Source organism: Labrenzia sp. C1B70, from assembly GCF_000475395.1.
Classification (GTDB): Bacteria; Pseudomonadota; Alphaproteobacteria; order Rhizobiales; family Stappiaceae; genus Roseibium; species Roseibium algicola.
This window is the reverse complement of record NZ_AXCE01000034.1, coordinates 110,457-168,127: the sequence shown is the minus strand read 5'-3', so window position 1 is coordinate 168,127 and position 57,671 is coordinate 110,457. Positions and strand designations below refer to the sequence as shown.

The following is a 57,671-nucleotide window of genomic DNA, read 5'->3' as shown; positions in this document are numbered from 1 at the left end:
TGGCGAACTCGGCGCCTTCCCGGGCTACAAGAAAAACGCAAGCCACATGCTGCGTGTCATGCGCAACCACCGCCGCGCCGCCTACGGCGAAGCGGACGGCTACGAAGGCCTCAACACGGCTCCGGTTGCTCTTGACCACGTCTCCTGCCCGGATCAGGTGATCGTCGAGCGGGCAAAGAAGGCCTGGGATCGTGCCCTTGAGCTTGGTGAGAAGAACGGCTACCGCAACGCCCAGTCCACCGTTATTGCCCCGACCGGCACCATCGGTCTGGTCATGGACTGCGACACCACCGGTATCGAGCCTGACTTTGCGCTTGTGAAGTTCAAGAAGCTGGCCGGCGGTGGCTACTTCAAGATCATCAACCGCGCTGTTCCTGAAGCCTTGCGCAAGCTCGGTTACACTGAAAGCGAGATTGGCGAGATCGAAGCCTACGCCGTTGGCCATGGCTCCATCGATCAGGCACCGGGCGTCAACCCGTCCGCACTGAAGACCAAGGGTTTCACCGACGAGAGCCTGACCAAGCTGAAGGACGGCATGAAGTCGGCCTTTGACATCAAGTTCGTCTTCAACCGCTGGACCCTCGGCGACGAGCAGATGAAGGCCCTCGGCGTTACCGACGAGCAGCTGGAAGATCCGGAATTCGATCTCCTGACCTTCCTCGGCTACTCCAAGGCTGACATCGAAGCCGCCAACACCCACGTGTGTGGTGCGATGACCCTGGAAGGGGCACCGTTCCTGAAGGAAGAGCATTATCCGGTCTTCGACTGCGCCAACCCGTGCGGCCGTATCGGCAAACGCTTCCTGTCGGTGGAAAGCCACATCCGCATGATGGCAGCGGCCCAGCCGTTCATCTCCGGCGCGATCTCCAAGACGATCAACATGCCGAACGATGCGACTGTGGAGGACTGCAAGGAAGCCTACATGCTGTCCTGGAAACTCGCGCTCAAGGCGAATGCCCTTTACCGCGACGGTTCCAAACTGTCCCAGCCGCTCAACGCCCAGCTACTGGCCGATGAGGACGAAGACGAGGACGAGGCCCTCGAGGCTCTGGCCGCCAAGCCGATGGCTGCAAAGGCCGAAGTGGTTGCCGAACGCATCGTCGAGCGGATCGTCGAACGCGTTGTCCGCGAACAGGAAAAACTGCCGACCCGCCGCAAGGGCTATACCCAGAAGGCAAAGATCGGTGGTCACACCATCTTCCTGCGCACCGGCGAATATGACGATGGCCGCCTTGGCGAAATCTTCCTCGACATGAACAAGGAAGGTTCGGCTCTCCGGGCATTCATCAACAACTTCGCGATCTCGGTTTCGCTTGGTCTGCAATACGGTGTGCCGCTCGAGGAATATGTCGACGCGTTCACCTTCACCAAGTTCGAACCGGCCGGCATGGTCCAGGGCAACGACGCGATCAAGAACGCCACGTCGATCCTCGACTACGTGTTCCGTGAACTGGCAGTATCCTATCTCGGTCGTCACGACCTTGCCCACGTCCCGCCGGAAGCCTTCAGCGGCCCGGTCAGCGCTGGCGCGGTCAAGACCATGGACAAGGGTAGCTCCGGCGGTGTGGTTTCCCACGGCCTCGTCCGCGGCCAGACAGAGCGGTTCCGTCTCGTCGCCGGCAACGAGCCTTCCGGCGAGATCACCGAAGCGGTGAAAGTGGAACTGGGCACAACAATCGCCGCCCAGACCTCCGCCGTCGCAACGGCTTTCGCCCGCGGCTCGGAAGCAGCTGCCGCTGTCGAAGTGACCTCGGCCCCTGCCCCACAGGTGAAAACCGCGGCTCAGCAGATCGCTCAGGCCCGAATGAAGGGTTACGAAGGCGAGAGCTGCTCGGAATGCGGCAACTTCACCATGGTGCGCAACGGCACCTGCCTGAAGTGCGACACCTGCGGCTCCACCAGCGGCTGCAGCTGACGATCAACAGACTTCTGGCCGATGTCCCGAGTCGCATAGGATGGCCAATTTAGGTCAATAAGCGGCTCAAACGGCTCGGTAACGATAAAACCCGCCCCTCGGAGACGATCGGGCGGGTTTTCCCTCATCCGTGGGTGTTGATCTCAGCTCTGGGACTGTGAACTGACTCAAAGGTTCTGGATGCCGCCCCGACTGGAACAGACATTCATGGAAGAGAGATTCACTGTCGTAATCGACCCATAGCCGACTTTGAACGCGGTCTTCAAATTCTGCCGTCGTAGCCCGTGCCACCATTCGCTGCGGTTGCAAAACCTGAAGTGGGTTCGATGTCAGGATCACGAAAAAAGGCCACCGATAACAGCACCCGGATCCTGAAGCATATTTCTGTCAGATATGGGCTTCGAGCCTGCCGAGTATCGCCTTAGTTATTTCCGCAGTATTGCTCGATGTCATCCGCAAGGCATCTGGGCGAGCAACGTCGATCAATTTTGCGACGGCATCCGAAGCAACTTCCCTGAATACCGGATCCTCATCTCGTCCCGGCCCTAGCGGGATTGAATCGTCGAGAGTGGTCACAACGAGAACGTCGTAATCGGCCGTGTGTGCGCGCGCTATACTCTCAAGCGCTCTGTGCCGATGTGGATCGATTTCCCTGCCGGTAACGTCCAGCGCCGCATTCAGATAACCGAGCGCATCAAGAACGGGCCGGTCTACCAAGATGACGTCACAAGACAAGGACTGCTCGGCCTCCTGCCGCATGCATTCCGCCATGATCCAGAGCGTGCTTTCGAAGGTGTGCTCACGGAGGATCGGAAACCCGAGATCAAGGGCACGTCGCGCCAGATCGTCAACATGGCCTACCTCCAACCCTCGCTCCACCAAAAGATCACGAAGAGCCTTCACGAGGGTCGTCTTCCCAGTGGAGTGCGTACCAGCCACACCAATCTTGAAGGGACGCTTCACAGTAACAGCTCTCCTTGGTTGGAGTTTAGAAGATCGCAGTTGGCAAGCGCTGTTTGCCTCTGGGGTTCCGGCAATTCGGACACCAAGTGGATGAATAGAAGCCCCGTCAAAATCGAGTCGAACAGTGCCGAGTGCTGCCCCTTCCCACTCTCCCGAGCCGCAATCTTGCTCAGGCCGAGATCTGCCCCCAGGTTTTCAAGGCTGTAGGAAGTTCGCCCCGGGAAGACAAGCCTAGAAAGCCTTAACGTATCGATAGCCATCGTCGGTCGCCACGCCGGAATTGCGCGTGCGATTGCGTCCACATCGACCTTCACATTATGTCCAAGAACTTTTCCACCGCTGGTCCAGGTCACTATGTCATCGGCGATGTCTTCAATGTCAGGAGACCGAGCCACATCTTCATTAGTAATGCCGTGGATGCGGGTGACTTGCGGCGAGATCGGCGCTTGCGGCTTGACGAGCCACTCCATGCGGCGTTGCTGGAGCGTGAGGTCTCGGACTTCGACTATCGCGATCTCGACGATTTCAGGCGGATTACCCCCATTGCCTTCGACGTCGATTACCCAGAAGGTCTCTCGGCTCAAGTCCATCCTATTTCTGCCTTTCCGTGGCGTCCATAGTGGTGCGGTTGATCGCGATCATGTACTTGGAAATTCAAAGAGTGCTGCATGAAGTATCGTTGTTGCTCTTGACTGCCGACGACTTCAATCTTGCGATCATCCCAATTGATTTTCTCAGTATTTAGTCCCGCCTTCGAAGCTAGAGCATAGATGTCTTTCGCTGCGGGGACACGGTGTGCTTCCTTGCAAACCTTCAGTTGCCCCGCTGGGCAAATGTCACAGATCTCTCGAATTCCGTAGTGGCCATTGTAGTCCGGGATACCATGAGCATAGGCGATACCACAGGACGTCTTCCGGAATATCGGCAGGCCAACAAAAGCAGAGATGATCTTCGCTTCAATATCCTTGGGAAGAATTTTGCGACGCGCAACATCGTCATAGAGATCGGGAATCCCGATGGTCGCGAAATAGTCGCGGATCTCGTTCCGATAGAACAACCCTGTGAAAACTGTGGCATCGGCGAGCGTGGCAAGCTTTTTTGCCTTCGCAATGTGTGCATCTCCGTCATTCAACCCCGCCACAATCGGTCGCCAGTAGAGTATCGAGCGAATCTGGCCTTTCTCGCCTGCTAAAACCTGAAGGGATTCCTCGGCAATCGCGCTGTCGATAGGTTCGATCTTCGAATTCTCTATGCCGGACCAGGTGACGAGTACCGATGTCCTCAGATTCTCGAGCCGAGTAAGGCGCCGCATGTCTTCAGGGAGGACATGCCATCGGGTGATTACAAGGATAGGATTTCTAAGTCCGCGCCCATCAAGGTACTCGAGGCAGCGGAAAAGATGCTCCTTCACGGTGGGGAGAAAGGGATCAGTGGCACGGTTGAAAATCTGAATTGGCGTGCGATGCTCTTGGAATGCCCAATGGCCAATCAATCTTTCGATAGCCTCCTCATCCGACATGATAAGGTGTGGCTTCTTCATATCGAAGTTGTCGAAGATGTGCCGGACGCAGTAACCGCAATCGAGAGGACAGCCAACGACATGATTCAGGCTTAGGCCGGACTTCCGGTAGTCAACAACCTGTCGCAAAGCGGCTGGGAGTTCGAGGCGAGCGATCCTAAGCTTCTTCATCTATGAATTTCCCCGAATGACAAAGAAAGTTGGCATTTCATATCTATGGAGCATTATCGCTGGCAGCGCCTTCGTCACCGCCTACTAAGCCTATTGCATCGTTCGTTTGAGCAGTCTCGGTATTGGCATTGATGGCGACGGCAGCCACCTCAGAAGCTACCTGCTCCGCGCCTGATCCGTTTCCGTCCGGCAGGGCGACATAGGCGTCCCCCATCATCATTTTGTAGTGACCGGCATGACCTGACTCTTCGAATATGCGCTGAAAGACTGTGAGATACCGGCCAATTTGTCCGGGATCACAGGACATAAACAGGTCGTCGTTCGCAAAATGAGAGCCGTCGTTGATCCAGGAAAACAGCGATGCACAGATCATCCTGTCTTGCCCCTCGAATTTTTCGACAATCTCTTCGGGCGTGATGCCCCCGAAAAACTTAAAATAGTGCTCAAGGATACGGCGCATCACGTTCTGGATTGCAGTTTCTGACGGCGGTTTCTGCCTGATTTCCCGCCACAGCAGCTCATAGCTGGACTTGATGGGATTCTCCGAAGATGGAACAAGTTCGGACCGTGTAGAGGTTTTCCGAACGATCCAGAAGGTTTCGTCGCGCATCGCATCGGCACCACTGCGATTTTTATGGAATGTAATTTCCTTGTGAAAATAGATGTTGTGCGTCAGCACAAACACCTGCTTGATCGCGCTGTTCCCGGCGCGCATCTCGTTGATGACGCCCTTGATCAGGTTGCACACGATGAACAGGATATCGGCATCGAGGCTGGATACCGGATCATCGAAAACCACTATGCGGTCCGTGTTCGCGCCGGTTGCAGAAAACGATCCTTTGATATGGTGATAAAAATACAAGAAGGTGATGAAAGATTTTTCGCCTTCGCTCAGTGTCCCTTTGGCATCTTCGCCGTCAAGCCGCTTGACTTCGTAAAAGCCCTCATCGGCGCTTTCCACGAGGCGGAAATTCACGAAGCCAAATGATTTCAGCAATTTGTTGATCGCTTCAATCGTCGGCTTGATGCTGGTGATCTGCTTCTCGGTGTCCTCGACTTCCCGCCGTTTTTCCTTCAGTTCTTCATCTCGTAGCGTAATCTGATCCGTCAGATTGGTGATCGCCGTGTCCAGGTTCCTGCTGGCCGTCTGGTATGTTTCAAAAAGCGGCTTGGTATCTTCGAGTATCCGCCGCCACACCTGCGCAATCAGGGTTTTCTTACGTGCGTCGAGATTGTTCAGCGTGTCGTTATTCTCCTGAACTCTAGCATTCGCGGCATCCACATGGGAATCCACCGCTGCGGCCAGTGGCTGCGTGTCTTTAAGTGCGACCGGTGTACTCGGTTCCTTCTTTTTCCCTACGATGGCGTTGCGGTTGGCCTCAAGGGCAAGCCGCAGCGCAGTAAGGTCACTTTCGAAGGCATCGCGGTCCAGAAACGGTGAGTCAATCACAGCAGGAGCTTGGTATGCTTCGAGCAGCGCCCTTGCTTTTTCCTCATAGTTGGTGCGCAGGCTTTCGATGGCGGCAAGAGCACTGACGTAGCTTTCGTCGAAATAGTCTTCCAGGCTTTGCCGAAAGGTTGCGTCCGTCTTCTGTTGGCAAAATGGGCACTGATCGTCCAGTTGATCGAAATAGTGCCGTCCTTGCTGGACCCAATCGCTGTTGCCCAGCTTTTCGATCACAGCAGAAATATCCACGTCATCTTTACCGATGATCTTTTTGCTCAGAATTTCTGATGTTTCTAGCGCCACGAGCGGCTGGCAGTCCGGTTTCGGAAGAGCAGACGCCTGCGTCAGGAAACCAGAGAAAACCGTTGCGGCGTCATCCCGTAGTGCCCCGATTTCCTGTAGCTCGGCTTCGTTCTTTTCGGCCTCTGAAAGGTAGTGCTGGCAAAACTTCTTCTTACTGCTATTCAGCCCGGAAAAGGCGTCATCAAGGTCGCTGTAACCCCGCTTGACCTTCCAGATATCCTCGACCAGCTTTTCGCCGAGATCATCCCTTTCTTTCTGCTTGCCACCGGCGCCGTCATCGCCGTGCAGCGTCCTTTTCAGGTTCCTGAGTTTCTTGTCGATTTCGTCTTCGTCGGCCTTGAGCTCCGCAACCTTGTTGACCGCTTCGACATTACCTTCGCCAAGGGTATAAACACCCCTGATGCTTCCTGGCGTGTCGAAGTGTTTTTCAACGAAATCACGGTTATAGACGCGTGTATCAATCAGATTTCCTGCCGCCCAGCTCATCGTGCTGTCTGCATTGATGTTCGTACCTGCAATGACACGGGAGATCGTCGTCTTACCGGAGCCATTTGACCCGAAGATAAAATTCAACGCCTTAAGATGATCGAGAGCAGTTCCCGTTGCGTCGTAGGAGCCTTCGTTTGCTAAATGTATTTTTTCAATCATCCAATACACGACCTCCAGCAAGCTTTTCCCCTAAAGGTTGCCATCTAAGGCGGTGTTCTGACAAGTTGCTTTTAAAATTTGCGGTTGGTTTCCAGCTTTGATCGCAACTGTATACGAGCGCCCTCCCCTCCAATGAAGCTGAGTGGACCAGGTTGTCGTGAACCGTGTCTGCCCGAGGCAGTCTCGGCCCGTCGGCTTCCATCCCTTGCGCTGTTCTGACGTTAGCCCTGAAGGGCTGGATTTTTTCCCTGGGGCCTGCGGCCCCGTCTATTGAGATCAGTTAGCCGACTCTAATTCCGGCCCTTTTCGAACCTTGGTTTGCACCGCAGCGAGCGACAGTTTCGGGGATGTACTACCGGACGTTCGGGTGACCGATATGGGAGCGCAATCAACCGAATTCATTAGGGTAGAATTTCGCACGACGCTCGCCGGTCCAAACTCGCCCCGCCTTGACGGGCGCCTTCGTTTCGGTGTTGACCATCGTCGGCGGACCAAAAACAATTCGCCAATCGATGCCATTTGCTCTGAAGCGCATTAACATCGTGCAGAAGGTGGCTGACATCAGATAAGCGAGACGCCGCACAGAAACCTGGGTTCTTAAATCTCTTCTATCGCGGTGTATTCGGTTTTGGCGCGTTCAAGACGAGTTCCCTTTTCATTCAGCCCCCAACGACGGTCGAAAAAGAATTCAAGGGCTTTTCGTATTTCGACTCGAAGCAGGGGACCATCAAATCCGAATTCTCTCATGACAACGTTGGATTGTTCAGGGGATAATTCCGACTTGGGACGCAACCAGATGATTGCACGAGTTTTCCAGTCGCTGTCTTCCGGAAGAGGCTCAACCAAGCTCTGCCGTTCAAATGGACTGCTTGGCTCGATCCTGATTGGTAGATAGTTGCGATATTCGCCATGTTTGAAACTGTAAGCGCGCAGATGAACACTTTCGCCGTCAGAGGTGAAATGCGTCGGAGCAATCCACTGTCCGTCATCCGCACCGGACGACATTGAAGTGTAATTGATGGAGAGCGCCTCCCCTGCCCTGATCGCTTGGTGGAGGATTGCTATAATTTTAGGTTCCGCTTTTCGATCAGGGCGCGGCAAAATTGATGACATCAGCAGTTCGTCTTCATCTACCAGGATGTCAAACGCTTCCGTCAAACTGGAGGGTGCCAACGCTTTGTGGTCAGAAGCCGCGATGTAGGTCTTTCGCACCGGATCGTAGGTTGGTGGCGTCCGACGGGCACGGGCTAAGTAAACTCGAAAGTCCAATGCCGCCTGCGCTGTTGAGATATCGAAGCGCCTCATCAAATCCTTGCGATTTGCGATCCCGCGCCAGGTCAAGCAGCGGTCGAGATAGATAAGACGCTCGCGCTGAGCATGTTTGAGATCGTCGAAAGCCATGCGAACATCAATATCTTGACGAACGAGACAAAGTCCATATAAAAATTATATAAATAAAAATTATACGGATATCGGTCATGAGGTTTCTCCACACAGCCGACTTGCATCTTGGTCGTCAATTCAATGGGATTCCGCTCGACTCGGACCAAGAAGTGGTCACAAACCAGATCGTTTCCGCGCTTATCGATCATAATGTCGATGCCCTTGTTATAGCAGGAGATATATTCGATCGCGCTGCCCCACCCGCAACTGCGGTTCGCCAATTCAACGACTTCCTCTCTCGGGTTGCATCGCAAACTGACGCGGCGGTAGTCATGATCGCTGGCAATCACGACTCTGGAGATCGGATCGCTTCGATGTCGGTAATGACCGACGCCAGACGGGCGCTCATTCGAGGAACGATTAGCGCGGACGAACGCCCCCTCGTCTTGTCAGATGCAGACGTCGCTGTAGCGTTCTCCGCACTGCCCTTTGCCTATGAGTATTCTGCACGTGAGTGTTTTGCAGACGAGAGTTTGCAAACCCCGCAAGACGTTCTCGCAGCACAGGTAGCTGCGGCTCGACGTAACGTCCCCGAAGACGCTCGCTGGGTGATAGTGGCTCATGCTTTCGTCTCAGGTGCTTCAGGAAGCGAAAGCGAACGTTCTCTCACGCGTGTCGGCGGCATAGAGACAGTCACGTCAGAGATCTTCGACGGAGCCGATTACGTTGCGCTGGGGCATCTCCATCGACCTCAGATGATCGACGCCTCTCACATTCGCTATTCCGGCTCTCCACTTGCCTTCGGGTTTGACGAAGGCGAACACGCAAAGTCAATGTGCCTTGTAGAGATCGACGCAAGCGGACGGGTAACTGTGGAGACCATTCCATTTGCACCGCTCCGTCATGTCCGTACGCTGCGCGGGAAGCATTCCGAACTACTCCTTTTGGGTTCGTCAGAGGATTTTATCAAAGTCGTGCTCACCGATGATACGCCGGTCATCGACGGGATGAAGCGCATCCGGCAAGTGTTCCCCAATGCCTGCGAACTTGTCTACGAACGGGAGGAACCTGCAAGTGACATAAATTCGATCAGCGCGCGGACAGTTGCGGTTGCAAACCCAATAGAAGTCGTCGGCGATTTCCTCGAACACGTCCGGAATGCACGACTTTCGGAAACGGAGTTGGAGGTTATGGCCTCATCTCTCGATCGGCTTCGCGAAAAAGAAGATGCGGAATGAGACCGGTCAGGCTCACACTCCAGGCATTCGGCCCCTACCCGGAGCGCGTTGTTATTGACTTTCGCGAGGCTATTGAGGCCGGTCTCTTTGGTATCTACGGTCAAACCGGGTCAGGCAAATCGACCATCTTCAATGCTATGACCTTCGCGCTCTTCGGGGAGCCGGCGAAGTCGGATCAGGAAGCCCCCTCGCTACGCTCCGATCATGCCGATCCCGATGTACTGACAGAGGTCGAATTCGTATTCGACGTCGGCGATCAGCGATATGTCGTTCTTCGTCGCCCCGAACAGATGCGTCCAAAGACGCGTGGTGAAGGCGAAACACGTAGCGTGCACGAATCCTATCTGTTTGAAGCGACAGGCATGCCGCCGGACGAAATAACCGACAACGACCGCGGCAAGATCATCGCGGAAAGGAAAGTGCGCGAAGTTGATGCGGCCATTGTGGAGTTGCTTGGTTACGGTTCGGAGCAGTTCCGGCAGATTGTTCTTCTGCCGCAAGGGCGTTTCGAGACGTTCCTTTCAGCGAAGACAAAGGAACGCCTAGAAATTCTCCGCGAGCTGTTCGATGTCTCGCACTATGAAATGCTTATGGCTGATCTAAGGTCTGAAGCCGATGCCGCTGAACGGCACGTCCGGGAGGAGCGTGAGCTCTGTGCCCGGCGAATAGTGGCAGAGGGATTTGAAAGCACTGATGCCTTGATTAGCGGCATCGAGTCCTCGGAAGCAAACCTAACCGAACTTCTTACAGCCGAGAACATCGCTAAATCGAGATCGAAAGCCGCAGAGAAGGAAGTTTCGTTGGCGGAGGCGACCGAGGAGAAGTTCGCGGCTGCTGAAAAGTCTCGTCAGAGATTTGAAGAACTGGAAAAACAGAAGCAAAACTTCGAAACCCTCGCTGAGAGGGTGCGACAGGTGGAACGTGCGCGACCGTTGCTCGATGCCGAAGACCGCTTGAAAGAAACTAGCGGCGAGGTGAATGACGCTGGATCGGCATTACAGCACGCCGGCGTAATTGCCAAACACGCTCGGGAACAATCCGAGGCTGCGACTGAGGCGCTAAGAGAAGAAAATGAACGTTCTGCCGAAGGAGACCTCTTGCGCCGGAAGAAGGACGAACTGGAACGGTTTGGCCAGATAATCGAAGCGGCAGCGAATAGCGTAGCTGCGGTTGAACTAGCAACGGCAGCTCAACGTGAAGCCCTTAGTGCATACGAGAAAGCACAAGCCCGCCTTGCCGACTTGCGGGCAACGCGCATCCTGAAAGTTGAGTCAATAAAAGCGACACGTATTGGCGAGGCCGCGCGCAGTGAAATTAGGGGCAGGCGTGCAAGTTTGGTGACACAACTTGCCGCAGCCGAGGCCTACGAAAAAGCTCAACTGGAAGTTCAGACGTCACTGGCCGCAGTTGTGGAACAGGCCCGCATATTCGACTCGGCCTCAGAGCAGGCGGAAGCAGCAGGCCAGAAATTTGAAGCGGCCGAAAAGAACCTGACGGCCGCACAGGCACTGCACTTGGCCATGAAACTTGATGCCGGATCACCATGTCCGGTTTGCGGAGCAACCGAACATCCTGCGCCGGCGACAGGTAAGATAGAAAATGTTGGTCTCGATAGCGCCTTCCGGGAGGCGCGAGATGCCTGGCAGCTGGCTGATGAAACGGTGCGCAAGTCGAACGTAAAACTGGCTGAGTTGCAAGCGACGCTCGCCGAGCGTGAAAAGCGACATTCCCTCCTACCCCGGTCCGGCGAGACCGCAGCAGCATTATTGACCAAGATTTCAGCCGAGGATTCAGCTCTTGGATTGCTCGGACCAGAAGTCGATATTGCGGCCGCCGATGCGGAGATTGAAGAACTTGATGTGCGGTACGCATCACTCGAGCGGGAACGCGACGAATTGCGCAACTACCTCGAAGAATGCCGAAACAAGGCTACGGAAGCCACGTCCACGCGCGATGGCAAGCTCGCACACGTACCGGATGATCTGAGGGACATTGAGGTGCTAAACGCCGTCCATGAGGATGTATCGAAGTCGTTGGAAGAGCTTGTTGCAGCAAAAGCCGCGGCGGAAGAGAAACAGAGAAACACGCGAGAGGCGAGTATCGTCGCTGCGAAAGAACTCGAAAGCGCCGAGAGGGCTCTAACGGTTTTCCGAGAGCACCATCGGAAAGCTGATGCATTTTTCCAAGCAAGACTGGCCGATGTCGGCCTCACAGTTGAGGCTTTTCAAACTCTAAAGCCATTTATCGAGTCACTCGAGGTGGACAGAGAGAGTGTGGAAGTCTACCGGCGAGAACACAAGAGTGCAGAGGATGCTGTGGCACTGGCGTCATCGGCAGTCGAAGGCATGACCCGACCCGATCTTAAGGAGGTGCGGGAGGTGTACGAGGCAATGTCGGAAGCAGCGGTGAAAGCAACCGAAGAGCGCATCGGTGCCAAAACCCGTCTTGATCAACTGAACAACCTAAAGACCAGCCTTCAGGACACCTTGCAAAAGCTCGACGAAGCAGAAGCTGCCTCCGGCCCGTTGCGTGGACTTGCTCTGCTCGTGAACGGACAGAATGGACAGCGATTGACTTTGGAAACTTATGCAATCGGCGCTATGTTCGACCAGGTATTGGTAGCGGCCAATCTGCGACTACACCCTATGACCTCCGGCCGCTACTTTCTAGAGCGTGATCTAGACGGATCGGGACGTGGCAATCGTGGCCTGGGGATCCAAGTTTTCGACACTCACACAGGAAAGTCTAGGGCCACCAGCACGCTTTCGGGCGGCGAGACTTTCATTGCTGCGCTTGCGCTCGCTTTGGGTCTTGCCGACGTAGTGGAAAGCGCCAGTGGAAAAGTCCGGCTCGATACTGTTTTTATAGACGAAGGATTCGGAAGTCTGGACACGGAAAATGGGTCCGGCACGCTCGATCAAGTTCTCCAGGTTCTAAACTCTCTGGTTCGTCAAAACCGCGCTGTTGGTTTGATTTCCCATGTACCGCTCGTTCAGGAGGTAATACCGAACGGGTTCTATATCCGGAAACATCTTGTAGGTAGTACCGTTGAAGAAAGAGGGTTTGACTGATGGAACCACGCTTAATCAAACGACGTGCTCACAAGCGGCGTCTCCGGAATGGACGTTCGACCCGTGTTCGTGAGAGCTGGGTCATCCAACGCACTGAACCTGGAAAACAGAGCGGAAGTTATCGTCATGCATGCCCGAGATGCGGAGCCCCAATTATCAGCGTGCGCATGAGAAATGGCGGTTGGGTACATTTTGAAGGAACGAAAGGTCTGACGAGTGTGAAGCATCCATGCATGCACATTGGAGAAGGCCTCAGCCGGAGGCGTGACGAAAACACTCCGGACCTTTTTGATCTTTGCCCACAATAATATTAGGGCACGGAGTAGCTGTCTGAAATAGTGCTCTCATCAGAAGACAAGGGTTTTGCGGTCTCACTGAGAACCGACCCATGTTTAAGGGTACCGAAGGTGGACTAAGCTGATAAGAGCGCGTAATGCAATCCAGCCGATCGAGATTACACTCGACACGAGATGCGGGTATTCTGCAGAATCTGGAGAACTCATGTTGCGATCGAAGAGCACTCGTCTTGTTGGTGCTTTCCTGTCCCTAATGACATTCAGTGTTGCCCTACACGCAGGAGCCGCCCATGCAGGAACCATCGAGAAAGTGCGCTGGAGAGGGCATTATGTCCTGAAGCTGACAGGGTCGATCGACGAAGAGTTGGTGACGGATTTCATGGACGCCCGCGATCAGGCGGAAGTCTGGCCACACGGTGCAAAGGTCCTGCTCCTCGACAGCGGCGGCGGAGGCGTTTTGGCCGCACTTGCAATCGTAAATCTCATGGATCAGGGTACTTGGCAGACGGTTATTCCGAACGGCGCCGAATGCGCCTCCGCTTGCGCTTCCATCCTTTTTGTTTCCGGAGCCTATCGAACGGTCGAGCCGTTCGGAAAACTGGGTCAACATTCCTGCTCCAAAGGTGGCTTGCCGGACGATAAATGCAATGATCTGATGTCAGAGAACGCCCGGGCGCACGGGGTTTCCTATGGCTCAATCAAAGCCTTCGCTGGTTACGCAAACCCTGAGGATATGATCTGGTTCTCCCGCGAGGATGCGGACGGTTGGGGTCTCACGCGTTATCCAGGAGAAAAGGAAAGCGGTTTCGAAAAGAGCGAGCCGCGTGTCCTCAATATGCTGACGGGAGTGAAACCAGATCCCCAGACCGCGTGGCGGCTCGATTTTCACAACAATGGTTACAAGGCCTTCAGTCGTCCTTCAGCCGATGACGAAAGGGAAATGGAAATCGGACTTTTCTGCAACGAGAGCATTCCAGGTGTTTTTATTGCGACCATGGACATCACAGGTCCGGTCGAGGTGATCAAAGAGAATGTAACGGGCGCGTGGCTTGGTGCCGATGGCGTCAAATTCATTGAAGCATCACCGCTGATCATGCCAGCGGATCCGGCAGTCACAAGGGTATTTCTCTACATTCCACCCGAGGCCCTAATCCATTTTCTCAAGAATACGCGGGAGTTTGTTTTTCAAGTCGACTTCAAGAAGCCATTCACGGCAATGCGGGCGACAACTCAACTGGCAGGGAGTCGAAAGAACCTGATTTTCGCGGCGAACCATTGCGGGACCCAAGCCTATGGCTTGGACGGCCAGCCTATTGAGTGAGCTGGCCCAACTCACTTCTGACGTCGAAAATACTGTTCGCCCGGAGCAATGCGAAATGCGGAAGTGAGTAATCTCAACAGACCCTAGGGTGATTAAATCACTTTTCAACTTATGGCGGTACAGTGAAGGCTCCTCACTCAAACATCACGGTTGTCACTTGACAACCCCGTCAATATGTTATTTAAAGGAGCTAGATGGTGCGTAAAACGCATCCTAAAAAGGATATTGAAGCGGCACTAAGATACGCAGAGGCAGAAGGATGGCGCATTAGCGTAGGTGGAGCTCACGGTTGGGGCAAGATGTTTTGCCCATATAGAGAAGACTTATGTCGATGCCTTGAACATTGTGTAACTAGCATTTGGAGCACACCCAAGAGTGCTCAGACGCATGCTAAACAGCTGCGTCGGAAAGTCGATAGCTGCACAACACATAAGAAAACCAAGACCGCGAAAAAACGAAAGGAGTGACTACAATGAAAGAATATAATTTCACTCTAAAATACAGATTGGCCGCTGACGATGCCGATCACGACGCCATTGTGGAACGACTTGGGGAAGCAGGCTGCACCGACGCACTTGTCGGCATTGGAATCGCAGGTCGACTTGCTTTGGAGTTCGATAGAGAAGCAGACAGCGCACAGGATGCCGTTCGAACCGCTCTTTCAGACGTCAAATTAGCTGTTCCGACCGCGATGCTGGTTGAAGCTTACCCTGATTTCGTAAGTGCTACAGAGATAGCTGAACTTGTTGGAAAGAGCCGTCAGAACATTCGCAAGCTGATGGTGTCTAATTCGGATTTCCCCAGCCCTGTCCACGATGGCCCAGCGATTACCCTTTGGCACCTTTCAGAGGTGCTGGAGTGGCTAGAGATGCGTAAGGAATACAAGTTAGACAAAGCGTTACAAGAAACAGCCCATGCCACGCGTGAAGTCAATGTAGCGAAAGAATTTTCTCGTCTTCCATCGCGAGATCATGAGCTTGAAAGTCTAGTTGCTTAGCAATTTTATTTAAGCGGCGCGACGTCTTTACATGATGTATTGTGGCTGCGTAGTCAGGCAACAAAAAACCTGACAAACTCAAACGAAATGAGCGGCTGTTTGAAAGCTCAATAGTGAGATTTCAGGCAACCGCTTGTTTTTTTGCACTCTGACCTGGTCCCCAAAATCTTCCCAGCTAAACATAAGCTCCGTCGCAATTGTGAAGTGCTCCCCGTCTTTGGATCCCCCCGGCCGGAATTTCCTAGGGCGCCCTATGACACCATCGATACCCGACTTCTAGAGACGGCATCATTGCACCAACCAGCTCGCCAGTGCCTTTGCCCCCTCCAGGTCAAGCCTTCTTGAGAGAGCATCCTGCTGAAGGAGCTGGGTCGAAAGATAGGGATGGAACTTCTCGAAGGTCAGGCTGACATCCGTCGAGAATAGATCGATCTCCTCGGCTTCGGAGATTTCCCGAAGAGCTTCCGGCACTGAAAGCTCCGCCTTGTCCTGAAGGACTTCCAGGAAGCCATCGTAGGTTTGGACCTGGAACCCAAAATTCCGAAGGGCAAGAGCCAGGGTGGCATTCTTGACGCTGCCGCACCGGGTCGCGAGCAAGGTGGTCCGCTCTCCAAGCGGGATAATCCCATCCGCGACTTCAATGAGCCACTCGAACGTTGATCGCGCTTCTGCAAGCAGCTGCCTTGCCTGCTGGTCTAGGTAGACGGGAACAGTCTCTCCCTCAAGTATTTCGAACATCTTCTCTATGACGCGGTCATCAATTTCGCCAGCATCGCCGCCGAAAACCGGCGCGACCCCTTGTCGTGAGGGTTTGACCATGAGCACCTTTTCCTGGTCGTGAAGTTCAACGACCTCCCACCTTCGGCCGGAAAAGATGATGGTCATTCCCGGTGCCAGCATGTTGTCGACCGGCAGCGTGCCGAGCTCCTTGCCATCGGCCACGACACGATATTCTTCTGGGCTCATGAAAACGGCATAAAAGCTATAATGCTCGACAAGCCGCTCTCCCTTACCTCCCAGCAGAAGTAGACCGTCGGACGACTGCTCGATCAAGCCCACTTCCGGATCTCCGAGCCTCCTCAGCACTTGCAGGAACATTTCCTGAGAAACGTTGTGAAAGGGCCCCTTTTCGCAAAGAGTCGCGTAGAGGCGTTTTGCGCTCGCACCGCCACGCTCCGCGATGACCGAAAGGATCTGGTGGACCAGTGTGGAAAGATGGAGCGCCTTGCTTTTGGGAGCTTCACACCAGCGTTCAAGCAGCAGCTCGATCATCGCAATCGACCGGACGAGACCGAGCCGCAGCCGATCCGAAAAGGCGCTCGAGCTGAGCAAGTCCGCCTCGATCGCATATTGCCTCAGAACCGCCGGCTGCCCCGCCCTGCGTCCTGACCTTCCCATTCTCTGACGCAGAGAAGCAACCGTGAAAGGCGCGCCGATCTGCGCAACACAGGCGACATCACCGATGTCTATCCCCAGTTCCAGGGTTGAGGTGCAGATCGCGGTTGTCGGCAATCGTGCGTCCTTCAATCGCTTTTCGACGAACTCACGGTGATCCCGGGACAGGCTTGCGTGATGGGGGTAGAACTCCTGCGGAAGATTTGCCTCCCTGCACATGGTGCTGAGACGATCCGCAAACACCTCCACCCTGTTCCTGGCTCCGGCGAAAACGAGATTGTCGGATCCGCGCAGCTTCTCGAACAAATGCCTGGAAATCGCCTGTACGGACGGATCCGGGCTTTCATCCTTCCCCCCTGCGACATAGCCTCTTAGTTGCAGCTTGAGTTCAGCCTCGCTTTCCTCTCCCACGATGGGTGTGACCTCGTCCGGAGCACCGGGCCGCAAAAAGGATCTGGCGAGTTCCATGTCCCCGAGCGTCGCCGAAAGCCCGATGCGGCGAACACGCGTTCCCGTCGCAATTTCCATGCGGGTGAACAGAGACCGCAGCTGAACGCCTCGTTCGGAATCCAGAAGCGTATGCAGCTCATCAATGACGATGGCATTCAACCGGGAAAACAACTTCGGCACCAGTGTGCCCTTGGTGACGAAAATCGCCTCCAGAGATTCAGGCGTGATAAGGAGAATGCCACGAGGGTCCTTCTGGGCGCGAGCCTTCACTGAAGACGACACGTCGCCATGCCATGGAACCACCTGAAGACCGGCCTTCTCGCAGATTTCCTCAAGACGACGCGTCTGATCGTTGATGAGCGCCTTCAACGGCCCGACATAAAGGATGTTGAAGCCAGCCTTCCGCTCGGCTTCTTCCTGATCAACCGCTTGGGATATCAGGGGCAGGAACGCAGCTTCCGTTTTGCCACCAGCAGTCGACGCCGAGATGATCAGGTCGTGTGACCCATCCATCACCGCATGAACGGAGCGCGCCTGGATATCGCGCAGTTCTTGCCAACCTTGATCCCTGATCCACCTCTGAACAGGGCGCGCCAGTTTGTCGAAGGCAGTCATCAGAGCCTGAAACTTGTCAGATCGTCATCCCCGTCCCCGGCGGCGGCAAGCTGGCCGCCCGGAGCGTCCTCAATGTCACTCATGTCGTCTCCACCATCCGCCGCGATGGAAATACCATCAATCAGATCAGACCATTGAGTGCCCGGGTTCTGCTCCAGGACGGCGAGCATGTTTACGAACGCTGTCACGGTGTTACGTGGCGTGCGGAAGTAGGCTTCACCAATTCGTTCGGAACAGTGAACCATAAACGCCTGAAGCGCCTCGTCGGAAAGTGCTGTCTCCGGTTCCTGCATGACTCTGCGAATATTGCTCAGGAGCACGAACATGTCCTCGGGCGTCAAGTTCGACAACCGGATGACCGGCCCCGACAGGTCGATCAAGCCATCACGCACGAAGGTGTTTTCAGACAGACGAGATTGCAGAGCCTCATAGCTGTAAAGTCCTCGGCGCGTGTTCATGAGGAACTCAGGCGTCCCTCCCATCATGAAACCCAGGTGTGCGGCCGATCCTTGCAGGACATCGTTGAGGATGCGGAGAATTTGCTCGTAATTCGCATTTCTCGCCTGAGAGGATGTCAGTTTGAAGAGATTGACCATCTCATCGAGCGAGACGAGAAGCCCCTTGTAGCCGGCGGCACACACAAACTCCGACATCAATTTCAGATGATCGTAAACGCTGGCGTCGTCGACAATGGTTCTGACGCCGAGCGCCTTTCGGGCATCAGTTTTGGTCGAAAACTCGCCGCGTAGCCATCTAAGAGCGGCCGACTTCAGATCGTCATCGCCGCTTTCATGCCCGTCCCAGTACCGGTGCAGGACGGTGGCAAAATCATACCCTCCTGTCAGTTCCTCGAAATGGGCAAGCCTTTCTCGGATGACAGTTCCAGTCTCGGTCGCCTTGCTTTCGGCTTCCTGGTGCGCCTGACTAACAAAACGCTCCACGACACTTGTCAACGCGCCGCCGTCCGGCTTGGTCCGGGTAGACAGGTTACGGGCCATTTCGGCATAGAGCCCCCTGGCCTGCCCTCCTGTTGCATGTAGCCGGCGGTCAGGAGCCAGGTCGGCCGACATGACCACCAGCCCCTTCTCCAGTGCGACGAGGCGGATGAGGTTCAAAAAGAACGTCTTGCCGGAACCATATTCTCCGATGATGAACCGGATCGCAGAACCACCGTCCGCAATCCGCTCCATGTCATTGATCAATTCCTGAATTTCGCGAGCCCGGCCAACCTGTATGTGCTGCAATCCCAGTTTGGGAACCACCCCTGCCCTCAAGGCCTGAATGATCGTATCGCGATCTTTGCGCTTGATACCTGCCACGACGCCCTCCCTAGACGCTTTCCCTAAACTCTTGAACAACATCGATATTCAATTCATAGCCGTCATATTCTTCGATAAGCGCATCATCGAACTTGGCATATGCCCACTCGTTGATGGCTTCCAAGCAGCCTGCAACCATAAGCTTGTGCCTGCCTGCCAGTTCTTTGAACTCCTCGTCGGTCCAATGGTCTTGCAGAATGAGGTCGGAGAGGAAGGCAGTGTGGCCGGCACTCAGCCCGGCAAAGCGGGCGTCAGAAATGTGGCTCTCCTCGACCTCATCGTCTTCGTCCGGAAGTTCATTGCCAAAGATCGATCCGAGAACGCTCGAGACACTTGCCGTATCCGATTGAATGGCAGCAATCCTCTGGGCATCCAGCTTGAGGGGAGAGGTATCTTCGACCGGCAGGCTTTCTCCGTTTTTTGCCTTCTGTTCGGCTCGGACCGTAACGGGCTCGTCCCTGAAAGCGGTTGAATGGATGTCGGAATAGACATCCGCTGTCTCCACGCCGAGAGCCTTGTAGATTTTCTCAATGCCTCCGACTTCCTCGGGTCGAAGTAAACTATCGGCATGGGCCATGGTCACCGCAAAGTCCCGGATGGTCCTTTGCTGTTCCGGCGTTGCAGCCTTCAATTTGCTCCTGAGCAGTGACATGTCTGGCGGAACAACCAGCAACCATTTCAGATTGGCCAGCAGACGCGCCTGTTCGGCGGCGGTCAGATCCGCCTGACCGACTATCGCATTCTTCAGAGCGGCTTCCTCGGAAGGCGCCACAGTGCCGTCTGCATGGGCAACAAAGGTCCCGACCGCCAGTTGGACGAGTGCTGCACGGTAACGATCTGTCACATCCTCAAGATGTGTGTCGTCGCCGGGCAGCTTGAACAGAACGACTGGGTCCCCCACTTTTGGATTTCGGAGGGAATAGCGAGGATCCGGCGCCATTCCGATGCCCAATCTGGCAAGAGCGTCGGCAGCGTCCGTGAGTTGCCGTTTCCCGACTTTCTCCGGATATGCCCCTTCCAGTCTGAGGATGACGTCGACGAGAGGCACCAGCCCAGTAACGCTAAGGATGGAGTAAGCCCAGTCGGACAGCGCGTTCAGCTCATCAGATGGAAACAGATTCCAAATTTCCTTGGGAAGCAACGCATGTGCTTCAAGGGTTCCCCGTCCTTCAGGGTTGCGTGAAAGGTAACGGCTAAATTTGTCCAGTTCACTCATTGCCTCGTCGGCAATTTCCTGAGCGATCGTTACGGGTTTCCGTAAACTGGATATGTCGGGAAGCTCTTTTCCGCCAATAGTGGGGGTTATCTTGGTTTTAAACTCACTTGAAGCCGCTTCGTAAGTGCCTTTGAGCATCCGCTTTGGCTTGTTCACGATCAGTCCAGTTGGGAACCGATCCGCAAACTTAACCCGAAACAGTGCTTTAAATTCTTCTGGGCAACGCCGAGCCACGGTCCGCACCTGGCTTTCAGGGTGAAGCCTCCACCACCTCATCATCACATCTGAATCTAGTGATTGGTTCTCCTCAAGACGGGCACCAATCAGTACTTTCACCGAGAAAGGCAGTTCGTATTCATACCGGCGTGATGAGTGGGCCTCATTGTCAGTCTCCCCAACCACGGTCGATGCAAAATCCAAAAAATTGCCGAGATATTTTTGAACTGAATAATTGTCCGAATAAAGCGCGATGAGCCTCCTCACCTCGGCGTAAATTCTTCTCTTCTCTTCGTCTCCGGATATGTCTTCGAAGAAGCGCCGCTCCAGACCGTAGAAATAAAGAAACAGGTAACCGGGATTGTAAGCCGTATCTTTTCGTCCTGTGCGAAGCCATTCCAAATATGTCGCGCGGGATGAAGCTGAAATCTCAGAATAACTGGGCCAGTATCCCATGCCATTCCCTTCAAGATCAGTACCGCTTTTTGCGACGGAAAGCGTCGAATCGATATAGGCGCGACATTTTTGCTGATATTGGCCAATGCGCGGTGGCGATCCGACATATACCAAACCACCAATATTTCGCCCGGCAACGTCTACCGACTGCCCATAAGGTACCCAGCGTGGAGTGGTATTCGATCTGGATGCCGAACCCAAACTTGAAAGACCGTACTGACCTGCATGGCGTTTTTCCTGTTGGGCAGGATCAGAAACTTGGAGCACTGGAGGTTGCGCTCGCTTCACAGTCTCGGACTGAGTGGGCGTCGGGGCGGACAGGCTCGAAGGGAGGCCGGAATTTTCTGCTGGCGTCTGCAATTCCTTTTTCTTTTTGCGGCTACGAATGAACCAGACCAAGATTCCTACAAGGCCAGCGCCCCACCACCAAAGATTCGTGCTTGTCGGCGGGCTGCGCTTTTCCCGCACTTCAGACGGGGCGAGATTCTTCTGGTCCGCAGGGCCATCCAAGGGTTGCCGTACGATGGCCTCTGACGGTTGAATATTTCTCTGAACCTCTCCAGTAGCTTGAGCAGGCGCAATGGACGGTGGCGTCTTTGGCGAACTATCTGGCTGAGACGCGCCTCCGCTAACATCCTCTTTCTCGCCAGAAACGGACGCCGAAGCTGGCTGACTTTCAATAGTTTCTTTGGGCGGAGAAGTCTGAGAGGGTACAGGAGCAGATTGTTGTTCTGGCAGAGAAGGTCGAGAATGTGATTGTCGCAGGAGTTTAGTGGTTTCGCTATCAGGTTTTCCGGTAACCGCCAGTCCATTTGCCTCCTGGTAGGCTTTTATAGCACCCTCGGTTCTCCGGCCCATAAAGCCGTCTATCGGACCAGGATCATACCCTTGCTCAGTTAGCAACCGCTGCACTTCACGCGTAGCAGAATCCTGCGCGAAGGCTTTCATCATTCCAGTTGTCACTGCGATACAGATCAACAACAAGGCTATAACGAGCTTGAAATGTTTTGTGTATTTGCCTTGCACTATTCTAAATCCAGAAGATTGGGAAACACAGCTACCCAACTAGACATTGCCTGTGTCGACAATGCATCTCAACTCTAGAATGTCATCCGCGCGGTAGAAGCGGATTTTTAGAAGTCTGGAGTTGTAGGCTAAAAAGCCGATAAACGACCATGCGTTCCCGGCACGGGCATTCAGTTTTCCTGGTCGAACCGCGCCGATTTCCCACCTTGTTTATGTACTTTTTTTCGCTGCTGCATCTGAATCGCGTCGGAGAATGCGGCTGCCAGAACGCCTGTCGGCATCGCGATTAGGCCAATACCCGTGATCGCGGTCAGACCGGCGAAAAACTGCCCCAACGAGGTTTTCGGGTAAACGTCACCATAGCCGACTGTGGTCAGCGTTGCGATCGACCACCACATTGTCCTGGGAATGCTTCCAAAGGTTTCAGGCTGCGTATCTCCTTCGATCATATAAAGGATCGTCGAAGAGAACAGTAGCAGCATGCCGGCAATTCCTGCGCTCATGATTAGCTCGTAGCGGCGCGAATGTAGTGCCGTCGAGATCGCTTCGAACGCCCGGGAGAACCGCCCAAGGCGTGCCACTCGAAGGATGCGCAGGAGTCGAAAGAGACGAAGGAGGAACGCCTCCGTACCAAAGAAGGTCAGCAAGAGTGGCAAGATGGATAGCAGGTCGATGATGGCAGCCGGGGTCAGTACGTACCTCAGACGGCCAATAACCCCCTGATACCGAATATCTTCGCCGGCGACCCAAAGCCGGGCAATGTATTCGACCACAAAAATCAATGTGAAAGTGAGTTCCGCCGCTCGGAACGCCCACTCTCGCCCATCCAGTATCGTTGGTTCACTTTCGATCACAGCCATCGCTGTGGCGGCCAGGATTACGATACTTATGGCCCTGTTGAGGGGTGACAAACCGGTTCGGGGCCATGCGGTTGGCTCCAACATCTTATGAAGCTTGGCCCTTGCGATACTCGGTCTAAACATCGTGAGACTCGGGTTAGGCTGTAAGCGCCTGAGTAAGCGTATATTCGTGAACCAGTTCAGGACCATGGCCAGCGTCACGAAGCTCGATGGCTCGCATGATTTTCAGCCCTTCATGACTCTGTCGCCAGTCTCTTGAGGCCTCGGCCGCGACCGCCAGATAACTCGTATTCTTACAAACCGCTTTCTTCGTCAGTCCTCCTCGCTCCTCAATCATTCCAGAAACTGCTTTCCGCGGTCCTAAAGTGAACTTTCCTGTCAAAACGAACATCTGGCCATCGAATGTAATTTTTCTGAAGTCATCCAAGGCCCCATGAAGAACACCTGTATTGCCAAAAGTTGGAAGCCCTGTGTCGAATGCACTATCGCCAACTAGATGTGTTATCCAGTCGCAAATGTCATCGGACTCTTCCTGAGTAATTCGGCCATCCGCAATTGCCCTTTGCGCAGACAATCTAAGGTTCCGAATCCTGCTGTCTTGTTGAACTCTTGGGTAGGAATCCAGCCTTCGGATCAAGGTTTCAACTTCCTCGAGAGTGATTTGGTTGTCGCAAGCTATTCCGGCGCAAAATCCATACATCTCATTGATATCGTCGTTCTCAGATTCAAGTTGAAATTCCTTGGAACGGATATCGACGATATCTTGAACAATTTCAAAAATCTCTCGAGGCTCATTTTGCCAGATGGCGAGATCCTCAATAAGTTCTTTCGCGTCGTCGTCTTTGAGAAGTGCAAGGAAGTTTTGTGCTTCCACTTTGAGGGGTGCAAATTCAGCATTTTCAATGTTTTTGCTGGCAAGCACTCCTTTCAGGAAGCCAAGCCAATAGGCCATTGCTTTTCGGTCATTGGAGTGCTTGTGAATGCGCCCCAGGGGAGCGCCTCCATACTCCAACACAGTTCCCTTTCCTTTCATCGAGCCACCCATCAGCCACTCCTTGTGTCAAATCCAAGGCACAACTTAACAGGCATGCAATCACAAGGCGAGCACCGTGAGAAACAGCGTGGATGGTAAACCCTCCAGCCGACATTGAGAAACCCAGCATCGATTTGACCCTGCCGAATTGTCTGAAAATCATAGTCGATCCTGCGCTGTTGCTCCTAATTTCGAAGGCCAATCAGAGGACGTTTTTCACAGACTTTGCCGTCCAATCTCTTTCTTCCTGGACCGACTCCCGATAGGCCAGCGCCTCCCCGGCCTTTGGAAGTTAGTCAATGAAATCAGAACGATCCGTCCTCACCCCAAGCATGATCACAACCTTTTGCGAAAAACGCCTCGCGCCTGTGTTCGCACCGCAGGATGTGGAGGTCCTCCGCGGACATCTGGTCGACCTGCTGGAGAGGAACGAATATCCAACATACAGGGGGAGCCGTCTGGACGTCCGGGCACTGGCCGCGGGTTTGGGTTTGGACGCTCGCCGTCTGATGGCTGAGAGATCGAACCTTCAGCCGATATTCGACGCGGTTGCGCGAGCCATCACCGAAAGATCGCTGCGCCCGGAAGCCCATGAACAGCCCTATCAGCCCACGAGTCATACCCCTATTGCGGCGCCAGAGTACCGCTCAGGTGGTCGCGGGCGTCGGGGCAAGGCACCGCGGCCAGTTGTTGAATTTCCAGATCCGCTGGAGGCAACCTGGGATGAGCCTTCGAACTTTGGAGCTGCGCTTCGTCTGCATTCCAAGCGGCATGGGGAATCCATTTACCACCTCTTTAATGCAGTGGTTCACACCGAAGACCGCGTCAAACGCAGCACCTTTGTCGGATGGGGACAAAGGATTACTGCACCCAGCTCCCCCATCAGTCTCGAAATCCTGCGCCGCATCGAACGCCGCTATCGTCTACCGGAAGGATATTTCTCCGGAGTTTCGAAAGCCGTCATAGCAGGCTCCGGGAGTTGCGAACTGGATGAAATGACTCCGGCCGAACGACGCCGATATGTCTGGCACCTGCCGGACGATTTCAGGCGGAGACCACGGACCGAGCAGGCGGAGATCCTCTCATGGGTACGGAACGTGATCATCAGCGGTTCGACGGAATATCGACGTTATCAGGCCGCAGCGATGCGACAGCGCTACGCGGTGCGTTTTCACTGGGCCGCAGGTCCGCAGCGGAAATATGCGAGAAGCAGTTCTTCTGATCCCTCTGACATAGTGGACGCCCCCAAACGGTTGAACGACGAATTGGTGGAACTCCTGCGTTTCAAAACCTCAACGTTTGCAGCATTCGGCCAACAACGAAATGGGGTCTGGGGCCCAGAGACCGCCTCGCAGAAAGTCGAACATTTCGGACTGTGGTTCGGCGCATTCACGGCGTCTTCTGAAGGCGAGGTTCAGGGGTATGGCGTCGATCCGGAAGTGCTAACATTCGCGATGATGATCTTCCCACAAGTCTGGGACTGGTACCTTCGCTGGCGCGAAAGACGGCGAGGTTTTTATACAAGATGGGAAATCGACATGCTGTCCGTTGCCGCTGCTCTGTGCCGGGAAGAAACCGGTTGGCTGCGACAAACACCTCGTATCGCATCCCGCCTTCAAGTGATCGAAGGGTTGATCACGGAACAGGACGTCTCTGAAGCGCAGAGCGACTGGGCGTCCGTCTGCGATCTGATGTTTAAGCACGCACGACGCCGTATCAAGGAGATTGAGCGTGTCGCGAAAATCCACCGCGATCCATTTGAGCCAATTATGCCGGTTCTCGAGGCACCCAGTCCGGTCGGCGAATATCGGAAGATCACCGAAGAAATCCTGCACCGCATGCCAGACGAAAGGCGTCACGCTCGTGCGACGGCAGAGGCAGTCCGCTCGTTCCTACTCCTCAGGATTGGTTTGCATACAGGGCTTCGTCAGAAGAACCTGAGAGAACTCCTGCTTTGCAGGCCCGGTGACCTGCCAACGTCCGAGCGAAAGTTGGAGGATATGAAACGAGGAGAGCTGCGCTGGAGCACCAGAGACCGGGGATGGGAAATATTGATCCCCTCCGTCGCCTTCAAGAACGCGAACTCTTCATTTTTCGGATCGAAACCGTTCCGTTTGATCCTGCCTGATCTCGGGCGGCTCTACGAGTTGATCGACGCTTGGATAGACAGGCACCGCTCGCGCCTAGTTGGACCAGCGGCGGATCCCGGCACGTTTTTCGTCAAGACAGCCAAAATCACCAGCACCAACGCCGCCTATTCCCAGAACACATTTTTCGAGGCGTGGCGAACTGTGATCCAGCGATATGGCATCTATAATCCCTGGACCGGGCGCGGCGCGATCGAAGGCCTGCTACCACATGGACCGCACAACGTCCGCGACGTACTCGCAACGCATATTCTCAAGCAGACTGGATCGTACGAGCAGGCCAGCTACGCGATCCAGGATACACCTGACATGGTGGCTAAACACTACGGACGCTTTCTGCCGCAGGACAAAGCCGAAATAGCCGCGAGAATTCTCAACCAGGTTTGGGATGCGGCGTAACCAGAAATGCTCTGAGGTATCAGAACTGTTTGTCCGGACGCGCATACCGCGCCGTATGGAATGCCGTCAATTGCAGTTCAAATGCCCTCCGGAACTCCCTTAGGTCGTGTTTGCACCAACCCTACAAAAACGATAGGTTAGTGCAAACACGAGATTTTGGATGAATTGCCTGCGACCGTTGCCGCGGACAAGAAATAGGCTGTGTTCATTGAGACCAAAGCGGAATTAGGCAGTAACTGCCACCAGCATTGACTTAGGTACGGAATAGTTTGGATAAATCGTCATCATAGACCTCAGAAAATCTGCAATGATGCTTGCTCCAATCGGACGCGATTGGAGATAACCAGCCCGTAATTTCCACGATCCGATCATGCCTATCGAGCAGATTATGCTTAAGCAAAGGCTCGTGGTGCGCGATCCGATTTCGGAGCAAGCGTATTCTTGTGAGTGGGCTGTTAATGCGCTTTCTAGTTAAGCCGTCTGGCGCATGCTGGAACGCATGTCTTAATGTTCGTCGCCACATATCTTCATATCGCCTCCCCAGGCAGGAGGTCCAGAAACCAAATGAAAGAGAGGCGACAACTCTACCAGGCTCTATTGGCTTGCGGTCTCGGACCAAATTCAGTTTGGCTTCCGCAATTTGATTGCGTTGAAAAACGTCGGTAATGACGCCAATCTGATCGTACCAGTCGTCGCCATAGGTTTTTGAAAGCTCGGCATGAAAGCGGTTTCTAAGCGCTACCTCCAGCATTTGAATCGGCGAAAACATTGCTTCTGCTATCGCAGTATTTAGGGCATACAGTTTGTAGGCTAATGAGCGGTCACCGTTGGCAGCATCAAGATACCGCTGAAATCTCTCCAACGACAGTATGTCGTCCAAATGACGTGTCGCGTCGTCCTCGTATAAAAATGATAGTTGATCATTCATATGAATGGGCCTATATAGATTCTTGTAAACCCCGGTAGCGCCTCTGCCTTGTGTATGCGCCCGGGGTAAAATTTTTCTAATCGCCTATTTCCTTTCCCTAACAGCTAAAAAATATCTGTCTGATGCTGGGCGCACGCAAGTGCCGCCGTAGATTATTTCCACAGATCCAATTCACCCTTTCGAAACCATAACCCCCGGAACCGATCGACTCACGTGCGCCCGCGGGCTATGAGCCCCGGCCATGTTCAGACGAATACGAATAAGCCGCTGATTTGCCGCGCCGCCAGCTCCTGGCGGCCGGGTTCCCGCGCCTTCCGTATTCGAACCATGAAAGTCTGAGCATGACCGCCATTACCCGTCTTCATCCGTCCATCCTGTTTGCGGAACCCACCGCCGACGAAGCCGCGTCCGGAGCGCGGAGGTGCGAAATACCGGGCTGAGGACGAGCCCGAAGGACAACACTTTCTCCTGTCGCCGGAATGTCGGGACCTCTCCATCATGGAGCTGGTCGAAATCGACGAGGACGAGGCGTACGCCACCTTCTGCGCATATCGCTGGCCGGAGACTGACGGCGACGCTTACTGTCCGCACTGCGGCGTGACGGAGTGTTATTCGATCCGGCGGCGCCGCTTCAAATGCTCCGGCTGCCGCCGGGAGTTCTCCGTCACCACCGGGACGGTCTTCGCGTTCCGGAAGCTTTCCTTCCGCAAGATGCTCGCCGCGATCTGGATGTCGGTAAACGCGGTCAAGGGCAAGGCGGCTCTCCATCTCTCCCGTGAGCTCGGCGTCCAGTACAAGACCGCCTGGGTGCTTTCCATGAAGATCCGCGAGGCCCTGTCACTCCGCCGGATCGGCGCCCGTCTCGAGGGCGAGGTCCAGATCGACGGCAAGTAGGCGGGTGGGCACGTCCGGCCCGAGAACAAGGCCGAGGACCGGGTCGACCGCCGCCTGAAGCGGTATCAGAACATGAAGCGCATGTGCGTCCTGGCGCTGCGGGAGAAGAACCCGGGCGGCCGGGAGCGGACGTTCACGCGCATCGTGCGGGAGGAGGACGGCGGAGCCGCCTGGGATGCCGTCAGGGATCACGTCGACCGCGGCGCCGTCGTCATCACTGACGAACATCCGAGCTACACCGATCTGGCCGGACTGAACGAGCACCATCGGGTCAATCACTCCAAGGCGTACCAGACCGAGGATGGGGTCAATACCAACCATGTCGAGAGCTTCTTCAGCCGGATCCAGCGGGCCTACGTCGGGATCCACCACCGTTTCTCGCTGCGGTATTTCGACTGGTACGTCGCAGATCTTGCCTGGCGGGAGGACAACCGCCGCATGAGCAACGGACAGCTCACCGGGCTGGTCGTGTCCGCCGCGATGCGGAATCCGACCTCACGGTCGCTCTGCGGTTACTGGCAGGGGAACAAACCGGAGGATCTGGATCTCGACGCGGTGGGTGCTTAAATTGGTTCCAGATGATATCGTGATGTTCTGTTTTTCAAACACGTGTCCAGTTTTTTGAACAAGTGTTTTGTCTACAGGTCACGGGCCAAACAAAGCAAAAGCCCCAAGACCGGCGGACCTGTCTCGAGGCTGGATTGCAAGGCTTTCGCCTCGCTGCTCATAAATTGCTGAATTCTGTCCAGCAACGTCAATCACGCTGACCTACGCTGGAGCGAATATCAAGCCGCCGGTCACCATATCAGACAGCAATCTCCCAGATCTTGCGCAGTCCATCTTCCGGCTGAGTGCTGCGAACCCAGCCGTGCGCCTCCAGACTGGACAGGTTCTTCGAGACTATTTCGTTCATCAGCCTGTACTTTGGGTTTCCGCTCGGGATACCGAAACGCTCAGCGAAGGCCTGAGTGCATTCGGCGCACGTGGTGGGTCCCGCGACCCTCAGGATGTCCAAGACCGCCTGACGGCGGTTCGTTTTGCCGAGAACGGCATTCAATTCCGTCGCCAACTTGCCCTTGCTCGCATTCTTGCGGCGACGCCTTGAGGATTCCGGCTGCCATTCCGGATCGTAAATTGCGATCACCTTGTCCAGGGCGGTGATGGTCGTCTGCGCCTCTTCCAGTTCAGCGGCCAGATCCTCGATACGGGCGGTCAGCTCCGCCCGTTTGTCCTTCAACTCATTCGATGGGTTCAACAAATTCTCCTGAAACTTCGACGTTCCAGGATACGACTTCAGGCTCTGGGAGTCTGGTTGCAGTTGCTACCTAATTCCAGATCAAAGCCTATGAATGGATCCAACGAAGTTTAGGTGATCTCCATGAAGCGACAGCGCCAAGGCTTCACTAAGCCACCCCGCAAGCAAGCTATGAACGGTATGCAGGCATCCGGCGACGTCAAGACCTGAAAGGCGTCTTCAAATCTCGAGGCTGTTCATCCCGCCTTGACGTGAAGGTGGCGAATTGCGACCCTCATTTCTAAGTGGAGACTCCGTGATGGCTCAGTCTGTTGAACTCAGCGATGAGGTGATGTCGCTCGTGCGCTGCGAGGCGGAATTGCAAAACCGCTCCGTGGCCGACCTAATCACCCATTGGCTGTGTATTGGCCGCGCCGTCGAAAAGTCCGGCGCTTTCAACCATGCCCGCGTAAGCGCTACGCTTGCTGGAGAACTCCAGACCACCGACCTCACCGCACTGGAAAAGGCTGTCTGGTCGGAGAGATTTCTGGAGAAGATGTCGGAACCCGGCCCGGGAGAGCAAGACTTTTTCGCCGAACTCAGCAAGAAATCCAACGCTTCCGAACTTGATGTTTTTGACGACATCGTCAGCACCGACAATCAATACGAAAGGTGAGCTCAGCACTAAACCTGAGTGCTGGCCGCATGAGGCCGAAGATTTAACCAGAGCAGCCTTCGCCGGCCGTTGTTCAGCTTGTAATCGAGCGCGTCGCACCATGAGTCTATCCACCTATAGGCGTCTCGAAACAACGTCGGCCCCTGGAGCGCGGCTCGCCGTCTTGGAAATCCTCGATCTCTTCGGGCTCAAATTTCTCCGGTCCAGTGTCATTAGGGGCATTTTCATCAGCTGTGATGCCGGTCAACTCGCCGCATCCATCCACTTATCAAGGCGTCGTCCCTCGGTGTGAAGATCGAGAAAATCCTCGATCGTCACGACGCGGTAATGCGCGTCAGGATTGCGGATCAGGCTCAGTCGTCGCAGCGTTTCCAGGATCGAGGTCTTCACCTTGAAGATCGGCGCGAACACCTCTGCCCAATTATCCTTCTGCTCGATGATCGCACGGTAATCCTCAAAACCCGCATAGTCGAACAACCGGCTTGCGGTCCTGCCATTATCTATGTCGGTCTGGCGGCGCGCTCGCCAGCCCGCTACAGTTTTTCCAGGCACCCTTTGCTTGCTCCATTTCGGGCCGAGCTTTGCCATCATCTTCTTTTCGATAAATCGCCGGAGCTTGAGCTCGAGCCGTCGAGCGCGCTGATGTACCGCGCTTTCGAGAGCATCGGGATCGGCCTCGATCCGGCGAGGCACGCTGCCCCCGAACCCGTCGAACACCGTGGCGATGATCGCGGGAGGGAGCGAACTAAGATCAGCGTTATAGCCGACCTCTAGCCGAAAGGCCGAACGCAGTACCGGGTTGGCGGCGACGACCTCCGGCACCGCATCGGTTTCGCGATAATCGCCCAGCTCCTCGCGTACGGCGGTGACGACCGCACGCGATTCCGGCGGTCCATTTTCAACAATTGTCGCCAGTGCGCGTGCATCGACATAGGCGGACACGCTCTGACTCGGATTGCCGACATCTACCCACGGTCTCCTTATGCGGAGCATCTCTTCCTGCAACCGGGCAAGCTGCCCGCTGTCACGGACGAACCGCTCGCCGAGCCGTGACAGCCCCGCGCTCGCGAAGTCCGATGCCGTTGCTCGGCGCCGCTCCGGAACCATATCGGGTAGTTGGGCATGCAGCGTCGCGATCAAAGACAGGCTGCCGGATGCCGCACGCCACCCTTCCGTGCCCGAGACCAATGCCATGAACTGTGTGCGGTCGAACCCGCGACGGCCGAGCAGCCCAGTGAACGAGCTGACGCCAGCAATGTCGCGCAAAGCGAGTTCGATCGACTGGCTCGCTGCAAATGAGGTGCCCTTCGCGGCCAGTGAGCCTGATGCAAACAGGTTCATTTCATCGTGCCGCTTCTTGATCGCGTCAATCCCACCGAGCGCGTCAATTGCATCGCGCATCGCTGAATGACGACCGTACATGGAGTCGATCCCACCAAAACCGGAAATCTTGCGCTCCATCTCACGCTGTTGCTGCATCAACTTTTCGACGCCGCTAATGGCCTTCAGACCCGCACTGGCCCGCGTCATACGATCAAGAAGAGCGCTGAACCCTCCGGCCGCCTCCACCGTCTTCTGAGCCTCGGCAACTGCGCGCGCCACGCCCGACTGGTGGTACTGTCCCGAGATAAGATCGTCGAGGGGGCCGCGGATCAGGTCGAGATTGCGCGCCATACCCTGGCTAATATTGAACTCGCGCATTGCGCGTGCAATTCCGCCGTCGATCGGATCACGCAAAACCGAGGTGCGAATCCTCTCGATATCATGGCCCGGTGAGGCCGGGGGGTTAGGCGAGTCAACCGACAGGTCGCCCTTGTCCGCTTCCGGTTCGGTCACGGTTGAGCCATGGTCTCGTGCAGATGGCTCCGTCGCCGGCAGCTCGCCCGCACCCGTGGCGATTTTGTTTTTTCTCTTCGGATATTCCTCGTCCATACCGCTTCGTTATCCGCTTTCTTTTGCGTTGCGGCTCTATAGGCAAGGGATGTGTCATTCGGGAGATCTTGGTCGTCGAGCTGTCATGGCGGCTCGGAGACTGCTTTTCTCTCGATCCCGGAACGCATCAACATTCGCCAACTGCCGACCTGATCTGCGTACTTTATAGCAGCCGCACGCAAAACCCATCAACTGCAACATGGCACGCCATCATTGTGCCCGGTCTGGGCTGCTTACAACGATTCCCTACTTTTGTTTTGTGACAGAACGACAGTTATTGGGGACATTGGTCTGCGCGCAGAAAGACCAAATTTGAGCCGCGAAACGATCGTTTGGCTCTCTTGTTCGAACTGTAATTTTGGCATCGCGCCAATCCGCGCCCACTCGTAATTTTTTGCAACAGATCTCGTGTTTGTTAACTTTTTATCCGGAAAGTTCCGGAAAAACCGGCTTTAACGAACCGCAGGAGCCGGAAATGACATAGACGAGTACCGCCTACCCTATTGATATTTCAAAGGTAAATATCCTTTCCAAGGATTCATTCCGATCGTCCGACGGCTGTCCCGAATAGTTAGGTTTCATCGCAGAAACTTGATTTATCGCCACTTTCGGGTGCCGAGATTGAAGTTCGACATGACATCTTGCCGTCAAGGCACGTGAATCCTTCGTAGCCTCTCGGTGAACCATCCGGTTCGTCGATCAGCGAACACTCCCAATCCCCCGAACCCGAACATGTCGAGGATTCCAACTGCTGTGGCAGTAGGCGTCTCGACGTGAGGATCAGTCACGCCCAAAAATCAGAAAGTTCGAATAATGACCACTCAGACGCCACGCGCGTTTTCGTATGAGCCCGAGACCTTCCGGACCATCGCTCAGGACCTCCAGACGTACCGAGCCACCGGACATCCCGGCCGTGAAAGGCGGTCGACGGCTCCCCTCATCGTGGACTGGAGCAAAACGCTCCTGCCGTTTCCGGGGATCATCGGCACGTCCGAAACGGCCATTGTGCTGGAACCAGTCTTTGCTTTTTCCGACGACAACTCCTGGGCCCTTTTGGCTCAGGGCTGGGTTCGCCTCGAAAATCACGTCGACGACCGTCTTGATGTCGCTCGCCGTATAACTCCCTGAACCTGGAAGGATTAGAACCCGGCCTCCCCTCGCTCTGAGCGCCCGGACCTTCTTTCAAGTCTCCAAAATCCAGCGATACGCGACGCCAACGTTCCGAATTCCTGCGGAGCGAACGCGACAGCTTTGCCTGAAAGAACTCGAATGAAACGACCAAGTCTAATTGCCGGTACCGGAGGACACGTGGGCCTACTGATGGCCCGCATGGCAGTTCGCCATGCACTCCGCCGGTGCCCGGATCTCCGTCACCGCTCGGCTTACATCCTCGGCGCCGAGCTTCCCAACGACATCGATACGAGGCTTTATGAACGGGCTCTTGAGCTTGAACTTCAGAGCCTTGATCCGAAAGGACAGGAAAGAGGCGCCGCTCCTGTATTTCACTACTTCATCGATGAAAGAGGGAAATCGAGGTACAGGCGTAAAGAGCCGTTCGAGGCGTTTTCGATCAGGACGAGTATCGCCGAGCACCAAAGGCTGGTCGGTATAGCAACCCCGAAACACCCTATATCCGGTGTCTTCCGGACGATCGCGGAAGCTGTCGTTCAGGTGCAGCCGTCAAGGCGTCACTTGCAAGCCGCCGCCTTAATCGCTCGCGGCTTTCATTTGCGGGATAAAGTCGCAAACGACCTTATCTCTCACAATATTTCCAGCCTATCTATCGCCTTCCGCGGAAACCGGCCACTTAAGGCAGCTCTTGGCATTCTCGACGCCCTAGCGGCGGTGGAAGCATCAGTCGTGCCCAAGGGAAGCGACGACGAGGCAGTTTTGCCGCTCGAAGAGATGTCCGGATACGGCGAAGCGAAGGAATGGGGGCTGATGCTTGTTCGCGACCTCAAGGATTGGAGTGAAGGAGCGCTCCGCTGGTCGGACGTCGATCAAGGAATTCTCCTGCTCGGTGGGCCTGGGACAGGCAAAACGGTCTTCGCGAAAGCCCTCGCTAAGTCCTGTGGCGCCAAGTTCGTAGAGTGTTCCTTGTCAAAGACCCAAGCGCTTGGACATCTCGGCGATATGCTGAAAGGCATCAATAAGGCGTTCAGCGAAGCCCGAAACAACACGCCGGCGATCCTGTTCCTGGATGAGTTTGACGGCGTGGGGAACAGGGAGACGCTTTCGCGTCATGCGCCAGAATACGCGACCCAGGTGATCACCGGCTTGCTCGAGTTGATGGATGGGTCCGAAAAGCGCGACGGCGTCGTCATCGTTGCGGCCTGCAACCGCCTGGAGACGATCGACCGCGCTTTCCTCAGGCCGGGACGCCTTGAACGCGTCATCGAGATCCGTCCGCCGGACCATGCCGCTCGAAAGGCAATCTTCAGCCAGCATCTGATGTCTGCACTCCCGGAAGGTGATCTCAATGAGATCGGGAGTCTGACTGAAGGATGGACTGGCGCCGAGTTGGAACGGCTTGCACGCGATTGCCGGAGAGCGGCGAGACGAACTGGCAAGGCGTTGGACGCCCAACAGGTGGAGAGCACGATCTCGAACACATTCACCAGGGTTTCCGCGAGAGAACTCGAGCGGTTCGCGGTTCACGAGGCCGGGCATGTCGTGGCCGCCTATGTGATCAGCGGTGTCGTTGCCACGGAAGTCGTCATTCGGGAATACGGCAAGACAACCAATGGCTATCGGGTCGAAAGTGGCGGACAAACCACCCTCCCCGTCGCCCAGTCGAGTTTCCAGGTACGCAGCGATTATCTCGACAAGATCGCTGTCCTTCTGGCCGGACACGCGGCGGAAGAACTTTTCTTCGATGAGGCGTCAGACGGAGCCGGTTTGGTTGCAGGGTCAGATCTGGAGCAGGCAACGACGGTTGCGGCCCGGCTGGTGGCCTGCTCAGGTCTGTCGAGCACTCTGGTTTTCAAGGCCAATTTGACAGGAGCAGAGCTCAAAAAAATGGTGCGGGACGATGATAGGTTTTCCAGAGATTGCGATCTGATTTTGAAAAAGCAGATGCGGCGGGTTCGGGAAATCCTGGAATCGAACAAGCTGACTGTTCAATCAATTGCAGTGGATCTGCAAAAATCAGCGAAGCTCGATCGACACCAACTTTCAGAGCACCTGATTGGAAAATCAGAGATTCCGCCATCCGTAGATTCAACAATCATAAAATTGGCGAGAACCTAAATGCAGCTTATTATCGCTAATCTCAGTTCGCTCTTGCTCGGGGCTCCCCTAGTTCGAAAAACCCTGGTAGTAGCTCTCTCCCCGAAACGCCGGTCGCAAATGGGTTGCGATGCGTGTTTCGACTACGGCTTCACCCACCAGCTCAGCCTGGCAGGAAATAGGAGGTAGCCGACCATGACTTTCATGCAGAACAATTCGGCTCTCCGCGAAGCCGCACAAGATCTCCTGATACGCAACGCCTGAGTTGGGTAACCGACCGCCTGCGCGATGTCTGACATTCGACATCCGCCGGAGTTGGTTCCCTTCTGCTGTCTCGTCGTGATCTCACCGGTCATGGCGCGCAGTTTCGGTTGCTGACGTCGGGAAACGATACCCACTGATTGTCGTTTTAACCGGCACAGCAACTCTCCCCTCAAGTGTTCGAGTTTCGAACCCGCCACTGCGCGGGAACAGGAGAATTGTGCCATGTGGAATGAATTGAACCGTATCCGCTCGTTTGCCCGCCCGGGCAACATCCAAGCCGGTGGTTCCGCCTGCCGAATAGCTGCCGTGAACAGTCACGCCAGAACCAAGCAGCAAAGGAAACCACCATGTCCAATCAAGAACCCAACTACTACGTGCCCGCTGCCCCGTCCAAGGCCTCCCGCACCATCACGTTGAAATCCTCGGCTTCAAGTCGCGGGTTTCTTCTAAACCACACTTGCCACCGCTGGGTCGGCTACGAAAGCACCCTCGAAAGAGACTTTCTGACGGTGCTGCTCGCACGCTCCGACATCATGAGCCTTCGAGAACAGCCTGAGCCGGTGAGCTATGTCGATGCTGACGGCCAGACGCGCAAGCACACCCTTGATGCTCTTGTCGAGCTTGATAGCGGAAAGAAGATTGCTTGCGACGTTAAGGCCAATAGCCGGCGCGAAAGCAGTGGCATCGACGACGTTCAACGACGGGTTCGGGATCAAAATCCTGGATATGCGGACAAGTTCATTGTCCGCACGGACCGTGAAATCTCTCGCGTTCAAGTCCGAAATGCCGAGCTGATCCAAAGGGCTCGCACCCTCTGGAATGAGGAAGCCATCGAAGAGCTGCGCCGGCACCTCGCCTCGATGCACGGTTTCTACCCCTTCGCTTCACTGGTCGCTCTCCTGGACGGCGAAGCGGTTGGTTTCAACGCCGTCCTCAACCTCATCGACGCCCAGGAACTGAAGCCGGTGACGCGTAGCCGCCGCCTCGAAGCCACAGAACTCGAGATCTGCAAGGCCGCCTAACAGGAAAGGAGTTTGAACATGACTGAATTCACCGGCAACAACCAGATCGCAGATGTGGCCTCCGGATCCGATACTCGGATCCGGCTCGATCCCGAAGCAAGGATCTGGATCAATGGACGCCCGTACGTCGTGGTGACGTTGGATGAAACGACCAACGTACTGCGGCGTGTGGACCGCCTTCGCGTCTTCGCGCGTTTCTCCGACGCCGACCTCCAGAAGCTGAGTGCCCGTGGCCGTTTGATCCAGGACCGCGCAGGCCTTTCCATGCTCGAGCGTAACCTCCAGTACAATCAAGAAGTTACGTTCTGGCACCTCGACCAGGACGTTGCCAATCTCGTGATGTTCCGATTGCACTTCTGCGTTCAGCTTCTTGAACTGGACCGGAAGGGGAAGCTCCCGCGAGGCGATGCCTCCATGGAAGTCGCGATCAGCCAAATCTACGCAAGCTGGATGCGCCGGATTTCAAAGTGGGAAGGTTCCTGCCGGCCTCTCCCCACCAACGAATGTCCGAAACCTAGAACCGTCCGGGATTGGCTTCGGAAATACCAAGCCAGTGACTTTGAGCCCATGGCGCTCTGCCCGTCGCGACACAAGCGCATCATCTGGAGCCGGTGACGCGCCGTCCTTCGAGCCCTCCCCCTTTTTCGGAATCCAAGACAACAGCAAAGGAATTTGAACATGCTTGAACTCAACACGAACCAGACCGCCTCCTCCACTTCCGCCTTGCGGATCCGCTTCGCTCCCCATTCTGAAATCATCATCAAGGGAGTTTCGTATACCGAAGTTCTCTCTGATGAAGAGTTCTGCGTTCTGCGGCGCGTCGACAACCCGGACGTCTACGAGAAGTTTACCTACGTTGAGCTGAACGACCTCATCGCGCAGGGGCTCCTCACTGAGGAACGAGGCGCATTTGACCTCTCCAAGCAGGCTCTCAAGATCGGTCCAAACGTCAGGCTTTCCGACCTGAAGCCGGAAGTCGCGGAACTCGTTCATTTCCGCCAGTTCATCTGCGATGAATTTCTCAAGATGGAAAAGGAAAGTCAGGCGTCGCGCAGTGACGCCGCGCTGGAGCAGGCGATCGCGATCCTCCATGGCAAGTGGAGCACTCTTCTTGCGCAGCGTGCTCCTGGGACCCGGTTCAACAGCCAGAAGACGAAGGGATCTTTCGGGATTCCGAGACCCAGCACCGTCCGCCGGTGGCTCCAGAAGTACGAAGCGGCAGACTTCAATGTGATGGCCCTCTGCCCCATGAAGCACAAGTGCGGCAACCGGGCGGATCGCCTTCATCCAGACGTCCGGGCGCTTCTGCGCGATGGGGCTCGGGAATATGCCAGCCTCCTGAAGCCGACCATGGACAAGGTCTATGGCAATTTTGTCGAACATTTCGACGGGCTGAATGAAGCCCGCGCCGAAAAAGGGCTGCCGGCCCTGCCGCTGCCGAGCAAGGCGGCAATGCGTGCAGAAATTCGCAAGCTGGCGCCCTATCACGTCGATGCCGGTCGAAAGGGCGTGCCCTTTGCGATGAAGAAGTACGCGTACATCCAGGGAAAGCATAACCCTGAATGGCCCTTGCAAGTGGTCGAGATGGACGAGTGGCTGGTCTCGCTCCAGACCCTCCTTAAGGGTACCGGCATCTGGGAAAAACTCGGAATTTCGACCCGAGATACCCTCAAGAAGGACCTCGGACGCATGCAGCTCTCTGCCGCAATTGACGTCCGAACCAAGTGCATCCTGGCAATGCAGCTAGCGCCCACGGCAACGACCGACCTTGCCATTTCAACCTTGAGAATGGCGATGTCCGACAAGAGTAACTTCGCCAAGGCAGCCGGTTGCGAAACACCCTGGGACATGGCTGGCCGCATCCAGATGGTTCGAGTGGACAACGGACCGGCCTATGTCGCGGGTGCATTCAGCACCGCCGCGATCGATGCCGGCGTCGCCGTCGACTACGCCGTTGCCGGCGCCCCCTATCTGCGCGGCTCCATCGAACGTGTGTTCAGCACCTTCCATACCGGACTGATCTCGCTTTTCGAGGGCCGCACTTTCACCAACGTCCTGGAGAAAGGCGACTATGAAGCGGAGGCACGCGCATCTCTCACGATTGAAGAACTCGGCCGGGCACTCGTCCGTTGGGTGGTGGATGTCTACCACAACACGCCCCATGAAGGCCTGGGTGGCCAGACGCCGCGAAATTGTTGGCTGTCCCTTCGGAAAAAGGTCGGTGTCCCGCTTTCTCCCAACGAAGACGCGATGCGCGCCTGCTTCGGGATCACCGTTGAGCGCGACCTCCGCAGTGAAGGTATCCAGCTCTACTGCAACAAGTACCAGTCCACGGAGCTTCAAAGCGTTCGTCGGGATTTTCGCCTCCGGAAGAAGTTGAGAGTTCGCTTCGATCCGAACGATCTCGGACACATCTCTGTCGAAACGCCGAAGGGCTGGCTCAAGGTCCCGTGTACCACTCCGGAAATGCATGGAACCCCGCTGGAAGCGCATGTCGCCAACCGGCAACGGATGTTGGCGCGCTACGGCGAAGAGGCCGCGCAGTCCGAAGCGATCGTCAAGAAGGCGCTCGCAGACCTTCGCCGGCTCTCTGACGAAAGCCGTGAAAACCGGAGCATCGCCTCCCCGGTCTTCACCGCTGACAACCTCGCCAAACTCGACCGCTTGTTCTCCGACGACCGTCTGAGGGTCGATGAAGACTTCGATGGCGACATCCTGGGGCTCGATGGAACCGACGACGCCGGTGAAACCACGACGTCATACGTCAACGAAGCCCTGCCGTTCCTGGGCGACGAGGATGATGACGATGACTTCGAATATGTTCTGGAGGACTGAGATGCAGACTGAAATGACCCACGATGAAACTGCCGCGGCTGAAGCGTCGGCACAAATTGAAGGAACCCGCCATCGACGAAAGCGCAATTCGGACGTCGCGGTCCTTCAGGCGCAGCTGAAGCACACCTACTACCCGCACGCCCGTGACCAGGTGCTTCTCGACCAGCTCAACAAGCTCCTGGACGATTTCGAGGATTTTGATGAAATTGCCGCCCAGGCGGGTCTCGGCCGCGTTGGCCGGCTGAACGAAGGCCGGGCCGTCGTCGTCGTTGGCGAATCCGGTGCCGGCAAGTCCCGCTCTCTGGAGCGCGCATTTGCCAACCTTGGGATGACCGACCGATCGGACAAGACCTTTGTCGTCTCCGTCCGGGCCCCCTCTCCGTGCAACCTCAAGCAGCTTGGCCTCGAGATCCTGGATGGTCTGCGATATCCAGTTGAACGTGACCTTCGGGAAAACGTCGTTTGGCGCCTGGTCCGGGAACAGCTTGCCATGCGCAAGATCAGATTCCTGCACATTGATGAATTGCAGCACCTGACGCAGCTGAACAACCCGGCCGAAGCCCTCAAGGTGTGCGATACTCTCAAGGGTCTGATGCAGAATTCGGATTGGCCGATGTGGCTGATCCTGTCCGGCATGCCCAAACTCGCGCACATCATCGAGAGTGACTTCCAGCTGCGCCGCCGCAGCACCTTTGTGCGCCTTGATCAGCTGACCGCCTGCAAGGAAGACCTGAAGGAAATCCGAAACGTTCTCGGCAATTTTGGTCAAAAAGCGGAATTGTCTCTCGACGACCTTCCAATTTCGGAACTCGCCAGCCGTCTGCTTCATGGCACTGAGGGCCGCCTGGGATATCTCATTGAAGTCGTGCAGGAAGCCTTTTCCCTGACCCTGCAAGAGTGGCGGAAGACCCCTCTCATGGGTGATTTCGAGCGGGCCTATGAGGCCAAGACCGGTTGCCGCCCGGAGCACAACGTCTTCGCCGACGGCGTCGAGTGGCAGAACATTGACGTCCGCAACACGCTCTTCCCCGACCAAGACATCGAGGAAGAACCGAACTCCGGCAAGCGGCGTCGCAAGGTCGTGCGAGGCGCATGAGCATGAAACTCGATCCCTTTTACGTCCCCACCTGTTACCCGGATGAAACCCTCACGAGCTTCGTGTCGCGCGTCGCCACCATGGCATCTCGCGGTGCCCGCGACTTCTGCCTCGACATGGGCCTGAACTTCCAGTCCCTGTGCGATGGCGACCAGAACGCGGTTGGCGCCTTCGCCGAGCTTGCCGGCTTCGATAACGGACGTTTCCCGGGCGCCATTCTTGAGCGCACCGGCGACCGTTCTTTCAAGATGAACGCCGAACCCCTTCCCAGGGCGTCGCTTCGCCGTTCGAAGGTTCGCGTCTGTCCTCACTGCATCAAGGCAGATCTGGAGCGTAGCGCTGACCATGAGAGGGTTCGGCCATATGGCCGCTGGTCCTGGATGATTGCATCTGTCCGGACCTGCTCGAAACACAATACGCCTCTAACCGTGGCCGCGACCGACGATAACCCTCAGATGCTGCACGACTTCTCGCTGCTTCTTCGACCCTTTGCGGAGGACATCGACCGGCAGGTTGCCGAGGCACGTGACCGGGCGCCGTCAGACTTCGAGACCTATGTCCTGAGCCGCATCAAAGGCCAACCGTCCAAGCTCTGGCTCTCGTCCCTCCCCGCCTACGCCGCCGCCCGGTTCTGCGAAATCATCGGAGCCACCAAGATCCATGGCGCCCAGGTGATGGCGGAAAGCCTGTCAGAGGACGAATGGTATGACGCAGGCCAGACCGGCTTTGAAATTGCCGCACATGGCGCCGAGGGCATTCGAGGATATCTCGATGACATGCAGCGGGCATTCATGGAAACGCGGCACGCCTGGGGCCCCAGGCAGATCTATGGGCGTCTCTATGAATGGCTGGCGCATGAGACCGGCGACACCGCTTACGACGCTCTCCGCGAGATCATCACCGAGCATGCTTTCAATACGTTGCCCATGGGACCTGACGACGAGATTTTCGGCAAACGACCGACAAAACGGGTCCTTCATTCCATTCACTCCGCCCACCTTGAAACCGGAGCCCATCCAAAGCGGCTTCGAAAGGTTCTCCATGCGGTCGGTCTGATTCCCGAAGACCAGCTTGCCCTGTCTGATGAGCGAACCCTGTTCCGCTCCGACGACGCCAAGTTCTATCTGGACCGGATCGTGGAAAGCATGTCCCTCAAGCAGGCCCGGGCTTACATCAAAGCGCCTCGTCCTGTTGACCGCGTGCTTTTCGAGGCTGGCATTCTGAAGCCCTGGCTCCAGGGCGGCACCGGCGTTCTCAAGGACCATGCCTTCGCGAAACGTGATCTGGATGAATTCCTTGCGGCCCTGAACGGTGATGCCCTGCCAGTGACGGATGAAGAGAAGATCTTGGTCCCGATCCGGCGTGCTGCAAAACTGGCGAACTGCTCAACATCGGAAGTCGTTCAACTGATCCTGGACCGTCGCTTGGGCATGATCCGAACGGATCCGGACCTGGCCGGCTTTCTTGCCGTCCTCGTCGATCCTGAGGAAGTGAAGTCACTTGTCCGTCGGGAGGACCATGGTGGTTACTCCCTTCGCGAAGTCGAGCAGAAGCTGAAGACCACGACGCAGGTGATCAAGGCGCTCATCGAGCACAATCACCTTGAGGCTGAAATCGCGGTCAACCCGATCAACCGCTGCCCGCAGACCATCGTGAAGCGAGACATCCTGACCGCCTTCATGGACAGGTTCGAGACCGCTAGTTCCCTCGCCCGCAGATCCGGATCTCATCTCCAGACCATGATGAAACGCCTTGATGGTTTGGGCGTCGGCCCCGCCTTTCCCAAGGACCAGATACCGGCAACCTTCTATGCGTTGGACCGGGTCCGGTTAGCCGATCCGGATCTCATTCCAGCCCCCTGAACCGGCAGCCCCGAGACCGACGATGACGCCTCCCATTCCGGGAGGCTTTTCTTGTGCCTGCCGTCCAGATTTCAAGGACTTAGGCTTCTATTGAGCCAGATTATTCATGCATTTGAGTACGACTTTGGCCGAAATCCGGGAATGACTGAGCCAGAATTGAAAATAAAACCATTTAATTTCAATGACTTATTTTCTCCATGAGCCATACTATGCATTCACGTACAGCCGACACCGGCCGGAAGTCTGAATTCCATCGCACACAAAGCTTAGCCGGGAGTTCGCCCAGGCTGGTTCCCACCGGCCACAGCGCGGCTCCCGGCGCCCAGACGAAAGAACCCGCCCATCGGAAACGATCGGGCGGGTTTTGGTTGTTCAGCCTGCCTGCGCGACTAGTCGCAGGCTTTCGAATAAGCTGCCACTTCGCATTGACCACAAATTGACTGGGCTATGCCCAATCTACTGTTTCACGCTTAGCGGGATCGTCAGGGTGAGATACGCCGAAGTCCCTTCCAAACGGTTTTCCGCAGCGAACTCCCGGTAAACCTTCACGCGTGTCGAGACCGGTGTCTGGCCAAGCTGGAAATTGTAGCCGGCCGTGCCACCAAGAGCGGCAACGCGTCCCTCGAAATCGCCGAGCCTGGCGCCGGATCCGCTGTCGGCTGTAATCTGGTCGTAGTAATAGCCGACCAGCCCCGCCGAGAACTGGGGTGAAAAGGTTTTGGTGAGCGCCCCTTCGAAGTGAAATTCCGTTCCGGTGGTGTAGTTCGTGGCCGGGTTTTCGCCGTTGAAGGTGAAACCGGCTACACCGGAAACCTCCCAACCGCTTTTGGGATCGAACCAGGTTACGCCACCGTTGATGTCGAGCCCCCAACGGTTGAAGGCAACGTTGGCAATCTCGCCTTTCTGGTAGTCACCCACCGGCACGTTGACGAGAAAACCTGTCGTCCAGTGCCAATTGCCGTTGTGCCAGCCCAGCGAGGCGCCAACCACGGGGTCACCAATCGTGAACACCGTATCGCTGACAGAGGCTCCGAGAATTCCGCCGGCATCAAGTGAAGCATCGACGGATTGCCCACCCCAGGGAACCGTCGCCTGCAAGGCAAGGCTGCCCCCGAGTACGCTTGTCGGTACAACCCACAAGCCTGTTGCGAGATCGATATAGGCGGTCGCGTCGACATTGCCGATAACCCTGCCGCCAACAGGCAGGTCACGGCTCGCCCCGGCAGATCCTGAATAGAAATAGACGTCATTTTGAAAGTAGACACCCGGCCCGGGCAGCACCGCCGCAAATGGCCCCTTGGACCCAAGCAGATAAAAACCGACACCGCTTTCAGCCGAGTTTGCCTGCTGCGGTGCGCCCGCAAGGCACATCAGTGCGAACAGTGACACCTTCAAGGTGAATGAGTGTCTGCGTGCTTTGCTGGTTCTGGTCTCGCCCACGTCCGCCTCTCCTGCCTCAAAAGTCGCTACGGGTTTGCTGCATGGCCCTGTGTGTCGGTTTCCACTTGCTTGCGCACTTAGTGCCCGTTTGACAGACCGATTTTGCATGAAGGCAGTTCTCTACCTTGATACTCGCCAGTCTGCCCCGCCGCTTTTCAATACTAGTTCCCAAAACCGAAGAAAAAAGAGCACCTTCAATTTGGTAGCGAAGCTCCAGTATGCAATTTTCCCGGGATATTATCCAGCAACGAATTGGGCCTCGTTTTGCGTTAATCGTCAACGTTCACTGATCTGTCTGGTCGGCGCAACTTTGGAAGTCATTGCCACCATGTCCCGAAATCAACAGCTCACTTTCCTGTGGCATATACCCTTCTTGTTCGAACACTCGCATTAACTCACACCCAAAGTTTGCATACGGCATTTTTGCAATCCATTTGACGTATGGGATCATTGGGCTGTTTGATGGACTTATCGTTCGTGAAGGAGCCGCGTGATGTTGAAACTTATTGCGGCAGCAGCACTTGCTGCCTGCCTGGCCCCGGTAGCTGCCACAGCCCAGGAACCAGACAAGCCAAATATTCTCGTCATCTGGGGGGATGACGTCGGGATGTGGAACATCTCGGCATACCACCGAGGCATGATGGCAGGCGAAACGCCGAATATCGACAGGATCGCAAACGAAGGCATGCTCTTCATGGACCATTATGCCCAGGCGTCCTGTACCGCAGGCCGGGCGGCCTTCATCACGGGCCAGTACCCGCTTAGGGTCGGCCTGTCCACCGTCGGTCTCCCCGGTGCGCCACAAGGTCTTTCGTCCGAAGATCCGACACTGGCCGAAATGCTCAAGCCCCTGGGGTACCGCACCGGACAATTCGGAAAGAACCATCTTGGTGACCGGGACGAACATCTACCCACCAACCACGGGTTTGATGAATTCTTCGGGATCCTCTACCACCTGAACGCCGGGGAATATGTCGAGCAGGTGGATTATCCGGCACAGGCTTTCGAGGATGCGAACCTGGCACAGCGAGGCATCATTCACAGCTTTGCAAAAGCAGATGGCGGTCAGGAGATCGAGGATCTCGGGCCCTTCGGCCAGGAAATTCAGCGCAACCTGGACCAGGACGTGCTTGAAGAAAGCAAGCGCTTCATTACGGAGGCTGTCTCTGCCAACGAGCCGTTCTTCGTCTGGCACAACACCACCCGCATGCACTATCGCACCAACCTGAACGACCATTATGACGGCATCACCGGCACTAGCAATGTTTATGCCGACGGCATGGTGGAACTGGACGACGACGTAGGTGAGCTTCTGAACCTGCTGGACGAACTTGGCGTCGCCGACAATACGATGGTGATGTTCTCCACCGACAACGGTGCGGCGTCCAACTCCTGGCCCGACGGCGGCAACCAGCCTTTCCGGGGGGAAAAGGGCGTGGGCGGTTATGAAGGCGGCTTCAAGGTGCCCATGGCAGTGCGCTGGCCCGGAGTAACGCCGGCAGGAACCACCACCGGCGAACTTATGACCATGGAGGACTGGATCCCGACCATCATGTCTCAACTGGGTCAGCCCGACATCAAGGAACAGCTGCTGGCAGGTGCGGACATTGGCGGCAAGACATTCAAGGTTCATCTGGACGGCTATGACCAGACCCCGTTGCTGACCCAAACCGGGCCTTCCAACCGGATGGAGTTCTTCTATTTCACTGAAACCACTTTCCACGGCCTGCGCTTCGGGGAATGGAAGTTCCTGTTCACCAGTCAGGACCGTTGGTTCAACGGCAACCAGTATGAAATGACCTCCCCATTGATCACGCGCCTCGATCTCGATCCCTTTGAACGGTTCCACGACGCCCGCGGATTTGACGAATGGCAGGAGAACAGGTCCTGGGCCATCGGTCCGGCACTCGGCCTGGTGAACAAGTTTGTTGCCTCCTTCGAGGAATTCCCGCCGCGGATTGCCAGTTTCTCCACGTCTGTTGAGGACATGTCGAAGCGGATCATGAACGCTGCGCCGCCACCGCAGTAAGCCTAAGCAAGCGGCCGATCCTCAATTCCACGAATACAGCCTTCCGGACCACAAAGTCCGGAAGGCAAAAAAGCCAGGCAACAAGCGCGGCGCGCGAAGAGCACCGGGAGGTCTGCCACCCCTAAATAAAAACAGGGATCGCGTAACCTCCGTTCTGCCCGCGCGCAGTCCCGCCTGTTACCGCTTTCGCTGCCAATCCGCTTCGGAAAGCCAGAAGTCCGTCCGACGTACAGGCGTCCCCGGAGACGGGTCGCGCCGTTGCATGCGCCCACCGATGACACGATGCCTTTCTGCGTGCTATTTTCCACTTCTGGAGGAGCCAGATGTCTGAGGTTCTGCTGTTTCACCATGCGCTTGGCTTGACTTCCGGGGTGCTGAAGTTTGCAGACAATCTGCGACAGGCCGGCCACAAAGTGCACACGCCGGATTTGTTCGAGGGTAATACGTTCAACAGCATCGAGAAGGGCCTCGCCTTCATCGAGGAAACCGGCTTTGACGAGATGCGTGAACGCGGTGTCCGTCTGGCAGATGAACTCCCCCACGATCTCGTCTACGCGGGTTTCTCGTTTGGTGTGCTACCGGCGCAGAAGCTAGCTCAAACCCGGCCTGGAGCACGGGCTGCCTTGCTGTTCCACTCCTGCCTGCCGATCAGCGGTGACTGGTCTTTTGGACCCTGGCCAAACGGCGTCCCTGTTCAAATCCACGCAATGGACAATGATCCTTTTTTCGTCGGCGAAGGTGACATCGATGCCGCGCGCGAGATCGTTGAAACGGCAGAGGATGCGGCTCTTTTTCTCTATCCCGGAGAGGAGCATTATTTCGCCGACAGCTCGCTACCATCGTTTGATGCAGAAGCGTCTGCTCTGCTCACCCGACGGGTCATTGAATTCCTGCAACGCGTCTGAGGAAACCAGGAGGCCAAACTGCTGCGGTTGCTGCTTCTGACACCCGACAGTCTTCTTGACCCGCATGGCGCCCTCAGACCCTTCGTCTGTGAGGCACTGGATGCGATTGGCCAGATGAGAGGTGAAACGGAAGCTCGGCTTGCCTTTGCGCTGGTTGTTCGAACGTCAAATGACGCAGCTGTAGTCTTGTCCACCTTGAGAGAGTTACAGCTTCCAGCTGGCCCCTCCCCGGTCGTTGAGACGAACAAACCCGGTGTTGACGCAACAATCCTGAGAGAATTGCAGGAACGTTTCGCGGTAAATGATCCCGCATCGGAATGTGTTTTGATCGACGCCGGACCCGGCAGCACGGACGCCGCTCTCCCGCCAGGTTTACCGAAACTACTTCTGGAAGAGACTGGCGCCGATGGAATGTCTGGCTGGCCGGCAATGCTATTGAAGATTGCCCGAAAAACCGGAAGAAACGCGGCCGAGAACCTGCAACTGGTGCTGCCGGTTCTGGCGGCCGCGGAAGGTGTTGTCGACCTTCAGCAAGTTTCGTTCCGCCCGGAGCGGATCGAAGCAGAAGGTCATTGCCTGATATCCGTGGAAGACAGCGCACTTGGCGCCCTCTCCGGCCTGTTCCTGAACCTTCCCACCTCGTTTGTCATTGAACAGCCCGACAGCCCTCACCCTGTCGCATTCAAAGAGGTTGCTGAAGACACGATCCAGGAGGCAAAGGCCTACATTCAAAGTCTGCGGGCCAATGGTCAGCTTGAGATGGTATCAGGTGAGACAGGTCAAGCTGAAGCAGGAGAGCTTGAAGGCATGGCGTCGCCACTGCTCGGTCAACCGACGCACTATGTCGAAACTGATGAGACCGGCAGACGCATACTTCGGCGAAGGGGCTTCAACTGATCAAGTGCACAGGAAGGCCCTTGCCGTACCTGGAAGAGCGTGACACCGGCAATTGAAACGCTTTCGAAGCAAACGACGCTCCTCCCCCACGTTACTGACCACATGGCTCACCGCACCGATCGTATCGTCGCCCGCCTGGCTGTGGGCCTCTTCTGAAATCTGACCGGCGGCATGCAGGCTGAAGACAAAGCTTTGCGCCTCGACTGCGGATTGCCGAACTGTCTCCACCTCGCCCAGCAGGGCGGCATTCCCGTTTTGCTCACCGATGAGGACGTCCTCCTCGACGTAGCAATAGACGCCTTCCAGATCACTGGCGACATCTGCGAGCGAGACTTTCTGGCGCCGCCGAACGGCTGCTACCGACTGGTCGCCAAGCTGAACCCGGCTGCCGTAGAACCGCTGATCCGTATCATCTCCGGTGACTTCCAGCAGGCTGCGGCGGGAGGCCTGTGTCAGCACATCACGAACGGAATGAACGGTTTCCGAAGGCGGCCGGCCAGCCAGAACCACGGTGGGGGATGTCAGTTGTTCGGCATTCAACAGCACATTATGGCTCTCGAACCCGTCCCGGATCGCCTGGGCATTGACCCCGGCATTGCGCATTCCGTCCGCAATCAGCATGGCGTTGCCGACAGACTGGAAAAATCGGGGTTTAAGTGGCGCCGTACGCGCAGCAGCAACCAGCAACTCTCCCGCCGTCCTTGCCGCCGCCAGCAATCCTTTTTCGCTCTCCACACCGCGCGACTGATAGATGTTCGTCAGCGTGTCGTAAAAACAACCGCTGAAAATCATGCCCAGCGAATGTACTTCGTTGATCAGAACGCCCGGGCCACCTGACACCGGCAAGGAGGCCGGCATCACCCATTGATGTGTGTTGAGAGCGCGCCGAGGGACCGCCGCATTGTGATTTGCGTCGACCAGGACAGCAATACCGTGGGACAGATCCTCTGCAGTGGACTCTACAAAGTTCTTCTGTCTCAACAGACCTTGATCCACAAGCACCTTGCGGGTCGCCTCGTCCTGAAGCGCGACGAGAATTGCGATGCAGTCTCCGAAGGCTTCGTGAAAAGCACCCGGCTCCGCCTGAAAAGCACCCCAAAGATCCGGGCGAATTGCATCCAGAAAGGCATGACCCGCCTCGTGTGCGACAACATCCGTACTTGCCCCTGAGCGGTAACTGTCTCCCCCGGCAGCATCCACCTGAAAAAAAGAGAGCGAAAGCCTGTCGTAAAAGGCATTGAGCTGGGGCTGCCCCGGTGTCTTGTGTTTCAACCGCAAGGTTTTCCCGTTTTGCCACGTGGTCAGCGTGCTCCCGTCGATCAACTCCCAAAGGTCGATGGCTCTGAGAGCGGCCTCGCGGCATTGCCAGAACAGAAAGCCGTCGCTGTCAGTTGGATAGGTGTCTTCCGGGAGGGAGCCCAGATAGACATACCGGGCCAGTTCATCTGGCCGCTCAGCATGCGCCTCGATGACGGCTGCAGGCGGGTGTCCGGCTCTCGGGTCGTTCGGAATGAAATTGATCGGCATGATTTCCTCCTCTGACCGTCAATGGCGTGTCCGGACAGGTTGGCTTGTTGCAGCAAGCGGCTTGGTGTGGCGCAGACTGTGCCCGTTTGGTCCGCGTCCTCCTGGCAGGAGCGACACCCCCAGAACAGTTTCCAGTGCCGGAGGCAGGCGCCAGACTGGTGCGGCAGGCGGTGCAATCCGGTCGGCGAAAAGATAGAGACCTGTCAGCACCATCACGGCAATATGGCCGGTCTCCACCTGCAAAGGCACAAGCATCCAGGGCCAGCAAGCAAACACACAAGCCGCCCCGGTTCGAAGACCGAACCAGCAACCATCAGCCTGTGCCTCTTGTCCGAAAGCTGCAATCCGGCTGGTGCCGTGGCACTTGTTTCTGGCCCGTTGGGCGAGCGGGGACATGCTCCAAACGACAGCGACACCGAACGCCAACGACAGGTCGATCCAGGCGCCGGCAAGCGCCAGGACAAACGCCAGTGGCACAAGCAACAGGCCCGACAAGATCCAGACGCAAAGATAACCGAGCAGAAATGAAATACTTGCAGCCACCTTTTGGGACGCATGCACCACTCGGCCGACATAAGACAGATTGGCGGCAACCAGCGGCGTCATCATGGCCACGACCATCAGGATCCAGTCCGCAGCTACCGCTTGCAAGATCTGCGAGAATTGAAGGTTCGGTGCGGGCAGGAAAACGGATTGCGCAACATTCAGACGCCCGCAAAGAGCCGCGACGTTCGAAGCAGGTTGCGCGAAACCGAGCAGGAGGTAGCTGCCCACGCTCAAGGCAACCAGCCAGGGCATTGCGCCCCGACTGGTCTGCACGGCAAAGGCCGCCAGCCGGGACATGTCATCTAACCCTGAGACGGTAGATGCTGATCCGGTCGACGGTAATTTCCGACGAGGCCCCCTCTGGCTGAACGAGGCTAACTTCAAGCTCCTGGATTGCAGCACCAGCACGCGCCTGCATGGCCGCAACCTTGTCGGTGATTTCCACGGTTGATGACAGGCCGTTGCCTGCGTGCGAACCGTCGGTTGAACTGGCCTTTCCAAGGCCGAAGAACACCAGAGTTTCGTTGATTTCCGCATCCGGTATGCCTGGCGCAACAACACGAACGGAAAGAACACCGCTCGGAGTGTTCCCCCGGACACCTTCAACGTTGAGATAAAGTCGCTCCGCTGCGGCCGGGGCTGCAGCAGCAAGGGCCGCAGTTGGCGCTGCAGCCAGTTTCACGCGTGCCGTTACCGGACTTGCGGTAACCTGCAGCACCTCGTCGTTTGCCCCGACGAGTGTCGAAGTGCCCCGACCTGTCGGTGTGGTGGCCATTGCAATCCCCACGGTGGGCGTAATGCCCGTTCCATCGATCAGATTATCATAGACCGGCGCAAGAGCCGCGCCCGGAAGCGTGTCTTCCGGCGTGAAAATGGAAATATTTTGCTGTGCGTCCGGCATCGCAAACTGGCGCGGGAACGGCCCGTTGAGCCAGGGCCGGCTGGTTTCCTGGGAGTTGCCTCCCCCGGTCATCCAGGCCGCCCACAAGCGGTCGATGTTGCAATGGTGAACCCAGAAGATCGGATCGAGACCGGCAAAATCCGGATCGTACATCCAGCCGGTCGGACTGGGCGGTACGTTGCCGCCCACCATGACATGCACGAAATTGTGCGGGTCACTTTCGACCGCACCATAGGCATTGCCCTGCTGGTCGAAGCCGCTGATAGGACCGCCATATCCAAGCGTGCCGGGGATTGATGTATAAACGGTCTGCGTGGTTTGCGCGTCGAGCGAAATGTCGACATTGATCCAGGCCTGCGGACCAAGTTTCACGGCAGGGCCACGAAACGCGTTGGCCAACGGGTTCGGCGTGTTGTCACCCGGAATGGTGCTGTCCAGAAACTCCTGCGGATAGTCTCGCGACGCTGGATCAGACCCGTTGAGATAATTCCAGTAGGGCAAAGCCCATGTAGTCGGACCGCCCTGGCTGACAATCCAGTCTGCCAGGATTGCCTCGAACGCATGCAGATAGCCCCTGTGCCAGGGCAGGAAAAACCAACCCGCATGCTGACACTGGTTGAACATCAATCGTTGCTCGTCGGCGTTTGGCGCCGGCGTGGTCGGTGAAATGATGTTCTGATCAATCCAGCCCTGCGGATTGATGCCGTGGATCGCTGCCAGGTAGAGCCAGCTTGTCCGATCACGCAACTGGCGCGACCGCAGTTCACCAACGGCTCGCGCATACCAAAGCATCGTGTCGGACCATGGCCCGCCGAGCTTGGCAATGTCTTTTCTTATGCCTGCCATTATTTCCTCCCATTGAAAACTCGAGAGAACAGTCATCTGAATTTTGAAAAGCGAAAATTTACTTGCGGCGCCTGCAAATCAAAAGCGCATCAATCTGTTTTTCAAACAGGCAGCTACGTTAGCATGAAATAACGAAGATGTAACGCCCTAGGTTGACGGAATGTGACAGCAATACCATTACGTGTATTGAAAGTTGCAATATTCCAAGACCCCCCTTTTCCCGGCGCTCGAAGACGAAATCACTTCGACGGGCTAGATAGCCGGCCACACGGATCAATGACCTCCGCCGGTACCAGCAGGTGCCGGTTTCGGCCACTCCACGAAAGAGAGCGCAGCGACAAAGGCAAGAACCAAGCCTGTCAGGATCAGGAAAACAGCCGAAAAGGACAGCCGGAAGGCTTCACGAGTGCCAATTGCACCGAGAGCACATCGCCTCCCTATTTTCCGACGACCGCGTGCAAGTGAGCATCCAAAACAATCTAATTCAAATATTTAAGAAAAACTTCCCTAGCGTAATAAATGTATTGCTTTACAGACGACTAGATTGAAGGCAAGCTAGAAGCGACAAAAGGAAATATATTATCGAACGCGCAAGTGGACACAGAGCGCTTTCGCCTGTCCATGGCGCAGCTCGCGTTGAAAATGCGTGTGAAAATCTGTCTACGTGAAACAATCATTGTTAATTACCTCATTATTCTACGAAAAATTGGTGCCTAATATTTGATTTTAGACTGTTTTCAGGTGGAGCGATTTTGTCGCTACGAGGGAATTCATGCAGGCAGCCGCTGAATACCGAAAGCCCGTACGGCTATTCGAAAAATGGGAGAATCGGCAGAAAGTAATACTTTTTGCCGACGTAGTTGGATCTGCGCGGCTGTTTACGACTGCCGACAATGCATCCATAGGAGCTTGGCTCTCCTTTGTCGCCTACCTGAAAGATGACCTTCTGCCGGAACACGATGGCAGGCTCGTGAAGTCATTGGGCGACGGCATTCTGGCTGAAATCGAGCACGCAACGAGTGCAGTCCGATTTGCAATGCGTCTCACCACGGAACTGGCAAAGATCAACGAGCAACTCCCTGCCATGAACCGGTTGCAGGTTCGCATCGGTATCGACACCGGCGACGTGCTCACCACCGGCGATGACGACATTTATGGCAGCCACGTGAACATTGCCGCCCGTCTCATGTCACTTGCCCGCCCCGGAGAGATTGTTGCCTCCGCCGAGGTCAGGGATGCATTGGCAAGCGAACTCGACGCGGAATTCGAGGATCTTGGTGATTGCCACCTCAAGAATGTCGCCGAGACGGTGCGGGCCTTCAGGGTTCATCCCGTGGGAACCCACCCGAGCATTTTTCCGTTACAGCAATTCGAAGACCTGTTCCCCACCGTCGCGGTTATTCCCTTCACGCCACGCAGCAGATCAAGAGACAATTACGTGCTCGGTGAAGTGCTCGCAGAGGAATTGATTGTCGCATTGTCCCGTTCCTCGGAACTCAATGTCATTTCCCGCCTGTCGACGACAGGTTTTCGCATGCGGAACATCTCCCTTGCCAAGATCTCGGAGACGCTTCAGGCGGATTTTGTCCTGTCGGGGACCTATAGCGGTGATGCGAACCACGTAATTCTGGACGCGGAACTCGCCGATGCAAAAACCGGTCGCGTAATTTGGTCGGATCGCCTGAGCGAGGAGGTTCCTACCCTCCTTAGCGATTCATCCGTCATGTATCAGTTCGCCAAGGACTGCCACGCGGCAATCTTCCGGAGCGAGGTGCAACAGGCACTGTCCTGCCCGATGCAGACACTCGATGCCTATTCGCTTCTCATGAGCGCGATCGGACTGATCTACAGGCTCTCGCGCCACCATTTCGAATACGCCGCCGAACTTCTTGACGAACTGATTCACCGTTCGTCGCGCCAACCCGCAATGGCCCTGGCATGGAAGGCAAAATGGCACGTTCTGGCGGTTCAACAGGGTTGGACGGATTCGCCCGAGCGCGAAAAATCCCTCGCCTTGAGCTGCACGCAAACCGCGCTCGACCATGACCCGACAAATGTCACGGCCCTTGTGTCCGAAGGATTTGCCCTCACGAATCTCGCGCACAAGCTCGAAGAAGCTGAACAGCGTTACAACATGGCCCTCGAGTACAATCCGAATTACGCCATGGGTCGCCTGCTGCGCGGCACTCTCTTCGCGTTCAAGGGAGCTGGCGAGGAGGCTGTCAAGGACACGGAACTGGCCCTCCGCCTGTCTCCCATCGATCCCTACAGGTACTTTTTCCTGTCGCTTGCGGCATCCGCCTGCGTTACGGCCGAAAAATATGACCGCGCTCTCGAGTTCGCCAACCAGTCGCTTCGCTCCAATCGCGCGCACACCTCGACGCTGCGTGCCAAGGCTGTCGCGGAAATGCGTCTTGGGCACACCGAACTGGCAGCTCAGACCATCAGCGAACTGCGCGAGCGTCAGCCGGATCTGACCGTAAGCCGCTGGCTGAAGAATTCGCCAAGTGCGCAGTTTCAGGTTGGGAAGGACTTCGCCGAAACCCTAAGGCAAGCCGGACTGCCGCCCTGAGAATGGAGTGGAACCGGCCAATCGAAAAGGTAGGGAGAGTTAGTCATGACACCAAGGGAAACAGCATATCCGGCAGGCGGCTTCGGGGGCTTTGGAGGATTTGGGGGCTTCGGCGGCTTCGGGGGATTTGGCGGGTTCGGAGGGTTTGGGGGCTTCGGGGGATTTGGCGGTTTTGGCGGGTTCGGCGGCGCCCCTTCCTTCGATTCACCGCTGATCGTGAACGCGCTGATCACCAATCACGATGGCATTGCCGGAACCTGGCAGACTGTTACGGCGGCCATCCAGGAGAACTGCCCGGAATACGATGCTTTTCTAGGCCGCCTCTCTCCGGAAGTCCGGCAAAGCATTTACACACTTGAACTGGCATCGAGGCTCGGCTTCACCTTCAAGTTTGAGGGAACGTGCTCCGGAACGGCTCAGGTATGGCACCTGAACGTGACCGGCAACCCTGACGGGACCGATACGCCACTCGCGGCTTATGCCATGCTTGCCAGGATGTCTCGCCCAACCATGGCGATCTTCAAGAAGCAGCTCGATCTCGTGGCAAATTATGCAGACCTGCGGCAGGATCGTGCGGCTGAAATTATCGCCCAACTCAGCACACCTGTTGAATTTCTGCGGTCAATCGCATACATCGCACCGGCTCGAACACCATATACGATCGAGCTGCTGGCAACTGCGCAGGGTCTCGCCAACCTGGTGGAGATGCGGATCAAGTATGCCCTGGCCTGCAAGCGTCCGATAGAATTCTCCCCGCAGATCCAGCCGATGATCCTGACGCCCACGCATGGCACCCTGCCGAGCGGTCATTCAACGGAAGCCTTCACGCTGGCCCGGGTTCTTTGGCTCCTCCTGAGGGATGCCGGTGTCGTGCCTTATGACGACACGATCTGGGGCAAGATGTTCATGCGGCAGGCCTCGCGCATTGCAGTAAACCGCACCGTCGCGGGTGTACATTTTCCGGTCGACAGCGAGGCCGGCGCAATTCTCGGACTTACACTCGGCGCCTATTTCGCGGGTCGGTGCCAGGGTTCCAATGAAATCAAGGGATGGGCTTTCCACGGCGACCAGTATCCTGACAGCCGGGATTTCGACTGGACGCAGCTCTACGATCCGGCGACCCACACGCAGAAGGACCCGGGAGCCTGGGCCGACGAAACCACAACATCCCTCACCGGCACGACCATTCAATCCAGGCCGCTGGCCTGGCTGTGGAACCGCGCAAAGCAGGAATGGCTGGACCTGAGGGAACCCTGTGCCGGTGGCAGCAGCGGTGGCGGAACACTCGAGGATGGTGCCTCGCCTTTGGAAGACGACGGCTCGTGATCGCATAGCAAAGTCGAACCGGAGGTCAAGTCATGTCGGATACCAACGGAACCCTTGATGAATTTTCAATCGATCCGGTCACGAACTGGCGGCTGGCTGTTGCAGCAAAGTTCGGATCCGGAGAAGAAAACACTTGGTGGGACATCCTCGTCGAGCTCGATAACATCTCACTCGATGATCTGATCGCCAGGGCCAAGGATATCGGCGGTGGCAACGGGCTTGAGGATGCAGTCCTCATCCCGAATTTCTATACCGCGCAACAGCGCGCGGCCAAAGAAGCGATCCTGTATCCCTCACTCTACGCAAAAGACCTCTTCTTGCAGGAAGCGACGAGGAACGCGGGACAACTCGGCATAAAGCGCATCATCCTTGGGACTGTCGTTCCGATTGGACAGCTCGACACGAGCGCGCAGATCATGCCCGGCAATCTGCCTGAAATATTTGTCGAAGATGGTTCCGTTGTTACTGCTGTCATCGACAACGGCATCGCGTTCGGCCATGAACTTTTCCGGAAAACCGACCCAAATGCGTCACGCGTTTCCTTTGCCTGGATCATGGACGCCAAACCACGGACCGGCTCCCTCGTCGTCCCGCAGGGGCACGCCCTTGCCAGGAGCGAAATCGACGGGTTGCTTGCCGCGAACACGGCCAGCGGGCTCCTCGATGAGAACCGCTTCTACAGTCAGTGCGGATTGATCGACTACAGTTGGCCCGGGCTCAAGCCGGCCGCCATGCGAGTGTCCCACGGCACCCATGTGATGGGACTTGCCACCGGTTACCAACCCGGCACGAAGGACAACACGCGCCCCATCATCTGCGTGCAGCTGCCAACCGATCTCACCATGGATGTCAGCGGAGCGCAGATCCTGCCAGCTCTGGGACGCGCGATCGACTTCATCAAGATACACGCGGAACGCTACCGGCTCGAGACCGATCACGGCAAGCGGATCCCGCTGGTGGTCAATTTCAGTTTCGGGAATTTTGCAGGACCGCACGATGGTACCGGTCTGATCGAAGCGAAGATCGATCACGAGCTTCACTCGACCACCCAGCGTGAAATCCAGGTGGCTCTTCCTGCCGGGAACGGCAATCTGGCGCGCACCCACGCGGAGATTACCTTTACGGATGAGGATACGGGTAACGTCAGGCCCGCAAGCCTGGACTGGCGCATTCAACCTGACGACCGCAGCGCGAGCTACGTCGAAATCTGGATGCCGCCGAAGGAGAACCCTGACAACCTAGTGAGAGTGCGCGTTACGCCTCCCGTGGGACCGAGGAGTACGCCGGTTTCAACAGTGCCTGGAGAGACTGCGATCCTCCATTCCGGAGACAACGTGGAATTCGGCCGGATCCTCTACACACCTCCCCACGCGCCAACCTGGCGCGGTTGCATTGTCGTCGGCGTTCACCCGACCTTTCATCACGACGTCACGGATGATTTGGCACCTTCCGGTGTCTGGAAAATCGAAATCGAGAATGTTGCCCTGACCGAAACCGACCTGGTACAGGTCTGGATCCGGCGCGACGAAACCTTGCCCGGGTTCCCGGCATTGGGACGTCAATCCTATTTCGACGATGACGACTATCAGCGTTTCGACAGCTTTGGTGCCCCTCTGCCGATCGATCCGCCCGGATCCGATTGCCTGGTTAAGCGCAGCGGCACCATAAGCGGCTTTGCCTGCGGCGAGTTTCCCGCCGTTCTTGCTGGATATGTCGAAACCCGCAACGATCTGGCCGGCTATTCTGCCGCGGGCCCGGTAACAACGGCATTCAATGCAACCGGTCCGACGAGAAACGGTCCGGATGCAGCCGCGGTCAGCGACGACACTCCGGTCCTGCGAGGCATATTGAGTGCCGGATCACGCTGCGGATCGCTGGTGTCTCTCGACGGAACCAGTGTCGCGACACCTCAGGTTGCCCGATGGATGGCCGACAGGCTTGCACAAGGCCAAACAGCAACGAAGGGTGACGTGAGTGCACAGGCCGCATTTGACGATCATCCGCCACCGTCAAGACCGGCCAATACGCGAATTGGCGGCGGCCGGATGCAACGAAGAATTCGTTTCGGACCGGACAGAAAGGCCTGATCGACACGGCAGCGCTCGTCCGGATGATCCACTATCTTGAAATCAATGACCGCCACCACCGGCAGGTGCCGGTTTCGGTCGCTCCACGAAATAGAGCGCGGCGACAAGTGCGAGGAACAAGCCCGTCAGGATCAGGAAAATATCCGAGAAGGAAAGCAGGAACGCTTCGCGGGTGACGATGCCAGACAACGTCTTCAAGGCCGCTGTTTCCGCATTCTGA

At 56.2% G+C, this 57,671-nt stretch carries 39 protein-coding genes and 1 pseudogene (2 of these 40 cut by a window edge); 22 read left to right on the top strand and 18 right to left on the bottom strand.

Translation table 11 applies throughout. The features are described 5' to 3' along the window. Positions 1 to 1,915, top strand: the 3' portion of a protein-coding gene (locus tag Q666_RS55440) for a vitamin B12-dependent ribonucleotide reductase (protein ID WP_022998392.1). 1,769 nt of this gene lie to the left of the window's left edge; only the last 1,915 of its 3,684 coding nucleotides appear in the window; the start codon falls outside the window, past its left edge; it ends in the stop codon at positions 1,913 to 1,915. A gap of 387 nt (positions 1,916 to 2,302) precedes the next feature. Here Q666_RS55440 and Q666_RS55435 read toward each other — a convergent pair whose 3' ends face one another. The 5 genes from Q666_RS55435 to Q666_RS55415 all read right to left on the bottom strand — a co-directional run bounded on the left by Q666_RS55435 (position 2,303) and on the right by Q666_RS55415 (position 8,367). Next, a complete protein-coding gene (locus Q666_RS55435; protein WP_022998391.1) occupies positions 2,303 to 2,878 on the bottom strand; it encodes an AAA family ATPase in 576 nt (191 codons plus the stop codon). Further along, on the bottom strand, positions 2,875 to 3,462 hold the full coding sequence (locus Q666_RS55430; RefSeq protein ID WP_031268386.1) for a 3'-5' exonuclease: 588 nt from the start codon (positions 3,460 to 3,462) through the stop codon (positions 2,875 to 2,877). Before Q666_RS55430 ends, Q666_RS55435 begins: the two co-directional genes overlap by 4 nt. Continuing rightward, positions 3,459 to 4,568, bottom strand: a complete 1,110-nt coding sequence (locus tag Q666_RS55425) for a hypothetical protein (RefSeq protein ID WP_022998389.1) — start codon at positions 4,566 to 4,568, stop codon at positions 3,459 to 3,461. The genes Q666_RS55430 and Q666_RS55425 overlap by 4 nt, the downstream gene beginning before the upstream one ends. A 43-nt stretch (positions 4,569 to 4,611) precedes the next feature. Beyond that, on the bottom strand, positions 4,612 to 6,987 hold the full coding sequence (locus tag Q666_RS55420) for an AAA family ATPase (RefSeq protein ID WP_152533418.1): 2,376 nt from the start codon (positions 6,985 to 6,987) through the stop codon (positions 4,612 to 4,614). Between the two features lie 576 nt (positions 6,988 to 7,563). Beyond that, complete coding sequence (locus Q666_RS55415) at positions 7,564 to 8,367, bottom strand: hypothetical protein (protein ID WP_022998386.1); 804 nt, start codon at positions 8,365 to 8,367, stop codon at positions 7,564 to 7,566. 77 nt (positions 8,368 to 8,444) lie between these two features. Here Q666_RS55415 and Q666_RS55410 point away from each other — a divergent pair, with 77 nt between their 5' ends. The 4 genes from Q666_RS55410 to Q666_RS55395 all read left to right on the top strand — a co-directional run bounded on the left by Q666_RS55410 (position 8,445) and on the right by Q666_RS55395 (position 15,272). Next, positions 8,445 to 9,587 carry an exonuclease SbcCD subunit D gene (locus Q666_RS55410; protein WP_022998385.1) on the top strand — a complete coding sequence of 381 codons (1,143 nt, stop codon included), beginning with the start codon at positions 8,445 to 8,447 and terminating at the stop codon, positions 9,585 to 9,587. Next, positions 9,584 to 12,658: an SMC family ATPase gene (locus Q666_RS55405; protein WP_022998384.1), complete on the top strand. Its 3,075-nt coding sequence runs from the start codon at positions 9,584 to 9,586 to the stop codon at positions 12,656 to 12,658. Before Q666_RS55410 ends, Q666_RS55405 begins: the two co-directional genes overlap by 4 nt. Before the next feature lie 501 nt (positions 12,659 to 13,159). Then, positions 13,160 to 14,275 carry a hypothetical protein gene (locus Q666_RS66455; protein ID WP_200863736.1) on the top strand — a complete coding sequence of 372 codons (1,116 nt, stop codon included), beginning with the start codon at positions 13,160 to 13,162 and terminating at the stop codon, positions 14,273 to 14,275. A gap of 472 nt (positions 14,276 to 14,747) precedes the next feature. Beyond that, positions 14,748 to 15,272, top strand: coding sequence for an AlpA family phage regulatory protein (locus tag Q666_RS55395; protein ID WP_031268380.1), 525 nt, complete (start codon positions 14,748 to 14,750; stop codon positions 15,270 to 15,272). A 288-nt stretch (positions 15,273 to 15,560) separates the two neighbouring features. Here Q666_RS55395 and Q666_RS55390 read toward each other — a convergent pair whose 3' ends face one another. The 5 genes from Q666_RS55390 to Q666_RS65135 form a co-directional block, all read right to left on the bottom strand. Beyond that, on the bottom strand, positions 15,561 to 17,732 hold the full coding sequence (locus Q666_RS55390; protein ID WP_022998381.1) for a DEAD/DEAH box helicase: 2,172 nt from the start codon (positions 17,730 to 17,732) through the stop codon (positions 15,561 to 15,563). Further along, entirely contained in the window at positions 17,732 to 19,093 is a 1,362-nt protein-coding gene (locus Q666_RS55385; protein WP_200863735.1) for an ATP-binding protein, read from the bottom strand. Before Q666_RS55385 ends, Q666_RS55390 begins: the two co-directional genes overlap by 1 nt. Further along, entirely contained in the window at positions 19,062 to 21,890 is a 2,829-nt protein-coding gene (locus tag Q666_RS65680; protein ID WP_152533417.1) for a TerB N-terminal domain-containing protein, read from the bottom strand. The genes Q666_RS55385 and Q666_RS65680 overlap by 32 nt, the downstream gene beginning before the upstream one ends. A 245-nt stretch (positions 21,891 to 22,135) precedes the next feature. Continuing rightward, the gene (locus tag Q666_RS55370; protein WP_051990177.1) at positions 22,136 to 22,909 is read right to left on the bottom strand and encodes an ion transporter; all 774 of its coding nucleotides are present in this window, start codon (positions 22,907 to 22,909) and stop codon (positions 22,136 to 22,138) included. 52 nt (positions 22,910 to 22,961) lie between these two features. Next, positions 22,962 to 23,870 carry a BRCT domain-containing protein gene (locus tag Q666_RS65135; RefSeq protein ID WP_022998376.1) on the bottom strand — a complete coding sequence of 303 codons (909 nt, stop codon included), beginning with the start codon at positions 23,868 to 23,870 and terminating at the stop codon, positions 22,962 to 22,964. A gap of 287 nt (positions 23,871 to 24,157) precedes the next feature. Here Q666_RS65135 and Q666_RS55360 point away from each other — a divergent pair, with 287 nt between their 5' ends. Then, the gene (locus Q666_RS55360) at positions 24,158 to 26,404 is read left to right on the top strand and encodes a hypothetical protein (RefSeq protein WP_200863733.1); all 2,247 of its coding nucleotides are present in this window, start codon (positions 24,158 to 24,160) and stop codon (positions 26,402 to 26,404) included. A gap of 253 nt (positions 26,405 to 26,657) precedes the next feature. Here Q666_RS55360 and Q666_RS55355 read toward each other — a convergent pair whose 3' ends face one another. Next, complete coding sequence (locus tag Q666_RS55355; protein WP_022998374.1) at positions 26,658 to 27,332, bottom strand: Abi family protein; 675 nt, start codon at positions 27,330 to 27,332, stop codon at positions 26,658 to 26,660. A gap of 498 nt (positions 27,333 to 27,830) precedes the next feature. On the opposite strand from Q666_RS55355, the gene Q666_RS65130 reads away from it, so the two are divergent. After that, on the top strand, positions 27,831 to 28,226 hold the full coding sequence (locus Q666_RS65130) for a transposase (RefSeq protein WP_022998372.1): 396 nt from the start codon (positions 27,831 to 27,833) through the stop codon (positions 28,224 to 28,226). Between the two features lie 15 nt (positions 28,227 to 28,241). After that, positions 28,242 to 28,793 (top strand): annotated as a pseudogene (locus tag Q666_RS65125) (IS1595 family transposase); the annotation flags it as partial. A gap of 238 nt (positions 28,794 to 29,031) precedes the next feature. On the opposite strand, the gene Q666_RS55345 reads toward Q666_RS65125, so the two are convergent. Then, a complete protein-coding gene (locus Q666_RS55345) occupies positions 29,032 to 29,481 on the bottom strand; it encodes a hypothetical protein (RefSeq protein WP_152533416.1) in 450 nt (149 codons plus the stop codon). A 298-nt stretch (positions 29,482 to 29,779) separates the two neighbouring features. Between Q666_RS55345 and Q666_RS55340 the strand changes: the two genes are divergently transcribed. Then, on the top strand, positions 29,780 to 30,136 hold the full coding sequence (locus Q666_RS55340; protein ID WP_022998369.1) for a hypothetical protein: 357 nt from the start codon (positions 29,780 to 29,782) through the stop codon (positions 30,134 to 30,136). A gap of 243 nt (positions 30,137 to 30,379) precedes the next feature. On the opposite strand, the gene Q666_RS55335 is transcribed toward Q666_RS55340, so the two are convergent. Then, positions 30,380 to 32,068, bottom strand: coding sequence for a hypothetical protein (locus Q666_RS55335; protein WP_022998368.1), 1,689 nt, complete (start codon positions 32,066 to 32,068; stop codon positions 30,380 to 30,382). Positions 32,069 to 32,881: 813 nt separating this feature from the next. Between Q666_RS55335 and Q666_RS55330 the strand changes: the two genes are divergently transcribed. From Q666_RS55330 to Q666_RS55305, 7 genes are all read left to right on the top strand, one after another. Beyond that, positions 32,882 to 33,196: a hypothetical protein gene (locus tag Q666_RS55330; protein ID WP_022998367.1), complete on the top strand. Its 315-nt coding sequence runs from the start codon at positions 32,882 to 32,884 to the stop codon at positions 33,194 to 33,196. A 192-nt stretch (positions 33,197 to 33,388) separates the two neighbouring features. Next, on the top strand, positions 33,389 to 35,317 hold the full coding sequence (locus tag Q666_RS0133815) for an AAA family ATPase (protein ID WP_161633201.1): 1,929 nt from the start codon (positions 33,389 to 33,391) through the stop codon (positions 35,315 to 35,317). Between the two features lie 590 nt (positions 35,318 to 35,907). Then, positions 35,908 to 36,582 carry a hypothetical protein gene (locus Q666_RS55325; protein ID WP_022998363.1) on the top strand — a complete coding sequence of 225 codons (675 nt, stop codon included), beginning with the start codon at positions 35,908 to 35,910 and terminating at the stop codon, positions 36,580 to 36,582. 18 nt (positions 36,583 to 36,600) lie between these two features. Next, on the top strand, positions 36,601 to 37,197 hold the full coding sequence (locus tag Q666_RS55320; protein WP_022998362.1) for a hypothetical protein: 597 nt from the start codon (positions 36,601 to 36,603) through the stop codon (positions 37,195 to 37,197). A 63-nt stretch (positions 37,198 to 37,260) separates the two neighbouring features. Further along, a complete protein-coding gene (locus Q666_RS55315; protein WP_022998361.1) occupies positions 37,261 to 39,417 on the top strand; it encodes a Mu transposase C-terminal domain-containing protein in 2,157 nt (718 codons plus the stop codon). A 1-nt stretch (position 39,418) separates the two neighbouring features. Continuing rightward, on the top strand, positions 39,419 to 40,513 hold the full coding sequence (locus Q666_RS55310) for an ATP-binding protein (RefSeq protein ID WP_022998360.1): 1,095 nt from the start codon (positions 39,419 to 39,421) through the stop codon (positions 40,511 to 40,513). A 2-nt stretch (positions 40,514 to 40,515) separates the two neighbouring features. Next, on the top strand, positions 40,516 to 42,375 hold the full coding sequence (locus Q666_RS55305) for a TniQ family protein (protein WP_161633200.1): 1,860 nt from the start codon (positions 40,516 to 40,518) through the stop codon (positions 42,373 to 42,375). Between the two features lie 456 nt (positions 42,376 to 42,831). On the opposite strand, the gene Q666_RS55300 is transcribed toward Q666_RS55305, so the two are convergent. After that, positions 42,832 to 43,815 (bottom strand): transporter, encoded by a 984-nt coding sequence (locus Q666_RS55300; RefSeq protein WP_022998358.1) that lies wholly within the window; start codon positions 43,813 to 43,815, stop codon positions 42,832 to 42,834. 493 nt (positions 43,816 to 44,308) lie between these two features. On the opposite strand from Q666_RS55300, the gene Q666_RS55295 reads away from it, so the two are divergent. From Q666_RS55295 to Q666_RS66035, 3 genes are all read left to right on the top strand, one after another. Further along, positions 44,309 to 45,844: an arylsulfatase gene (locus Q666_RS55295; protein ID WP_022998356.1), complete on the top strand. Its 1,536-nt coding sequence runs from the start codon at positions 44,309 to 44,311 to the stop codon at positions 45,842 to 45,844. 323 nt (positions 45,845 to 46,167) lie between these two features. Beyond that, the gene (locus Q666_RS55290; protein WP_022998355.1) at positions 46,168 to 46,749 is read left to right on the top strand and encodes a dienelactone hydrolase family protein; all 582 of its coding nucleotides are present in this window, start codon (positions 46,168 to 46,170) and stop codon (positions 46,747 to 46,749) included. 411 nt (positions 46,750 to 47,160) lie between these two features. Next, the gene (locus Q666_RS66035) at positions 47,161 to 47,646 is read left to right on the top strand and encodes a hypothetical protein (RefSeq protein ID WP_145903450.1); all 486 of its coding nucleotides are present in this window, start codon (positions 47,161 to 47,163) and stop codon (positions 47,644 to 47,646) included. Here the strand turns inward: Q666_RS66035 and Q666_RS55280 are convergent, their stop codons facing one another. Genes Q666_RS55280 through Q666_RS55275 form a run of 3 tightly spaced genes read right to left on the bottom strand, consistent with a single transcriptional unit; the run spans position 47,647 to position 51,466 of the window. Further along, positions 47,647 to 49,173 (bottom strand): hypothetical protein, encoded by a 1,527-nt coding sequence (locus Q666_RS55280; RefSeq protein WP_022998353.1) that lies wholly within the window; start codon positions 49,171 to 49,173, stop codon positions 47,647 to 47,649. A gap of 18 nt (positions 49,174 to 49,191) precedes the next feature. After that, a complete protein-coding gene (locus Q666_RS65115; protein ID WP_022998352.1) occupies positions 49,192 to 50,016 on the bottom strand; it encodes a DUF2182 domain-containing protein in 825 nt (274 codons plus the stop codon). 1 nt (position 50,017) lies between these two features. Next, positions 50,018 to 51,466: a tyrosinase family protein gene (locus Q666_RS55275; RefSeq protein WP_022998351.1), complete on the bottom strand. Its 1,449-nt coding sequence runs from the start codon at positions 51,464 to 51,466 to the stop codon at positions 50,018 to 50,020. Positions 51,467 to 52,238: 772 nt separating this feature from the next. On the opposite strand from Q666_RS55275, the gene Q666_RS55270 reads away from it, so the two are divergent. The 3 genes from Q666_RS55270 to Q666_RS55265 are packed head-to-tail and all read left to right on the top strand — an operon-like array spanning position 52,239 to position 57,451. Continuing rightward, a complete protein-coding gene (locus Q666_RS55270) occupies positions 52,239 to 54,038 on the top strand; it encodes a FlgO family outer membrane protein (RefSeq protein ID WP_022998350.1) in 1,800 nt (599 codons plus the stop codon). 45 nt (positions 54,039 to 54,083) lie between these two features. Further along, a complete protein-coding gene (locus tag Q666_RS65110) occupies positions 54,084 to 55,364 on the top strand; it encodes a phosphatase PAP2 family protein (protein WP_022998349.1) in 1,281 nt (426 codons plus the stop codon). A 32-nt stretch (positions 55,365 to 55,396) separates the two neighbouring features. Continuing rightward, complete coding sequence (locus tag Q666_RS55265; protein WP_022998348.1) at positions 55,397 to 57,451, top strand: hypothetical protein; 2,055 nt, start codon at positions 55,397 to 55,399, stop codon at positions 57,449 to 57,451. Between the two features lie 42 nt (positions 57,452 to 57,493). Here the strand turns inward: Q666_RS55265 and Q666_RS55260 are convergent, their stop codons facing one another. Then, positions 57,494 to 57,671: the 3' portion of a DHA2 family efflux MFS transporter permease subunit gene (locus tag Q666_RS55260; protein ID WP_022998347.1), read on the bottom strand. Its footprint extends 1,379 nt past the window's final position; only the last 178 of its 1,557 coding nucleotides appear in the window; its start codon lies off the right edge, out of view; the stop codon is at positions 57,494 to 57,496.

Excerpts from the sequence above, each read along its gene's own strand:
- Q666_RS55425 (WP_022998389.1), bottom strand. The coding sequence starts at position 4,568 with ATGAAGAAGCTTAGGATCGCTCGCCTCGAACTCCCAGCCGCTTTGCGA.
- Q666_RS55415 (WP_022998386.1), bottom strand. The coding sequence starts at position 8,367 with ATGGCTTTCGACGATCTCAAACATGCTCAGCGCGAGCGTCTTATCTAT.
- Q666_RS55410 (WP_022998385.1), top strand. The coding sequence starts at position 8,445 with ATGAGGTTTCTCCACACAGCCGACTTGCATCTTGGTCGTCAATTCAAT.
- Q666_RS55405 (WP_022998384.1), top strand. The coding sequence starts at position 9,584 with ATGAGACCGGTCAGGCTCACACTCCAGGCATTCGGCCCCTACCCGGAG.
- Q666_RS66455 (WP_200863736.1), top strand. The coding sequence starts at position 13,160 with ATGTTGCGATCGAAGAGCACTCGTCTTGTTGGTGCTTTCCTGTCCCTA.
- Q666_RS55395 (WP_031268380.1), top strand. The coding sequence starts at position 14,748 with ATGAAAGAATATAATTTCACTCTAAAATACAGATTGGCCGCTGACGAT.
- Q666_RS55390 (WP_022998381.1), bottom strand. The coding sequence starts at position 17,732 with ATGACTGCCTTCGACAAACTGGCGCGCCCTGTTCAGAGGTGGATCAGG.
- Q666_RS55385 (WP_200863735.1), bottom strand. The coding sequence starts at position 19,093 with ATGTTGTTCAAGAGTTTAGGGAAAGCGTCTAGGGAGGGCGTCGTGGCA.
- Q666_RS65680 (WP_152533417.1), bottom strand. The coding sequence starts at position 21,890 with ATGATGAAAGCCTTCGCGCAGGATTCTGCTACGCGTGAAGTGCAGCGG.
- Q666_RS55370 (WP_051990177.1), bottom strand. The coding sequence starts at position 22,909 with ATGTTGGAGCCAACCGCATGGCCCCGAACCGGTTTGTCACCCCTCAAC.
- Q666_RS65135 (WP_022998376.1), bottom strand. The coding sequence starts at position 23,870 with ATGGGTGGCTCGATGAAAGGAAAGGGAACTGTGTTGGAGTATGGAGGC.
- Q666_RS55360 (WP_200863733.1), top strand. The coding sequence starts at position 24,158 with ATGAAATCAGAACGATCCGTCCTCACCCCAAGCATGATCACAACCTTT.
- Q666_RS55355 (WP_022998374.1), bottom strand. The coding sequence starts at position 27,332 with ATGAATGATCAACTATCATTTTTATACGAGGACGACGCGACACGTCAT.
- Q666_RS65130 (WP_022998372.1), top strand. The coding sequence starts at position 27,831 with ATGGAGCTGGTCGAAATCGACGAGGACGAGGCGTACGCCACCTTCTGC.
- Q666_RS55340 (WP_022998369.1), top strand. The coding sequence starts at position 29,780 with ATGGCTCAGTCTGTTGAACTCAGCGATGAGGTGATGTCGCTCGTGCGC.
- Q666_RS55335 (WP_022998368.1), bottom strand. The coding sequence starts at position 32,068 with ATGGACGAGGAATATCCGAAGAGAAAAAACAAAATCGCCACGGGTGCG.
- Q666_RS55330 (WP_022998367.1), top strand. The coding sequence starts at position 32,882 with ATGACCACTCAGACGCCACGCGCGTTTTCGTATGAGCCCGAGACCTTC.
- Q666_RS0133815 (WP_161633201.1), top strand. The coding sequence starts at position 33,389 with ATGGCCCGCATGGCAGTTCGCCATGCACTCCGCCGGTGCCCGGATCTC.
- Q666_RS55325 (WP_022998363.1), top strand. The coding sequence starts at position 35,908 with ATGTCCAATCAAGAACCCAACTACTACGTGCCCGCTGCCCCGTCCAAG.
- Q666_RS55320 (WP_022998362.1), top strand. The coding sequence starts at position 36,601 with ATGACTGAATTCACCGGCAACAACCAGATCGCAGATGTGGCCTCCGGA.
- Q666_RS55315 (WP_022998361.1), top strand. The coding sequence starts at position 37,261 with ATGCTTGAACTCAACACGAACCAGACCGCCTCCTCCACTTCCGCCTTG.
- Q666_RS55310 (WP_022998360.1), top strand. The coding sequence starts at position 39,419 with ATGCAGACTGAAATGACCCACGATGAAACTGCCGCGGCTGAAGCGTCG.
- Q666_RS55305 (WP_161633200.1), top strand. The coding sequence starts at position 40,516 with ATGAAACTCGATCCCTTTTACGTCCCCACCTGTTACCCGGATGAAACC.
- Q666_RS55295 (WP_022998356.1), top strand. The coding sequence starts at position 44,309 with ATGTTGAAACTTATTGCGGCAGCAGCACTTGCTGCCTGCCTGGCCCCG.
- Q666_RS55290 (WP_022998355.1), top strand. The coding sequence starts at position 46,168 with ATGTCTGAGGTTCTGCTGTTTCACCATGCGCTTGGCTTGACTTCCGGG.
- Q666_RS66035 (WP_145903450.1), top strand. The coding sequence starts at position 47,161 with ATGTCTGGCTGGCCGGCAATGCTATTGAAGATTGCCCGAAAAACCGGA.
- Q666_RS55280 (WP_022998353.1), bottom strand. The coding sequence starts at position 49,173 with ATGCCGATCAATTTCATTCCGAACGACCCGAGAGCCGGACACCCGCCT.
- Q666_RS65115 (WP_022998352.1), bottom strand. The coding sequence starts at position 50,016 with ATGTCCCGGCTGGCGGCCTTTGCCGTGCAGACCAGTCGGGGCGCAATG.
- Q666_RS55275 (WP_022998351.1), bottom strand. The coding sequence starts at position 51,466 with ATGGCAGGCATAAGAAAAGACATTGCCAAGCTCGGCGGGCCATGGTCC.
- Q666_RS55270 (WP_022998350.1), top strand. The coding sequence starts at position 52,239 with ATGCAGGCAGCCGCTGAATACCGAAAGCCCGTACGGCTATTCGAAAAA.
- Q666_RS65110 (WP_022998349.1), top strand. The coding sequence starts at position 54,084 with ATGACACCAAGGGAAACAGCATATCCGGCAGGCGGCTTCGGGGGCTTT.
- Q666_RS55265 (WP_022998348.1), top strand. The coding sequence starts at position 55,397 with ATGTCGGATACCAACGGAACCCTTGATGAATTTTCAATCGATCCGGTC.